This window comes from Scytonema sp. UIC 10036 (assembly GCF_009725235.1).
The window spans coordinates 1-57,671 of sequence record NZ_WJFC01000017.1 but is presented as its reverse complement, the minus strand read 5'-3'; the positions used below and the strand labels follow the sequence as shown (position 1 = coordinate 57,671).

Here is a 57,671-nt window from a genome sequence, read left to right as displayed (position 1 = left end):
GCGATCGACATGCACTTGTTTATGCAAGTCTTTGAGAAATTGAGGAATGTCAAGCCCTAAATCATTGGCGTACTCGACAAGATAACCGTTCTCCAACCTTTGTTGATGGTCAAATAAAGTATCGCTCATTAACCAAAACTGTCCTTGGGCGGCGGCAACTTCGGCGGTTTGGGCTGCCCGTTGCGCCTGGGGATGAATCTGAATCTGTGGAAAATGACGGAAGATGAAGCATAAATAATCTTCTCCAAAAGCAGCACTAAGCTCTCGTTTTATCGCTTTAATCATCTTGTAAACGTTCGCACTTCTAGAGCATTGATAGTCTCCATACATCACCAGCACTACCTTGGCACTCAACACACCTTGAATCCAATCTTGGGCTGAAGGCGGTACAAGTAAGGAACTGCGGCTACGATCGTTGTTCATCTTTCTAAATCTGCATCAAGCATGGAACTTTGCAATTAACTTGCTCAATTCATTGCCTGGATGACTGTTTGCATAAATTCAATATAGGAGATCGCCTTCAAGCTGTCGTCTATAGCGAGTTAAATTTTTTACAGTGCAAATTGATAGAGTAACCATGCCATCGCAGAGTAGAAGGCTAGCTATAACTTAAGTTAGAATCGGGCGCATCGATTCGTTTAAGAAACCTGAGTTCGACGTAAGCCCCTAACGGGTGCGATTTGCCCCCGTTAAGCATGAAAGAAACACACGAGAGCCACAGAGGTGGAAGTAGTAGGGTTATACTATATATTGTGTCCCGAAAAGAAAACCGTAATTTTCAGTGGTGCTAAAAGCGCCCGAACGTAAGCCTGGTTCTAGGTGCTGCGATTAAGACATTGGTGAAGTGGCGTGAGTCGCTATCCCGTGAGCGGAGATTGAATGATTGTATCCACCTAGATCGGGGCACATATTTTTCTTAATTATTAAATGCGAGTGTAAGGGGGAAAAGAGATGCTACCAACTAAGCCCCAACTCCAGACGGAAAGTTTGCAAAGCTTAAAGCAAATCAACCTGAATGCAGCAGGAATCGATATAGGTGCCGATATACCAAAAACGGTTTAAAATCTGACTTTTCAAAAATTGCCAAATCGTAGGGGCGCGGCGCAAGAGCGCCCCTACAAATGCTATGAAACCTTTCAAAAAAAGAACAGTTGTTAGCCGTTCACAGTATACCTGTGGACAACTGGCGGCGAGTATGCCGATCCCGGAGTGGACTACTACGAACAAAAATATCACGAACGTATGGTGAACCAACTCAAGAAAAAGGCTCAATCTCTTGGCTTTGAACTTGTAGCACCGCCCTCTGTGACTGAGTATGTTTCTTGAAAGAAAAAGCCTAAAAATAAAGCAGAGCAGGGGTTGTAACAAAAAACAGTTACTTAATTCAATATCAATAAGCTTTAATTAATGAGAATTAACCAGGTAAGGTCGTACTCAAAAAAGTAAATGAATTTGTGAGTAAATCAAAATCTCCTTCTTGATAGTACAAGACAACTATGAGCTCGGCACTGAAAATCAGGCATATAACCCACCTTCCGCACCCTAAAGTGTCACACTACGAATTTTGGACGTTTGAGGATTTGGGGTTGGCGATCGCCATCGCTTATTTCTTCATTCTTGTATAAAATATATCTTTTTCTGTTGATAAAAATCCAAAAAAACCGATTGTGACAGTAGGGGTGCGGAATGGGGGATATAAGTCACTGAGCAAGAAGGGACTTTTGTGGTTCTTGAGCGGAATTCTATTGATTTTATCCGAATATGATACTATCACAAAATCAAAGTTATCTGAACGGTGTTTTTTCGTCTCTAATCATAAACTTTTGAAGATTTGTGCTAAGTAACAATTATTACAATTAGATGATGGAATCACCTGCATCAATGACATTCAATTATGATTTAGTGATTAAATCATAATTGCTGAACAAGGGGGTTCTACAATTATCTTTTTTAGGTATATTAAGAAGATGTGAATTTGTGATTTAATCATAATTATGAGAAACAACAAAGCATCATCTAAGAACAACCGAGGAGGAAAACGAGAAAATGCTGGTAGAAAACCAATTTGGAACAATCCTGACACTTGTACTATTCGGGTTCCCAAGATATATGCTCAAAAAGTAATGCAGCTAGCTCATCAGCTAGATTCTGGGGAAGAATTTGATAATGACACAAAATCAAACTCAGTTATTCAAGCTATTGATACCAATATTCAACCAGAACTAAAAACGAAAGAAATAATGACAGAATCTTTACTAATTAACCAATTACATGAGGATATTGATAATATCACAAAATCAATTTCTCCAGAGCTTGCTATTTCGATGGCCAAAAAAATTCTCCGGCATAAAAAGTCAGCAAGAATTTCAATTGCCAAACTAATTTCAAAGCTTTACAACCAAAATATATCTCCAGACTCTTTGAAGTAAGAAGTTTAATTAGTAAAAAATTGGGGGTTCTACTATGATTACTAATATAGAATTAGAAAAGCTTTTTTATGATGTAGATGATTTCTGTCAAGAATTTGAAAAAAATTGGAAAAAAGAGTTGCTTGAAAGTGGTGAACGAAAACGTCATCGGAAATTAACTTTATGCTTGAGTGAAGTCATGACGATAATTATTCATTTTCATCAATCATCTTATCGGAATTTTAAAGATTACTATACCATGCACGTATGTACTTTTTTATCAAGATAAAAAACCTGACTTGAATCTAACTCCAGAAGATTTAGCAGCGTTACCAGAAATTAATTTGTATGAAGAGGACATCAACGCTTTAATTATTGTCTAGTCGTGCATCCTTAAAGTCAACTTTTCAATTCACACAATTTCTACTTTAATTCATCTCAAACGGCGCAGCGGAGTTGTGTTTATACTTCCATGCCTAAAATTTTCTCCTCTGACTATTTTTCTTACCTCACATCTTGCATTAAAGTATTAATACTGAATACCCAAATTTTTAATAAACATATATTTTTATCAATAAGACGAAAAATATAGATTTCTAGCCTGCGTAAGCAAGCTTCGTTTGTATAGCCTCACCCAACGAGTGTGTAGGTGCAAGATATTAGTTACGTCGAACTCAGGTGAGAAAAAGGGCGTTGAAATGCATATAAATCTAGCAAGAACCATGAAAAACATTCTTGCCCACGCCCAGAACGCGCGTTTACACCCTACTGTCACTGATGCCCTCTATCTTTTCTTAGATCGTGTAGGCTAGACCCTAGAAAATAAACCGCTTCGGCAGGGCAGAAATCCTTACGCCCGACCAAATTAATCTCCTATTTAACGAGGGGTTTGTCAACCCGCGCGATCGCGCTCTGTTTGGCGTGTGTCTTTATGCTGCTTGCCGAATTAACGAAGCCTGTACGTTGGCAGTAAATGATGTGTTTGGCAGCAATGGTGTCAGGGGGGTGTTGGTGCTGCGTAGCGTCAACACCAAAGGCAAGCGAGACACCAGGGAAATCCAAGTGCATCCGAAACTAAGGCAATATTTAGAAGAGTACAACCCTAACCGCCGCAAGGAGTTTTTGTTTCCGGGGCGGCATGGGTTGGGGCATATCCACAAGGTTAGTGCTGACAAAATCCTCAGAGATACCTGTACGCGGCTGGGCATTGAGGGCGTTAGTACCCACAGTTTCAGGAGGACGGCGTTAACCAGGATGAGTGATGCGGGGATACCGTTGCGCCATATACAGGAGATTTCCGGGCATCGGACTTTGGCAGCTTTGGAGCGTTATCTAGGGGTAACTGAGAAGCAGAAGCAAAACGCTATCTCTGCTTTGGATTTTTGAATTTTAGTTACCAAACATTTCTAGGATCTGCTCACCATCTTCCCCAGGGCAGGCGCATCATGTCAATAAGATTAGCCTATTCTCAATAAGCTCAAAAATAATGTCATTAAGCTCTGCTTGTTGACAAAGATTTTAGCGATCGCATTAAGACTTGGGAAGTAAATCAAACGATAAATCCTGATTTTTCTTTGGGTCTTAATCTTAGTTGCGCTCAAGAGTAATTTAGATACGGTTGCCCTGATATAACCAACAGTTTTACTTTCTTCTTTATCTTGACAAAGTGTGTTGTCTACGGAGACTATGACAACAGGATGCTACATCGACTTTAAAAACTGTCTCTAAAATCGATATTCAATATTTCGGTTCTTCCGTACTTAGTGGGCTAATTTCATATAAAACTTTTTTGAAAGCTTTGTGTAGTCAGCTTTTTAAGCATTATCTAAGCTAGATCGATCCATAAAGCACTTAATCACCGCATTGAAATCCCATACAATCAGGTTCAGATACGAAGCTTATTGATAATTTAGCCCACTAAGTACGGAAGAACCTTATTGTTTCGGCTATAGAACAGTTAACATCTCGTCAAGATTTAAGCTTTTTAACTTTAGTGAGTTGGCTGAAAGTCTTTGAGTCAGTAGAGCCTTTTTTGAAACCTTCTTGTGCTTGGTGTCCTTATTGTTATCAAGTCTGGCGAGAGCAAGGGGAAGTTATTTATATTCCCTTACTCTGGTTAATTGCATCTGTTAAATTTTGTCCCCAACATCGGATTTTTTTAGAAAATACCTGCCCCTATTGCCATCAAAAAATGTTAAATTTTTGCCAACCGGGATATTGTTCTCATTGTGGAGAATGGTTAGATCAAAGAAAGCCTCCCCTTAATTTGGCTAATCATTTTTTCTCGGTAAAATATTTTGAGAGTTATCAACGAAACGTCTCTTACCTACAAGAGTTCATTGCGATTACACCTTCTTTATCAAAACGTCCTCAGTTTAAAGATGTCTATTTGTACCTCCATGAACGTTGCGCGCATCTTGATGAACAGGAGTTAAAAGACCTTTCTTTTTCCTTTTGGCTTAGCTCCTACTTAATTGCTAATCCTCAACGCTGTGACAATGCTTATAGAAGAGGCGTTTCTTTACATTTTCTCTCTGAAGTTTTCCGTTGTTTTAATATTACTCCGAGTCAACTTTTCCTTTAATTTTTCTTCATGTTATTTCTTCCACCTTTTTGGAAGGTAAAGTTGGACATCTCTTTTTGGAAGGTAAAGTTGGACAACCTGGCCAGAATCTTCTTCAAGTCACACTGATAACCAACTCCTCACCTTCCCTTTTTTTATTTTGTGCGTGCGCGTTGCAATTAGGTGCTTTTACACAGGTGCCATTTGCCGATCGAGCTTGGTCTCTCGTCCATCTCGTTGCACGGATTGAGCTTTGTCATAGCTCTCCATCAGGGCGCGGTAAGGCGGCACGATGTGGTCAACCGCAACAGCGGCAAACTCCATTGCGTCCGGACGGTTCCACGTGTTCATGAGTTCGCTCATTACTGCGTAAGCGTCGATGGGCATGGCTCCCGCCTGGACGACGCGGGCCAGAGTGAGGTCGGTCGCCATCTGGCTCCAGTTGCCAGAAGCGTCAATGATCGTGAAGACCTTGTAACCAGCGGCCAGTGCGCTCAGCGTCGGAAACGCCATGCACACACTGGTGAGAGTTCCGGCGATGAGGAGAGTCTTTCGCCCGGTCTTCTCGATAGCATCTACCCAAGCTGGGTTATCCCAGGCGTTAATCTGTCCTGTGCGCGGAATGTAAACCGCTTCAGGATTGTGCTGGTGGATTTCGGGAATTAGGGGACCATTGGGACCATCGGGCACCGAAGCAGTCGTGAATGTCGGAATCTTGGCGAGTCGGGAAATCTTGGCGAGCGCCGTGACATTGGAGCGGAGGACTGGGAGTTCGATGTCACGCACAAGTTGGAATAGTCCGCTCTGATGATCGATCAGCAGCAGCACGGCGTCGTTGGGATCGATCATTGTGTCGATGGTGTGGCTCATGGGTTTATCTCCTTTTTTATTCAAATTCAATCAATGTCATTTTTTCCTAGCTATCTGGGGCGTGTCCAGTTCTAGTACTCAGCTTCTTTCAGAATAAGTTCAATATAGGAGATCGCCTTCAAGCTGTCGTCTACAGCAAGTTAAAATTTTTACAGTATAAATTGATAGAGTAACCATGCCATCGTGGAGTAGAAGGCTGGCTCTAACTCAAGTTAGAATCCCAATTCTATCGAAAGTACATCCTATAAATTAACAATGCCGCGTTTAACGGCAACAATCACAGCTTGAGTGCGTTCGCGAAGCGCAAGCTGTACCCAGTTTATCGCTGACATCTAGCTTATTCAAAATCCGATTAACATGAGATTTAACCGTGCCTTCACCGATGCTCAAAGCAGCCGCAATATCAGCATTACTCATCCCCTGTGCCAGTGAACGGAGTACCGCCAGTTCTCGTTCACTCAGTTCTGGATTGCTGAGCCGCTGTACCAACTTTGCTCCCACATCGGGCGGAATGTACTTCTGACCCCGATGAACGGTACGAATGGCATTAAGAAGTTCGTCCGGTTCAGTTTCTTTCAACAGGTATCCTTTTGCGCCTGCCTGCAATCCCCGGTAAATATCTTCGTCACTATCATACGTGGTCAGTACAATAATCCGAGCAGATTTAACAGTAGCACAAATTGCACCAATGGCGGCAACTCCTTCCACTTCAGGCATTCGCAGATCCATTAGCGTTACATCTGGTTGGTGTTCCCGAAAGGCGGCGATCGCCTGTTCACCATTTTCAGCTTGGGCAATCACCTGCATATCTGGGTCACGGTTAATAATCGTGGCTAATCCTTGCCGAAAAATAGCATGATCGTCTGCAATCAGAACCCGAATGGTTATGGCTTGGCTCATCGTGACGCTACTCCCAATTGACGGTGACAATAATTTCTGTTCCTTGTCCAGGTTGACTCCTAATCGTGAGTTGTGCGCCGATGCGCTCTGCCCGTTCGCTCATGCCGAGTAAGCCAAAACCAAGAGAGGCTGAAACACTTCCAACTCCAAAGCCCTGTCCATTGTCTCTCACGCGCAAGCAAAACTGGTCGCGATCGTAGACTAGCTCCACTCGAATTTCGTCAGCATTGGCGTATCTAATCGCATTAGTTAATGCTTCCTGCCCAATCCGTAGTAAGTTATTCTCGACTTCAGTGGGCAGAGAATACACTGCACCCTCAATCTCATAATATAAGGTGGTGTCAGTTGCAGCAGCCCTGATTTGAGCGATGAGACGATGGAGAGCGCTCTGTAAACTGCCCTCCTCCAAAAGCTGAGGACGGAGCGCAATTACCGATCGCCGCGCTTCAGTCAGTCCAGTTCGCGCCAATTCTTTGATCAGGTCTAGGTGTGCCTGAGTTGCTTCTAAATCATCCGTTAGCACCTGTTTTGCAGCTCCCACCTGAGCCAGAATGCCTGTAAACGCCTGAGCGAGTGTGTCGTGAATTTCACGCGCCATGCGGTTGCGTTCTTCTAAAATCGAGGCTGCTTCTGCTTGCTTGCGATCGTTAATGTCAACGTGGGTTCCCAACATCCGCATGGGTTGACCTGATTCGTCCCAGGCAACAATTTTGCCAACAGAAAGAGTCCATTTCCACTGACCATCCTGGGTACGCTGGCGACACTCTACTTGATAGCTGGGGATTTCTCCAGCAATGTAAGCACGGTAGGTTGCGACAACTGATTCTCTGTCATCAGGATGCAAACGAGCAATCCATTCAGAAATGGTTTCGTGGAATGTTGCTGGATTGTAACCCAGCATTAAAGCGTATTCTGGGTTAACAATTCTTTCTTCAGTTTTTAAATCGAGATCGTAGAGTCCTTGATTTGAAGCGGTTAATGCTAAGCGTAGTCGTTCTTCACTCGTTTGTAGAGCGACTTCTGCTCGTTTGCGATCGCTAATATCCGCAATCACCCCTTCGATGTAGTCATCGTCTACATTCAAATAAGAAGAGGAAAGTCCCCAGAACAATGTCCCATCTCGTTTTCGCATCTGTACTTCATAGCTTCGCACTTCCCCATCCCGCTTCATCACCTCAATGGCGTGTTGGCGATCTCTGGGATTTACAAAAAAGCCGATGGTGTGTTCCAGCCCAATAATCTCCTCTGGTGAATCAAAGCCAAACAGATTGGCAAAGCGTTGATTGGCATCGAGAATTAATCCATCCGAGAGGCGGGTGCGGTAGATGCCAACCTGCGAGTTTTCAAAGATAGTTCGGAACTTGGCCTCACTGCGTTGTAGTGCCTCTTCTGCTTGTCTACGTTGGGTAGTGTCATTGCCAACCGATAAGATTTCAACGACATCTCCCTGGTCATTGAAGATGGCTTGATTCGACCAGGCCATCCAAACTCGCCGTCCGTCTCGACACAGATTTTCACCTTCGCCTTGCGGGTACGATTGAGGATTACGAAGTAAATCGTGGACCATGGGTCTCACATCGCGTCCAGAGAGTTCGGCTTCTGGAATGATGGTTTCAAATAAGGTTCGCCCTAAAATCTCATGTTCTTCATAACCTAGGAGTTTTACCCCATAATCGTTGATGTATCGAATCCGTCCTTGCGGATCGTAGCGAATGATGACTGAATTCGCAGTTTGGATCAGGTTACGGTAATTGGCTTCACTTTGTCGTAACGCAGCAGTTCGTTCTGCGACCTGTTGCTCTAAAGTGCAGTTGTAGTCGGCTAGGAGTTTCTCGGCTTGTTTGCGCTCTGTAATGTCCTGAAAGGTAGCGATCGCATAAGTGATATTGCCTTGTCGATCAAAAACTGGTGTTCCCCGTGCCTCAATTAGAATTGAGACACGATCTCGACGAATTTCTATATCTTCAGTCCTAATGCGTTCGCCCCTTAATGCCCGCACAGTAGGCAAGCTCTCCGCTGGATAGATTTGATCCGTTCCCGCTACATAAAGCTGATAAGCCTCTGGTATCTGCTCCGGTGCTATGGAAGTATCAGTTTCTTTGCCCAGGAGTTGATTGCCGCATTGGTTGGCATAGTAAGGGCAACCCGTCGCATCCACGATCGCAATTCCCACCGGAATCGCTTCGAGGAACTGGGTGATCTTGCTTTCCTTAGCCCGCAGTTCTGAGTAAAGGTTGGCATTTTCGATAGCGATCGCTGCTTGAGTCGATAATAGCTGCAAGACCTGCGATCGCTCTGGTGTAAATACTCCAGCTGCTAACCGATTTTCTAAATACAATACACCGACCAGCTTGGCTTGATTCAGCAACGGCAAACAGAAAATAGATTGAGGCTGGTTCTGTTGAATGTATGGCTCATTAATAAAAGCACCTTCACGAGTCGCATCATTTAAGGCGACAGGCTTCAGAGTCCGAATCACATATTGAATGATTGATTCTGGCAATCGATCGGCAATTGAAATAGACTGTAACACCTGAGTCGCACAAGCATTCTCATCGGCATTGAGTTCACAAGCCGCTTCAATCGACCATTCTCCTGAGTTTTCTAAAATCAGATATCCGGTTTGTGCGCCAGCATTCTCAATTAAAGTTTGCATCAGCGATCGCAGCAATTGCTTCAGTTCAATTTCACGAGAAATCGCCTGTGAAGCTTTCATCACTGCTGCTAAATCGAAAGCAGTATGGAAGGGATTAGTGATAGTTTCAGCAGTAATAGGAACTGATGCGGAAGCGGCTCTAGACGACTGGGAAAAGAACTGTGGATAGCGTTTTTCTAAGTCTTTAACTTTAGCAGTTGCGCCCCAGCGATCGTAGCAATAGTGCGCCTCTTTCATGTAGGTCTGAGCAATCTTTTCCCGACCTCGCGCCAGATAATGTTTAGCCGCTAATTCATAAGCTAATGCTTCTTCCTGAATATACTCATTTTCAGCAGCACCTGCGATCGCCCGTTCATAAAACTCTTCAGCCTCAAGAAATTGCCCTAAGACTCGCGCTTTCTCTGCCTCGACTAGATAAAATTTATGTAGATAATTCATTGGGGCGTGTTCTGCCCATTTCTGCATTTTTTCTTGGTTGGTGTTAACACAGTTTAGCCAAGCTACTTTTTCAGAGTTTGAAGCATCAAGCAATAGGCTCAAAAGCGCTAGAGAATGGTAGAAACAGAATACAGGTAAAAACTTTATTGCTGACGCTTCTTCAAAATGTTTCCTTGCCAAAATAGCAGTCTGTACAGCTTGATAATATTCTTCAAATAGATAACACAGTATAACTTTGTGCAGATATAGCATTTGAATTGCAATTCCATCTTTAACTGCAAGGGCGTGTGGTAATGCCTGCTCTTCATTACACACCCGACCAACTAAGCGACTAGGATTAAGAGACCTATCTAACAAATTAAGAATGGTCTGCCACACTATTGCAATCCAAGTCGAGGGATTTTCTCGTCTGATTTGTCCGCTCGCTTTGCTGTAGGTTGCCGTTTTTTGTTCCAATTGGGTGAGTTCCTCACCAACAAAAAACGAGCGACAACATACATTATATAAAGCATAGCCAGCGAATTCAAAGTCTCCAGTTTCCACTCCGTTTTGATAAGTATCAACCAGAAATGGTATTACTTTCCTAAGATGTACCTTCCACTGCATGACATTTTCACTAAATATCTGTAATGCTTTAGCCTTGCCTTTTTTGGTATCCAATCGTTCTACCAAGCTTAGAGCCAATTGACCAAATTTATAGCCGAGTTCAATGTCTTGAACAACTCCACATAAAACAAATCCGTAGGCAGCATAACTCGGTGGTGACCAAGTAGCATTGCCGTAGTTGATTGATAAATTCACCATTTTGCAAGCAATCAGCATCATCAGTTCTGATGACACCGTATATGCAGCACCCATGATATTCGCCAGGATATACATTGCTGAGCGCGGTTCTGGTGCGGTCATCTTTGGTAAATTAATTAAGTCTTCGATTTCTCTTCCAGTTAATAGTGCAGCCGTTGACTCCAATTCTTTTTGAACATCTAACTGACTTGGAGTTTCTAGTAAGTTTACTTCCAGGAGCTTTAACACTTCCAATCCAATTTTAAGTGCTTCTTTCAGGTTGCCCTGTGACAAATATCTTTGAATTCTGCTATCGTAAACCTGCACTTTGTCAACCACTGTCTTAGCGCGATCGAGTACCACTTCTACCAACTGTTCCATCTCATCAAAGCGACCCTGGAGATACGCCGCTTCTGCTGCTTGTGAATACAGCGCTAAGGTCAGGTCATACTCACTCTGCCAACTCTCTGAATTGAGGAGTTTAAACCCTGTAGTGAAATACTTAAAAGCTGGTTCATAAGCCGTTGCTGCCTTTGCTTTCTGACCTGCCATTAAATTCAATCTGGCAATTTCAGTTCGTTCCGATCGAGCAGTGACTAGCTCAAGTCCTTGATTGAGATGATCGATGATTTCAAACAACCGATCGGATCGTTGCTCTGGTGAAGTTTTTTCGAGTAAATTGCGACCGATTTGGAGATGAACAGCTTGTTTGTGCGACTCATCAATCAAAGCATAAGCAGCTTGCTGTACCCGATCGTGCAGAAACTTGTAGTCTTGAACTAACAAGTTTTCGTCTAATTCAGATAGAGGTTGAATTAATCCAGCTTGTATTGCAGCTAGTAAATCTAGAGAAATTACTTTCGGCGATTTTTCACAAGCGATCGCTAACGTTTCTAAATCAAATTCAGATCCAACACAAGCGGCTAAGCGGAGAATTTGCCGTGTTTGTTCCGGCAGTTTCTTCAACTGGAGCAACAGCAACTCTACCACATTATCGGTTATATTTCGGGCTTGAATCTGAGTAATATCCCACTGCCAGTTCAACTGTTGTGCATCAAATTTCAACAGATTTTCGCTATACAGCATTCGCAAAAATTCACCGGCAAAGAAAGGGTTGCCCTCGGTTTTACGTAACACTAATTGGGCTAGGGAACGAACGGTGTCAGTATTGCAATCTAGCGTCTCGGCAATCAATTGATTCAACGATTCCAACGCTAAGGGTTTCAGGATTATCTCCTGAAGCACTGCCCCTTGTTTTTGCAGTTCTAAGAGCGTTAATACCAATGGATGCGTTGGAGCCACTTCCGAGTCTCGATAGGCTCCAATCAAAAATAGATATTGTGTCTGCTCGTCGAGTAATATTAACTCGATTAACTTCAGCGTCGCGGAGTCGAACCATTGTAAATCGTCTAAGAAGATGACCAGGGGATGTTCTTTTGAACAAAACACCCGCACAAAATTTTGAAAGATTCGATTAAAGCGATTTTGAGCTTCAGTTGCTCCAACTTCGGGTACGGGTGGCTGTTTGCCAATAATTAATTCAACTTCAGGAATGACATCAATAATGATTTGCCCATTGCTTCCTAAAGCTGAGAGCAGACGCTCTTGCCACTGTTGCACTTGCTCATCCGGTTCCCCCAGAAGTTGCTGCACCAACTTTTGCAAGGCATCCACAATGGCGCTGTAGGGAATATTGCGCCTGAATTGGTCAAATTTACCCGATATGAAATAGCCGTGCTTTGCTGTGATGGGTTTATAGAGTTCTTGCACCAATGCTGTTTTGCCAACGCCAGCGTAACCAGCAACGAGCATGAGTTGGACATTGAATTGAGCATTTTCTATGCCTGACTCTAGTTGACAAATTTCGCCAAACGTCTCTTTTCTAACCACTCTGTCAAACGCCGCCAATAATGCTTTAGTCTCCGCTTCTCGTCCATACAGTTTTTGAGGAATGCAAAACTGTTCTGAAACATCTTGCAGTCCCAACGACATGGCATTGATCTGACCGATTTCTGCCAGTTGTTGAGCAAAGCGTTCTAGATCCGCTTTGATGCCCCAGGCACTTTGATAGCGATCCTCCGCATTTTTCGCCATTAACTTCAAAATTATGCCTGAAATGGGTTTGGGAATCGTGGCGTTCAATTCATGCGGAGGAATCGGCGGTTTGGCAATATGGCAATGAACTAGCTCCAGGATGTCTTGAGTGGGGAACGGTAGCTGTCCAGTTAACAGTTCGTAGAACGTTACGCCCAGCGAGTAGAAATCGGTGCGATAGTCGAGCATCCGGTTCATCCGCCCGGTTTGCTCTGGCGACAAATAGGCAAGCGTGCCTTCTAACACATGGGGACTTTTGAACGTCGGATTGGTGCGGTTAAAGCGGGTGGCAATACCAAAGTCAATAATTTTGACAACGCCAGTATTCGGATTCAGGACGATGTTGCCAGGATTGATATCTTTGTGAATGACTCCACCAGCATGAATTCTGCCCAAAATATCTGTGATATCGATTGCTAATCGTAAGAAATTGGATAAAGGTATAGGACAATAGTTTGGTTGCTGCCGCATCCATCTTTCGATAGATTCTCCACCGAAATCTTCCAAGAGAATAACGAGCGTGCGCTGATAGTCTTGCTGACTATATGCTTTGATGACTCCTTCCTCTTTGAGGGAACGGGTAATTTCATATTCCTGCCTATAGCGAATGAGTTCTTCAGGAGAGGGATAATCTTGCTTAAGTAGTTTGACGATGATTGCCCGACCATCCTGCACCCTGATACCCCGGTACACAACAGATGCTGAACTTGAATAGATTTTGCTTTGGATGGCGATCCCAGCTAGAGCAATCATTGAACTCTCTCCCGATTAGTACCATGGGTTGTGTTGCTTTAACTGCGCTCTGACAAGCCATTGACTTGACTAAAACTCGCTTTAAGCAACCACTCCAAAAATTTGAGTTCCGAACTCTACAGCCGCGCTAAAATATTTCCTTTAGTATACAATACCTTATTGATTTCAAAGCTTAGTAACGTTTGGAATATCCGCTACCACCATTTCCCCGTCTACCACCACCAAACGAAGAACCTCTATCTTCCTTGGGCTTAGCCTTATTCACCTTGAGGTCGCGACCCATCCATTCAGCACCGTCAAGACCCTCAATTGCTGCTGTTTCTTCTGCATCTGATGACATTTCTACAAACGCGAAACCTCGCGGACGACCCGTTTCTCTATCTGTAGGGACTTGGACGTTTTTAACAGTTCCATACTCGGCAAAAACTTGCTTGAGGTCATTTTCTCCAACCTCATAGGATAGATTACCAACATAAATTGACATAAAACATCTCCAGAATCATACGGTGTAGAGAGTTAGATTCGGAGAAACACTTGTCAGTAGATAAAAACAAACTGCGTACCGAATTTAATCCTAAAAATTTAGCGTAACACAAAATTAGAATTTACGTGGTTAACGGTTGTTTAATTATTGACTGGACTTACGTAACTGCCTTTCAAGAGCGATCGCAGTTACTTTTAGATAACGCTCCTTCAATGCAAAAGCCCCAGCCATCAAGCCGGGGAGAAAAGATGAGAGTTTTTAATAGCGAAATCACTCTTCTTAACTAGCACTAAAAGCAACCAGAACGAGAGTAACAACAAGTAATGTAGCAAACACGCCTTGGATAACATATTGACGCTGTTCCCAAATTGCAGGGTATTCAGCAAAGTGCATTTTTGGCTCGGTTGGATAGTTGTTGAGAACGCCATCTTCGTTAACAGTGGTGTACATAGCTCGTTTCCTTATTTATTAACTTATGTAAATAAATATAACAATGCTGAAACCCACGAATAATAAAAAAAAAAGCTCAGTTACTAGACCGGGCATTCTCGTAAATTAATGATTGCTTCCTAACTCAAGGGCGGCAATGGGAAATCATAACCAAATCGCCTGTCTGTCAGCAGACCTTGAAGCGCAAATCCCCTATACTACCCGCATGCAAGTCATGTGAGAGAGGTATTTGCTCTGCCTGCTCGCCCTCACTTTATGCTAGTTGCGTAAGTCCTGTATAAATAACTCTATCTAGTTTATTATCACTGTGCCAACAAATTATTTGGTTAACTGATAGCATACAAATCACCTCAGTTGCGCTCGGTCAGTCTAGTTAGATTAAGCAACCCATGGTCGTTAAAATTGAGTTTTAATAATTACAAGTTTTTTTCTAGAGTGAATTGGTTGATGTAAATCAACTATTAATTCTCGTGTTTGCAACATATTTCTAACAATTGCTAAGCTGCCACCTGTTTTCAAACCATGTTCGACATCACACCTCGAACAAATGTCAGTTAATGTGTCCTGACTTTGAGTCAAATATTGACTTAAAAGTTTTTTGGCTTGTTTGACTGAGTCTTTTGACAATCCGAGTGCATCCCAATCAACGCCAACACGTATCCATTTAAGATTTTTCACTACTTCTAGAGGAATATCATGTTCAGTTACAATCCCCCAGCTAATATTTCTTCGCTCCCAATATTGACGTTCGATCTCTAACTTCTCTATGGTTCGTTTATCATCCAGTTGATTTTCCGGTTTAACTGTGCGAGCTTGATAGCAAACACCCAGATTTTGTTGAACTTCTATGTAAAAGTCCGTAGTCATCACAATCGGTTCTTTAGTTTTTGGTAAGATTGGGTGAGCCACACCAATATTTGCCGCAATTTCTAAAGTTTCTGATAATGGCAGCATTGGGTATTGTTCTCTTATATCCGTGACATTTTTTGCCCAATCTAAGATATAAAAATAATTGCTTTCGATTTGACTGAAAAACTCATGTCTTCTCCGCGTTGTGATTCCCAAAATCCTTTTGCTTAAACCAATCGAACTGACATCTTGAATCGTCAGCCACGGTTTATAGTCGGCCCCACGTCCTTGACCTCTACCTTGTTTTAGACGTTTTTCGATAACTGAAGAAGTTGTCGAGTGAGTACTGTCAGCCATTGTATTCGCCTCTCTACAGAACTCTTTCTGAAATTGTCATTTGACAGAAATAGCTGAACTATTAAATATTTAATTTGAGCACCTAGAAGCTCTTTTTATCAAACGGGATTTTCCGGTCTTTTTCCAAATCACACTCATGTATTCTGGAAAAACAAAAACTGACATCCCTCACATTTTTTTCGGAATTCAACACCTAAAAGCTAACCCGGATTTATCACAACGTTTCTCAACGCTTTGTAAAACTTAGATTTCTGCGTTTCACACGCTCACCAAAATCTGACTCACCAAAAATGCTCAAAATCTATTCTCAGTAAAGATTCCGGTGAATCCAGTCGCTTAACTTGTAAGAAATGTGGGCTAATTTTTCTACTTTGAGCAATGCTTGTTAATTTCTAATTTACAATAAAATCATCAGATTCTAATAGTCACCACTAATAAACTCAAGAAAAATTTATTCTCCGAAGCTAAAATTCATAACATTTGCTAACTAGACTATTAGGCTGTCAAAGTTAGTTTGATGGGTAACGAAAAGGGATAAACTAAATAAAAACTAAGCCTAAGCGCTCGCGGTTATATCCGCAAGTAATCCAATGAGTAAGAAGTATATTGTGAAGCTGACACCAGAAGAAAGGCAAATTCTAGAACAGTTGACAAAGAAGGGTAAATCGCCAGCCTACAAAGTCAATCATGCACGAATCCTGTTAAAGGCTGATACCAGTAGTGAGTTGGGAGGTTGGACAGATGAAGCAATAAGTATTGCATTAGATATCAGTATACCGACAATTGAACGTGTACGTCGATTATTTGTTGAACTTGGAGTAGAAGCAGCCCTGAGCCGACAAACATCGCAAATTAAAAGTAAGAATCACAAACTTGATGGTGAACAAGAAGCACATTTAATTGCTATTGCTTGCAGCCAAGCGCCATCCGGACGAACTCGTTGGACATTGCGTCTTTTAGCCCAGCGCTTAGTCGAACTAGAAATAGTTGAAAGTATCTCCCACGAAACTGTGAGACAGACATTAAAAAAAACGAACTTAAACCTTGGCTCAAGGAATCATGGGTTATTCCACCAGAAGCCAATCCAGAATTTGTCTACCACATGGAAGATGTCTTAGACGTGTATACTCGTCCCTATGACCCTTTGCGCCCAGTCGTTTGTTTTGATGAAAGTAGTAAACAGTTGGTACAAGAAACTCTTGAACCGCTACCAATGGAGCCTGGGCAAAATCAACGCTATGACTATCAGTATGAAAGGAACGGAGTTTGTAATATTTTTATGTTTTCTGAACCTTTAGTTGGATGGCGACATGTAGAGGTAACTGACCGACGTACCAAACTTGATTATGCTCAACAAATGAAATATCTAGTAGATGTGCGTTATCCTGATGCTGCACTCATTACAGTTGTTCACGACCAACTTAATACTCATGTTCCTTCGTCTCTTTACCAGGCTTTTGAACCTGCCGAGGCGAAACGTATACTTGACAAACTAGATTTTCATTATACTCCAAAACATGGTAGTTGGTTGAATATGGCAGAGATTGAATTCAGCGTTTTAGCGAATCAATGCCTCGACCGTCGCATTCCTGATAAAGATTCTTTGCAACGAGAGATCTACGCTTGGGAACAAAAACGAAATCTTGATTCTCGTATTATTAATTGGCAATTTACAACTGCTGATGCACGGATCAAGCTCCAGCGTCTTTACCCATCAATTCAATCTTGACAGCCTACTATCCTGTTTGTAACGAATATAATCGTCAAAAATGACTATCTTTTGTTGAAATTTATCAAACATTATAGGAATTGGTAATAACACGCTTGTGTAATGAAGCTACACTCCGAGATTATAATACTCCCATGCCTTAACGGTTTTCAGAGCTTATGACAGTTACTTAAGAACTACATTACCTACAATAGATCCACATTACCTACTTAAGAACTACATTACCTACTTAAGAATTACATTACCCATGTACAGTAACAAAAATGGCGCAAATTCAGCAGCAACCTTCGAGCCTACCGCCTCGAAAACAAAGAGATCCAAGCCTTGCACGAAGCAAAGAGGAATTACTACAGAGGCAAGAAGAGTATATTGGAGAAATGGTAAAGTCCGCTGCTCGTGAATCACTTCGTGAAGGAACTATGAGACCGATATCGGTACGTATTGGACGAGAGGGCAAGATAAAGCTCCATGAATTACAAGATCGATTGCGTGCAGAACAAAAGATTTTACTGAACATGGCATTTGCTTATGCGTATCACGAGGCAAAACGGAACCAAGTATCAGTTCATTTCCTGAGAACAAAAATTGAAGCCATAGTAAACGATGAAGAGAATGTATTATTCGAGATTGACGAATCTACTCTTGACATCCTTTTTGATTCTCGTATCCAAGATGCACAGTTTATTTATCTAAATGCCGGAATTGATTTGCTTTACTCTCGTCTAGTCAAGCTGAACACTGCATCTGCCATTTGGGATTAATTGCATTATATGGAGCAATATATTGCGTATAACCTTGCTTTAGGAATTGTAAATACAAGCCCGCAACGTAAACAGGAACTTGGCCGCGCTTTTGCAGAGGTTTTAGGTTTTCAGCCCGGTCCTCTTGGTTCGGATGGCGGTATCGATGGGGTACTTTATCGAGAGGATGGAGGTTTAATCCATTTTCAAAGCAAGCTTAGTCAATTGGAACTTGATGTTGAGCACGCAAAGCTTTTGTATGCTGACATAATGTACCACCGTGCAGTGTGTAGCGTTATGCTGGCAGGTATAGGATACAAAGAAACATTTAGACAACGTTTGTTTAAACATCCGTATCTTGAACAAGTTAGCATTCATCTCTTAACTTTAGTTGATGTACTAGCAAAGACTGATACATACTATTTATCTGTAAAGGAACTGCCAAAACTCTCACTTCTGGATCGGATTGATTGGCGGCAGTTTAGATAATATTTACTCTTCCTCTTCTTGGTGCTTGCTCGTAATATCTAATAGTCTTTCGCAGTTAATATATTCTTCATGATATTCTCGCTGTTCTAGTAGCGTTTCTACTCCATCAAGATTAATCTGCATTAGAAAATTTCTCGCTTGTCTCATACCTTCAAAATTCATTCTCAACGTTTTTTTGGTTGTCGAGATTTCTAACAATCCTTCTGCCTCTAAACGATTAACTATCTCAAAATCAAATCCATTCCAAAATTCAATTCCCAAAAAATTCTCCGGACATCGTTTATTCTTAAGATTTTCAAGGTAAGAATTATATTTATCCCAACTAGAAAGGTACATAATCATTAAATATAAAGGTTTTAGAACCTGATAATTTTCCATGAAGCGTCTTAATTGGTCTTGACTTGTTTCAAACTCATCTACAAACTGGCAAGCTTGACTGTAAGCTTCATTTGGAGTTTTTGCCAACCAGGTAGCTTTTTTAAATTCGAGCGATTTAGTGCATTCTGCTACAAAAATTGATATGAGAAGTCACGATCGCCATCAACCAAGAAACTAACCCTACCCCAAAAACAGTTTATAAGCAGGATTCTGGCTTTCATCCCAATAACGATAGCCGAGAGTATCAAGAAACGCTTGCCACTCTTCCATTTCATGAGGAGGCACTTGCATTCCGACAACAATTCGCCCGTAATCTGCCCCGTTATTGCGGTAATGAAACAAGCTGATATTCCAGTCGGGACTCATAGAACTGACAAATTTCATCAATGCACCGGGACGTTCGGGAAACTCAAAACGGTAGAGTAATTCATTCTGAGCGAGGGGAGATCTCCCACCTACCATATGCCGCAAGTGCAATTTAGTGAGTTCGTCATCGGTTAAGTCAAAGGTTTTAAACCCACAACTGTTAAAAGTTGCAAGCATCTTTGCTGCATCGGCACGGTTTTCAATTTGTACGCCTACAAAAATATGTGCTTCTTCGTCATCCGCAATGCGATAATTAAATTCTGTCAGATTGCGTCTTCCAATACATTCACAAAACTTGCGGAGGCTGCCTCGTTCTTCAGGAATTGTAACGGCAAAAATAGCTTCACGGCGTTCACCTAACTCTGCCCGTTCTGCGACAAAGCGGAGACGATCGAAGTTCATGTTAGCACCGCAAGCAACAGGAATTAATGTTTGTCCCTGGATTTGTTCCCGTTCTACGTAGGCTTTAGCACCTGCGATCGCTAACGCACCTGCTGGTTCTAGAATAGATCGTGTATCCTCAAACACATCTTTAATTGCGGCACAAGTATCGTCTGTATCAACCAAAATAATGTCATCTACATACTGCTGACACAGACTAAAAGTTTCTTCACCCACTTGTCGCACTGCAACACCGTCTGCAAACAAACCCACTTGAGGTAAGCGCACCCGATGTCCGGCTTTCAGAGATTGATGCATGGCATCGGCATCAATTGGTTCAACACCAATAATTTTAATTTCCGGACGTATCCGTTTTACGTATGCTGCAATCCCAGAAATTAATCCACCCCCGCCAATTGCCACAAAAATAGCATGGATGGGTTGCTGGCATTGCCGTAAAATTTCCATTCCAATAGTACCCTGTCCTGCTATCACATAGGGATCGTCAAAAGGGTGAATAAAAGTCAGCCCTTTTTCCGTCTCTAATTGACGGGCAAAAGCATAAGCATCATCATAGGTGTCTCCATGCAACACCACTTCTCCCCCACGGGCTTTGACTGCATCTACTTTCACCTGGGGTGTGGTGACTGGCATAACGATAATAGCCTGTGTACCCAGCCTCCGCGCACCAAGGGCAACACCTTGGGCATGATTTCCGGCGGATGCAGCAATGACACCTTGTGCTAGCATATCCGGTGGCAAATTTGCCATCTTGTTATATGCACCTCGCAACTTGAAGGAAAAGACTGACTGCATATCTTCCCGCTTCAGTAAAACTTTGTTGTTTAATCTTGCGGATAGATTGGGAGCATACTCCAGTGGCGTTTCTTGGGCAACATCGTACACGCGGGCAGTCAGAATGAGTTGCAGGTAGTCGCAGAGCATGGGCGTTGATAATAGTGATAGATGCGGGCTGGGTATTAATTCTACCGCTACTTGTACCTATTCTGTAGTAATTTCTTCAAGTATTTTCTTCGTGCTCTTTGCGACGCCCGGAGCTTCAAGCCGGGGAACCCGTCTAACGCACTGGCTCGTCTTTGTGGTTAAAAAATTATTTTGGAACCGCGAAGACGCGAAGAGCGCGAAGGAAAGTTACGATTAGAGGATGTCTGAAAAGTTTCCGTCTTATGACTGCAGCGATTCTTGTTTTTTTAATTGTTGGACTAATTCTTACAGGAATTTTTATTAGCCCCTTTTTAACCAAAGTACGCAGAAACAGTATCAAACGTCGTTCTTTTCCTGCGCTTTGGAACGCTATTATGGAGAACAATCTTCCTATTTACCTCCGCCTTTCCCCTAGCGAACGAAGACGTTTGCAGGGACATATTCAAGTGTTCTTAGCAGAAAAACAATTTATTGGTTGTGGAGGGTTAGAGGTTACGCAAGAAATGAAGATAGTTATTGCTGCGATCGCTTGCTTGCTTTTGCTAAATGACAGAGGAGAATACTTTCCTAAACTTCGTTCAATTCTCATTTATCCAAGCACTTATTTAGTCAAAGAAACCACTGCAGTTAGCGATTATGTTGTTGAAGAAAGACGTGTGGCAAGATTGGGAGAATCGTGGAGTAGAGATCAAGTGGTCTTGTCTTGGGAACAGGTGAAGCTAGATACTGGGAACTGGAGAGATGGACATAACGTTGTTTTGCATGAATTTGCCCACCAGTTAGATCAAGAGGATGGTAAAGCAGAAGGCGTTCCTATTTTGCAACAAAAGTCAGATTATCCCATTTGGGCTAAGGTGATGGCAGCAGAATATCAACAACTTTGTCAAGATGTTCAACAAGGAGTCAAGACTGTCATAGATAGTTATGGTGCAACGAATCCTGCAGAATTTTTTGCCGTAGCAACTGAAACGTTTTTTGAAAAACCCCAGCAATTATTGCATCAGCACCCAGCATTATACGATCTCTTGAAACGCTACTATCACCTAAATCCCGTGCAATGGATTTAAACACCCAAAGTTTGTTTGAGCCATGCTGTTGCCTTACTAGCTGCTTCTTCCACAACCTCTGGTTGGTCGTAAAATGCAATGTGATTTTCTGTGGTCATCCAGTGTAGATTTTTCTGCTTGGTTGGGATGCTATTAAAGAAGCGACGCGCACCATCTGGAACTAAAGCGGTATCTGAGTGAATGACTAAAGTAGGAGCTTTAATATCGCGGCCTGCATTAATGGCATTAAATTGCAAGAAAGGCTCAAAGAACATCACTGCTGAACGATTGACCCAACCGGGTTGCGAACCACGGTTCGTGCCGTAATAGTCATAAGCTTCCTGACCGGGCATTGCCACGTTTTGGTTTTTTGGGTCTACATTGGTCATGTAATCAATTTGACCAGTTTTTTCATACTTAATACGAGCTTCTCTTCCCATTTTGACACGCGCTTCATAGTTATCGCCGAGCCATTGCCGCATCACTTGGGGGTCATGATAAAAACCTGCCACAGTCACAAGAGCATTAATCGATTTATCCATTGCAGCTGCTTTGGCGGAGTAACCACCACCCGAACAAACACCCAGCAAACCCACGGCATTTTGCTTCACTTCAGGTAATGCACGCAAAAATGTAACTGCATTGTGAATGTCCTGAACCTTCATTTCAGGGTTTTCAAATTGGCGGGGTAAACCTGAACTTTCACCAAAGGTACGATGGTCGAAAGTGAGGGCAACAAATCCTTCGGAGGCTAATCGACGAGCATAAACTGCGGGCACTTGTTCTTTGACGCTTGACTGAGGACCAACCACAACAACTGCTGGCTTTGCTCCTTGAGTCATAGTTGTAGGAAGATAGAGATTACCTACCACTTTTGTACCCTGACTGAGAAACTGAACTTTCCGGACAGTCATCTTGTTTGTTGTGGCAGTTTCGGTAACATTAGGCATGGGAGATTCTCCAATTTTTTGCCGTTGGGCATTGCTCATTTGGGGCAAAGTCAACAAACTAACAGAAGCCAGTGTGAGTGTTGTTAAGGCAAATTTTTTCACTGAAAGCATGGCTGTTTTTCCTAAGATTTTCTGGTTTTTGATTTTTGGATTGATGGCTCAAGTCGGCTTTGTTGTTTGCCGATAGCTAAATAATCTCAGGAGGCTGCCGGGAAAAAATTGGAAAATCTTGCTCAGTTTTTAAAGCGCTTTAGCAAAAGCTCGTGGAGTCATGCCGAAAGCACGTTTGAAGACATTTGTAAAGTGTGCTTGGTCGAAAAAACCAACGGCGATCGCAACATCTGACAGGGGCATTTGACTTGTTTTAATCAGTGCTTGTGCTCGTTCAAGTCGCAGGCGCAGGACAAATTGATGGGGTGCTATGCCTGTGGTTTTTTTGAACATGCGGGAAAAATGAAATTCAGACACTTGGGCTGCATTTGCTAATATGCTTAAGTTTAGCTCTGTTCCAAGTTGTGTCCGGGCTATTGCGATCGCATCACGCAGTTGGGTTGCAGACAATTTCCCTTTTGGGCTTAACGGCTTTTTGCCTTTGCGGCTATGACTGTTTAATAAATGCAGCGTAAAAGCAAGTGATAGTGTTTCTGCATAGAGAGGTTCACCTGGTGTGGCAAGTTCGGAAGCGAGCGCCCTTGAATAGTTGTAAGCTAGTTCATCTCCGATACAGCGTCTTTCTGCAAAGGTATCAATAGCATCCGGAGTTCGGTCTTCAAGGATGGTTTCAATGAACTCAGGCTTGATGGCAATTGCAGCCACCGTCATTTCATCTTGCCAAAAGGGAGCATTCGTCTCACCGTTAGATTGCAAGCAAAATCCTCCTGGGGGGAGGATAGCTTCATGGGTTTGCCCACCTGTTCGCCAGCCAAAACGCACCGAACTTCCCAAATTAATAATTAATCGATGACCTTCGATATAGTGTTCTGGCAGTTCCATGGGGTTCAATCGCTGGACTTCAAGAGTCAGATGAGTACGCCATCCTGCTTGAACACTTGACAGAACCACGGATTGGTCTGGTGCAGATGGAAAACGCTGCCCAGTTTTTGGATCGATTAAATTAATATTGCTGTGCAACTGCATGGTGCAGGTTTTTATTTAGGTGCTCTTTACAGCGCTTTGCATCTAAATGAAGTACACCCCCTGTCATCCCCCCTTAGCAAGGGGGGACAGAGGGGGGTAATTTTTGTACCTCACCAAGTTGAAATCTGCTGTATATTTCTTTAGCTTAATCTAAAAGAAGTGGTATCATATCGCTATCAGATAAATCTAGTCTAATGGATTTAGAAACCCCAAATCGAAATTTAAGTTTTTCAGTGTTAGGCAAGTAATTGAACTTGGACTTGCTGATAGTAATACTAGTATAGCAGTCTTATTTGACAGGTAAAAATTATTAACCGCAAAGACGCAAAGAGCGCGAAGAAACTTCATAGCTCAACAAGCAGCCAAGAGTGATAGCGTTGTGCAAGTTCCTTGAGAAAATTAAGTTCTTCACCCTCAAGGTTGTTAAATATCTCTCGGTATCTCCAACCTCGTTCGTAGCGACTCAGCATTTCCTCTGAAGTGAACTGATAAACATCCTCTATTTGCCAGCAAATTGCTTCTAAGAAAGGTAGTTCTTTGGGTTTATGTACGAGCCGCTTTTGTTACAACTTATTGAGGATGACTATATATTTTTAGGTATTGAAACAATTTACCAAGTTTAGAAAAATTATATATCTTTAGACATAAAGAAGCTAAACACAAAATAAAAACAGAAAATTTATTCTGGTTTTAGGTCTAAAATATTTAAGATATCTAACATTTTTGACAAAATGGCAAATTAGTTACCGACTGCTTCCTAAAAAAATAGCACTATTCTAACAACCAATAATATCCTAAATATACAGTACGTCCTGCTTGCGAGCTAGATGAAAAGCACTCAATTGCTATAAGTTCTGTATAAAATAAAACATAAATAGACCTGTGTTTACCCATGCTTATCTCTGCCGAAACCTACATTCCCTTTCCACGTCCGCTGGTTTATGCTACGTACCGCGACAAGCTTGTCGAACTTGTACCCTACTTACCCAATGTGCGACACATTGAAGTCAAATCGCGTACTGAGAAGGGCGATCGCATTGACTTTGTGAACGAGTGGCATGGCGGCGGTGAGATTCCAGCCGTGGCGCGTGCCGTACTAAGTGAGACAATGCTCTCGTGGACTGATATCGCTACCTGGAACGAGTCCGAATTCACTGCCAAGTGGTATATCAAGACACACGCTTTCACCGAAGCAGTCCGTTGTGCTGGTGTTCACTACTTTAAAGAAGCCGATCGCGGTACTCTAATTGAAACCCGTGGGGAGATCGTCATCGATACCAAGCAGATTAAGGGGATTCCTCAGATGCTTGCAGGGATGGTAGGGCACACGGTTGAGGATTTCCTAAGCAAGAATATCAGACCGAACATACTACAGGTAAGCAAGGGTGTTCATCACTACCTAGAGAAAAGTCAAAAAGTTGACAATTAACACACATTAGAGCGCATTCTAATTTGATATAAAGAATTTTTTCAAATTTCTTTGACTCTACTTAATGGTAGTAGTACCGTTTTCAGATGAAGATGCATAGAAAAAACTCCACCATCTGTGGTATTTCTCCTTACCCCCCTTAATCCCCCCTTATAAAGGGGGGAAATTAGATTTCCAGTTCCCTCCCCTTTTACAAGGGGAGGGTTAGGGTGGGGTAAATTTAAGAATAAAACTTTGGTTGATTAACTATAACGCTAAATCAAATATTGGTTGAACTGAATGGGGTTATGACTGCGGTTAACAGCATTGTGGCTCCTGCGACAACAAACATAAGTGTGAGATTGATGTCCATCAGAAATCCTGAAGCTGCTTGTGAAAACGGATCGAGAGCAACAGCGGTAAAGGTTAGTAAGCCCATCATTCTTCCTTGCATTTCAGCAACAGTTTGTTCTTGGAGCCAGCCGATCGCAATTACGCTGACAAACCCGCCGCCTAATCCCATGAGCGCAATCAAGCCATACGCCATCCACGCTTGCTGCACAAATCCCAGTCCCGTAGTTCCAATACCCAAACCATAAGCTAGTAGCACCAATGTCATTCGAGGAGTTTTTACAGAGTTAATTTGACTCGCCGCAAGCACACCCAGAAATGCACCAACTCCGAAAGCTGCTTGTATATAGCCATACGTGGTTGCACTTCCCCCAAATCGAAGTTCAACAAGTTTCGCTACACCCACTACTAAAGGTCCTAAGGTGGCAAGATTTAACATGGCAGTAATTAATAGGCTGATGCGGATGGGAGGATTCTTCCAGGCATAGCGTATTCCTTCTGCAATTTCACCTAATAGCTGTTGAATGGAAGGAGTCGTTGATGAATTTTGTACATTCTTAGGTTGGCGGATGAAGTAGAGAAATAGTCCTCCCAAGGCGAACAGTACGGTGTTAATGGTGAACGCTATCGGCAATCCAAAAGTACCAATGGCAAGCCCTGCAGCCGCAGATCCGATTACGTTGGTAATTTGCTCTCCGCCCTGCATCAAGGCATTGGCTTTCATCAACAAAGACTTGTCAATCAGTCGTGGTAATGCTGAAAGCGTTGCTGGATACAAGAAGGCGTCTGATATACCAAATACTCCTGCAACAATAATCAGGTATTGAAATTGGATGGTATCGTACCATAATAGAGCAGCGACAGTGCCAACGAGAATTGTGTTAGTGATGGCAGAGAATGTAGCAATTCGATAGGGTGATAAGCGATCGCTCAAGGCTCCCCCAACTAATGTAAGTAATGCCCGTGGAACTGCTGCTGCTAGTAAGACAGTCCCGATTGCCACTCCCGATCCAGTTTTCTGCAATACAAGCCAAGTCAATGCCACAACCCAGAACTGTACAGCACAGAGAATAAGTGATTGTCCCAGCCAGAGCAGACGAAAGTTGGGGATTTGTAATGGATGCTTCGCCATCTGTTCCTCATCAATGAAATCGGAAACACTTTTTTTAATCGAATGTTCGTTATAAAATGATGCAGCAGTTAAGAGAAATATTTGGCTGCTGCATCACTTCTACTCCTCACCTCCTAACAATTGGAAGGGAATTTTCGTGAAATAGCCTTTTCGAGCCGATTCACTAGAACAGAACTGGTAGTGCTTTCAAGCCATGCACATCTTGAGAAGAAACAAACTCTAACACTGCACCCGGTTCGATTCGCAAATTTGGTAGCCGCTCCATGACTGCCTGCAACCCGATTGTGGCTTCCAGCCGAGCGAGAGGCGCTCCCAAGCAAAAGTGAATGCCATTGCCAAAAGCAACATGTTCATTTGGTTGACGGTCAATTGCAAACTCATCCGCCCGCTCAAACTGCTGTTCATCCCGGTTTGCCGATCCCAGGCAGACTAGAATCAGTTGTCCTGCTCGAATCGTTTGGTTACCAATTTGGGTTTCAACTTTCGTGAAGCGAGGAATGATTTGGGCAGGTGAGCGGTAGCGCAGAACCTCTTCAATTGCCAAGGGTAGCAAGGCTCGTTCATTCTTTAGTCGCTCATACGCTTTTGGGTACTCATGGAAACAGACGATCGCATTTGCCAGCAGGTTTGTCGTAGTTTCATTACCAGCTACCAGCAGCACCATGCAGAAATCCACAAGTTCTTGAGCGGAGAGCTTTTCGCTTCCCTCATGAGCCGCAATTAGATCGCTGACCAAATCGTTACCGGGCTTACCCCGTCGTTGCTCTAACAGATGGCGGAAGTAATCACCCATTGCCCGATACGCAGAGAGATCTTCTGCGACAATACCGTCTGACCAGTGCTTGAAATCCTCACGCTCTTCAACGGGAATGCCTAGAATCTCAGCAATGACGATTACAGGTAAGGGTGTGCTGAAATCATGAATAAAGTCCATCCGCCCTTGTCCTTGTACGCGATCGATGAGTTCATGGGTAATCTCAGTCATCCGTGGTGCAAGTAACTCGACACGCCGCTGTGTGAACACTTGCGCTACCAACGTGCGGAGCGATCGATGTTTGGGTGGATCGGTAAAGTTGAGGCTTTGGGTGAAGTCAGTCTGTTCAGGGGGATGCGGAACTTTGGACGAGAATGTGTGCCAATCGCTAAGTACATGCTTGACATCCTGGTAACTGAATATCACCCAACTTTCGCGAGTAGGATCGTAAAAGACGGGAGATTCGCGACGCATCTTGGCATACCAAGGAAAGGGGTTGCCGAAGAGTTGGGAGTTTTGCTTTTTGTCGATCGACTGTTGATTCAATTGCATTTTGTATCTCCTAGAATCTAAACATCAAGAAAATTCACAGGTCAAATTAACCGGATGAATGTTGCATCAAGCAGACGTTCATCGGTTGTGCAAACACGCAAATGAAACAAAATCTCGTTACATCAATCGTGTTCTTGTGCCATCGCTAACAGCGCATCCACAACTTGAGTTCGTAATGGCTCATCAAGTGTCCCTAACCGGAAAGTCTCAGCAAACCACAATCCATCGATCGCTAACTGAATGATAGTTGCCCGTACAGGGTCAATTCCACTCGTTTCCAGTTTTTGCCGCCAGCGTTGTTCATAAGCCTGAACGGGTTGTAGCAACTCTGGATTCGTGGCGACTACTGTAGATAAACTCGCAACTAAAGCAAGCGATTGCTGATGCGATCGCAGGGTTGCTCGTACATACGCTCTGACCCACTGACCGGGTGTACCAGGGTCTGCATCACGATCGAACTCCTCTTGCAAAATAGTTTCAAAATCAAGCACCAATTGTTCGATTAAGCCTGCAATTAATGCATCCTTGTTGGGGAAGTGATAAAGTAGCCCCCCTTTGCTGACTCCAGCTTGCTGAGCTACTGCATCCAGAGTTAATGCTTCCACGCTCTTATCCAGAACAACTTGACTGGCGGCTTGTAGGAGAGCATGACGAGTTGCTGAGCGTGCTTTTGACTTCTTAGTACCAATCATAGGAACAGAGGTTGTTCTCAAAGCGGTTAGGAAGTAGCACATTACCTAGTCGCTGAACTATACCGTCTAGGCGGTGTACTAACCATAAGATTACTATACCGTCTAGACGGTTTTTAATCAAGAGGTAATTCTCTATCTTTGGGAGGATAGTTAATCATCCTCCTTGCCAAACAGTTCTAACAACCCCACTGTACCTACGAAAAAAGTATAAGTGCCATATTGTATTGGCATTTTGTTTCTTGAAGGTGCGTAAAAAGCTGCAATAATTCCTTCAACGAAATGGATCGTAACGGCAAAACGCTCAACCCAAAAAACGGGAGTAAGCGTCTCTGGGACCTGGCTGTTCGTGAGTTGTGCATAAAGATTCCACAATTCCAATCCCATTGCACTTACCATAAGAATTATGGATATAACTTTTATAAGAGTAGAGAATTTGTTCCTGACAGACTTGAAATCCATGTGATTAGGGTGAGATACTGTGTCAATCAATCAGAACTCTATCAGACAACTTGTACTCAAGTTTATAATTCGCCTCCTAATTGGAGAAGACAAACTCCGTTTTTACGAAACTGTAGATTGGCAATCCCAGAGCGATCGCTTCCGAAAAACCAACCTAATTTATCCACAATATTACAGCAGTCAGAATTTTCATGGTATTGAAGGTGGTTACCTTAATTGTGTAGCAGCTATAACTTATGATATTGTCACGGCATTTGCTTCGCCACCTAACGAGATTCGGATTCGCAAGCAGTTAATAGCTGCAATTAAGTCTCAGCCAACAAGGATTCTCGATCTTGGATGCGGTACGGGTTCCAGCACGTTGATGCTAAAGCAAAATTTTCCGCAAGCAGAAGTCATAGGATTGGATTTGTCGCCATATATGCTAGTTGTAGCAGATTACAAAGCGCAGCAAGCGGCAGTAAACATACAATGGCTGCATGGACTTGCCGAAACTACCAATTTAGAAGAAGCTTCTTTTGATTTAGTGACAGCATCCTTTTTATTACACGAAACGCCACCCAATATTTCTCAGCTAATTTTACAAGAGTGTTTCCGCTTAATTAAACCGGGCGGACAATTGATTATTTTAGATGGAAATCAAAAACGGTTACGTCATGCGGGATGGTTAATCAGAATTTTTCAAGAACCTTATTCAAAAGTTTATGCGGCAGGGAGCGTAGATGATTGGATGAAGGCAGCTCAATTTGAAAATGTAGAAACAAAATACATTGGTTGGATTAACCAGGTAACATCTGGTGTTAACAGGGTCAGCCCATCTAATTTAGTATAATTTGAGCTTGGTATATCAAAAGGTTTACCGTTAAGAGTGGGCAACCATTCCAACACCACTATACTTTGTTCGCAACCAGTCTTTTTGATAGTTCAAAACTGTACTTAAGTATAGGTACAAAGTACAGGAGATTGTCTTATATTGATATTAAAACACAGCGAGTATCTATATACTATTCAAAATAGAGCTTAATATTTTTCTTAAAAATAAAAACTAATGTGTAAAAGAGTACGAACCTTCCTATTAGTGAATTTTAAGTCAGACAGCTGATAAAACTGGAACCAAAAGAATAGCGATTTGCTTGGCAGAAAGCAGTGGAAGAGGCTAGCAGAAAAATACTGTCTGCTAAAAAAATAGTGATGGGTAAGTGAACTAACTTAGAGTGGTGGTATATGGAAGTATGGGTAAATTTGGAATTTGGCGATGGTAACTTTGAGCGCGGGTTTAGTAAAATCAATCTTAAGGTAACGTTAGCAAATGCAGAGTGTAATCTCACACAACTAGAACTGCAATTATCTCCAGATGAGGAAATTCCAGTTTTTTATCAACGTTGGAAAGAGCAATACTACTCGTTACTGAGCCATTCTAGAGGCAAGTTTAAAAATAGCCAAGTCACTCATGTATCCAAAACTGATTGTCATCATTCAGTTGAGCGTTTACGCCATCAACTTCATCAGTGGCTTCACCCTATTGAGTTAGAATTAAAGCAAGCACTGCCACAAAATCCCCAGCAAGAAATTCGTTTGGTTGTTCATACTGAGAAAATTGCATCACACACAACTAAGGACATCTTACATCGACTCCCTTGGCAAGAATGGGATTTTTTGGCTCAAAAGTTTTCTTGTGAAGCGGCTGTCTGTTTTCAATCTTGTATTGCCAGTCCTGCCGCATTTGAGGAATCATCAATTGCTGGTAAAATTAGAAGAGCTAGGATTCTCAGTATTTTTGGAGATAGTACAAATATTGACACCAGTACAGATAAAGAATTGCTCCAAAAATTACAGAAACGAGCAGCAGAACTCATCTTTCTTACTGAACCAAATCGTTCAGATTTTAACGCTCTTTGGGAAGAACCTTGCGACATTCTGTTTTTTGCAGGTCATAGCGAAACTCAAGATGATGGTCAAAAAGGTGTCATCAATATTAATCCCAAAGATAGTTTAAGTTTAGAAGAAATCAAAAGAACCCTGAGAGCAGCAATTAACAAAGGTTTAAAATTAGCCATATTCAATTCTTGTAATGGTCTGGGTTTAGCAAAACAATTGGCAGACTTAAATCTTCCCTACATCATTGTCTGGCGCGAAGAAGTACCAGATAAATTAGCACAAAAATTTCTCCAATATTTTTTAAGTTCTTTTTCCCAAGGGGAATCTTTATTTAATTCAGTCCGACAAGCCAGAGATAAGCTCTGTGAACTTGCAGATGACAAAGATATTGCCAAGCAGTTACCGGGGGTTAGCTGGTTGCCAATTATCTGTCAAAATACCACTCTCGCTCCACCGAGTTGGGAAGATTTGGGAGGAATTTCTGGCGAACTTCCTGAGTGTCCTTATCAAGGTTTATCTGCATTTCGCCAGGAAAACGCAGATTTCTTTTTTGGTAGGGAGAAGTTTATTGGTAAGTTAGTGGAAGCTGTTAACAGCAACTCGTTAGTTCCTGTAGTTGGTGCTTCTGGGAGTGGAAAGTCTTCTGTGGTGTTTGCAGGGTTGATTCCTCGTTTAGAAGCTACTGGGAATGTAGAAATAATCAGTTTTCGTCCGGGAAAAAATCCTTTTGATGCTTTGGCTGTAGCATTGAGTAAATATTACCAGACTCTGGTAAAAATACAAACAAAAGCATCAGGAGAACAGAACAGCTCTTTAGCGGAACTAGAATCTGAGGTTAACTTGCGACGTGATGAAACAGTATTACATTATTGTATCGAAAATATTATTAGTTCCTCAGGATATCGGCGTTTGGTGTTAGTAGCAGACCAGTTTGAAGAACTTTACACTCTTGCTACTCAGGAAGAACGCCACAGTTTTTTAAAGTCATTGCTTTTAGCTGTAAGATATGCTCAAACGTTTACGCTGGTATTGACGTTGCGAGCAGATTTTTTGGGAATTGTGCTTGACGATCGCTCCATGGGAAAGGCTTTGCAGCAATACTCCCCATTGTTACTGACTCTAATGGATTCTGAGGAATTGCGAGATGCGATTGAAAAACCAGCTTTAAAAATGAAGGTGGAACTGGAGGAGGGGTTAACAAGTAAACTCATTAATGATGTGGGCAATCACCCTGGTCGTTTACCAATGCTGGAGTTTGCCTTAACTCAACTCTGGTCGAAACAGAATAATTGGTATTTGACTCACAAGGCTTATGAAGAAATTGGCGGTTTAGAAAAAGCTTTAGCAAAATATGCTTCGTTTGTCTTAAATCCGCTATCTGCTGTGGAGAAACAACAAGCTGAACAGGTATTTATTCAGTTAGTGCATCCTGGGGAAGGAACGGAAGACACCAAACGTGTGGCAACTCGCGCTGAGGTGGGGGAAGAAAATTGGGATTTAGTCCAACGCTTGGCTGATGCGCGTTTAGTGGTGACTGGGTGGGATGAAACTGAGAAAATAGAAACAGTAGAAATTGTTCATGAAGCATTAATTCGGGAATGGGGCACTCTGCGAAAGTGGATAACAACTAACCGTGAGTTTCGGATTTGGCAAGAAAGGTTCAAGCAAGATGTACGTGACTGGGAAAATAGTCATCAAAATCCACAAGCCTTGTTGCAAGGAACGCGGCTAGCCGTAGCAGAAGATTGGTACAAACAACGGGGAGATGAACTAACACCACGAGCGCGAGATTTTATTACCGCTAGCATCAAAAGGCAGAAACAAGAGCAGCAAAAACAGAGGCAGAGACGACAGCTAATTACTTTTGGGCTGACTGGTGGTTCGCTAGTAGCCTTGATGCTAGCTGGGGGAGCTTGGTGGCAATGGCAGAATTCAGCCCAAAGTGAAGTCAAAGCTATTAGCGAATCATCAGCAGCGCTATTTGCCTCAAATCAAAAGTTGGATGCGCTTATAGAAGCAATCAGGGCGAGGCGAAAACTGCAAAAGTTAGGTATGGTGGACGCAAAAACTCAGAATCAGGTTGAATTAGTACTCCGGCGGGCAGTTTATGGGGCGGTAGAGTACAACCGCTTGTTAGGGCACAACAGTGAAGTTAAAAGCTCAGCTTTTAGCCCAGATGGCAACATAATTGCTTCAACAAGTGATGACTATAGCGTCAAACTGTGGAGCAAAGAGGGTATGTTGCTGACAACCCTACAGGGGCACAAGGGTACGGTTTACAAAGTTGCTTTCAGCCCGGACGGTGAGACTCTAGCTTCAGCAAGTGCAGACAAGACTATTAAACTATGGAAGCGGGACGGCACGGCGATCGCTACTCTTAAGGAACATGAGGCTGGGGTTTTAGATGTTGCTTTTAGCCCTGACGGCAACATAATTGCTTCAACAAGTGATGACAGTAGTGTGAAACTCTGGAAAGTGTCGGGGAGGATACCTACCTTATTAGCTACCTTTAAGGGACATGGAACTTCGGTTCAGGCAGTTGCTTTTAGCCCCGACGGGAATACCATCGCCTCGGCTAGTGGGGACAGCACTATCAAACTATGGAATAAGAACGGCGCGCTGTTGACCACGCTCGCTCGGCATAAAAGTGTAGTTTGGGATGTTGCTTTCAGCCCTGACGGTAAGACTCTTGCCTCGGCTAGTGGAGACACCACTGTTAAACTGTGGAACAAGGATGGCACGTTGCTAAAAACTCTGGAGGGACATCAAGCTCCCGTTTCGGGAGTTGCTTTCAGCCCTGACGGGAAAACTCTAGCTTCGGTAAGTTGGGATAACACTCTCAAGCTCTGGAACAAAGACGGCAGTTTGTTGACTACGCTTAATGGACATAGCGATCGGATTTGGGGAGTCACTTTTAGTCCTGATGGCAAAACTTTAGCCTCGGTTGGAGACAAGACTATCAAACTTTGGAAACTAAATAGTGCTTTGCTAACGACTTTCAGAGGTCATACTGCTCCGGTTATCGGAGTTGCAATCAGTCCTGATGGTAAGGTAGTTGCCTCAGGAAGTGACGATGGAACTTTAAAACTCTGGAAGCAGGATGGTATTTTACCTGTGACGCTCGATAGTAAAATTGCAGTTTATGGAGTCGTTTTCAGTCCCGACGGTAGTGCGATCGCATCGGTGGGCTTGGACAACACAGTCAAACTGTGGAACAAAGATGGCACTTTGCTAAATACTCTTAAGGGACACAAAACTGGTAATTGGGGAGTTGCAATCAGCCCCGACGGGAAGACTATCGCTTCGGCGGGTTGGGACAGCACTGTAAAACTATGGAACAAAAACGGTACCTTGTTGAAAACTCTTGAGGGGCATCTACAACCGATTTGGGATGTTGCTTTTAGCCCTGACGGTGAGATGATTTCCTCGGTCAGTGCAGACAATACGGTGAAACTGTGGAACAAAAACGGCACTTTGCTGAAAACGCTTGAGGGGCACAAAGCAGGGGTTTGGGGACTTGCAATCAGCCCCTGCGGCAATATAATTGCTTCTGCAAGTGACGACAAGACGGTCAAACTCTGGAAGCGAGACGGTACTTTACTGACCACTCTTGAAGGACATGGGGCTACGGTTTTTGAAGTGGCTTTCAGTCCCGATGGCAAGATGATTGCTTCAGCAAGTGCAGACAAAACCGTCAAAGTGTGGAAAGTGGAGACAGGCAAGTTGCCTGTTTTACTGGCTACTCTTAATGGACACAGTGGTAAGGTTTGGGGAGTTGCTTTCAGTCCTGACAGTAAAAAGCTCGCCTCAGCAAGTGAGGACAAGACAGTGATTCTGTGGAATTTGGATCGAGTTGTCGATCTAGATAAGGTAATGGCATATGGTTGCGATTGGGTGCGCGATTATCTGGAAACTAACCCCAATATTAGTGAGAGCGATCGCACTCTCTGTAACGGTATCGGAATTCAAAAATGAGTTTCAATTCCCCGAACTATCTAATCTCTACAAACCTTTGAACTGAGCATCTGTCAGGAGTTGGGGGCTGGTACCGCCAGGGATGATATAGTTTGCGCCAATTCGTGCTTTGTAAGTAGAGTAAACCTGGTAGACGGTCGAGCCTATGGTGTGAGTGCTGTCGCCACGACCTCCACCAAAGATAGCCCAGTCCGTCTCTTTATCGATATTGAAGTAACAAAGCATTTTAATCTGGGGTTTGACCGAGAGATAGTCGAATATTTCTACAATCCACTGACCCTTTGCGCCAACATTGTTACTACCGTAGTTAACGCTGCTTGTGCCATACTCTGGGATTGCTAGGGGCTTGCCGTAGCCTGAGAGGCGGTTAATCATGTCATCCAGCAGCGCAATGGGAGGTGTCCAATTTGACCAAGACTGGCTGGTGCCCCAGTTGTAGGCGTCAATACCGACCCAATCAACATAGCTATCACCTGGCCAGTAAGACTCAGCTTTGTGGAGCGGCGTACCAACATCGACGTTCATAGGTGCCCACATCCACTGCAAATGATTACTATCGATACCTTTATTTTTGAAGACCGTCCAAACATGTCGCCACATATTGATATAGTCAGTAGGCGTGTTCTGGGAGTTTTTATAACTGGCAGACCAGGGGTACCAGTCGCCGTTCATCTCATGGGCAAACCGCAGGTAGACACGGCGGTCGTCAGCATCACCGTATACACCGCCAGAACCTGCGAGAAAGCTCTTCATACTATCAGCCCAATCGTTTAAATAGCGATCGTAGTTGCCGTTGGCAATCAGCGCGTCGATATTCGGCGGTGCATAGCGATTTTTGTCGTCAGTGAAGACCTCCCACGTCACTATAGGTACGTTCCTACTATCCCAGATATTTTTCATCCTGGTGAAAGTGTCCTGCTTGTTGTTCGGGTCCCAGCTTGTAAACATGACCTGCACGGCGTGCTTTTTACCCAACCAGGATTCCATGTCGTTGATATTGGCGTAGCCAGGGAAGCAGCCTAAGAGCATATTGTTATGCGGACGGGTGCCCTGGTTGATTTCAAAGCCGCTCACTGAGGGTCGATCGGCAGCGCCCGGTGTGAAGTCCACTACAATCTGCCCCCTGGCATTTGAGGTTACCACAAATTCTTCAGCGATCGCCTTATTGATGCCCCCAGTTTGGGAGAAAATATCATAATCCCACAAAACTCGCGTACCGTTAATCGCAACGTTAAATTTGCGCTTCCCTACTGAACTCCAATAGTGTTCGTTAAAGTGAAGCTTGACAGTATGGATGACGTTCGGGGTCAAGTTCGTAAAGGTGTAGGTGAAGGTGCCGTACCGTTCGGTTTGATAAACTTCCTGATTTGCCGGGTAATAGACACCGCTACCATCGACGGGAGCGTTGCTCGACGCGGTTTGACCGCCACTGTAGTAGGCATCTGAGCCATAGATTCCGATCGCTCCTCCACCAGCATTGACGCGAATTGAGGTCACCATAAAATTCTCCTGAGGAACTACACTTTTAGTTATGTTGCAAAAACTGTTTGAGATGAGTTTAACTAAGGTTGACTTCTGTACCAAGTTGGGCGATTGTCAGCTAAAAGTTAATAAACAAGAGCCAAAAGATAAGTATCACAAGTTGGTTTCTTTGTACAGTTCTGCGGAGGCAGGTTTCGTCTGTATAGCCGCGATTTATAATCGCTATGGATAAATTAAATTTGACCTTGAGTCTGGACAAGATTACTACGTATTCTCTCACAATTCAACTAGGATTGCTATAGAAGTAACTTCACCGGAACTTTACCGGAATTTTACTATATTTATAATTTATAGTGATCGGTCTACACTAGCTATAAAAGGCAACTCAAACTTCTACTCAATGAAAAATTCAAATAAAAAATTAATACGAAATTCCTCACCATGATTTGGCGATTTCCTGACTTCTTCAAAAAATGGGTAATCAGATCAACTCAGGCTTCAATAAGCTATTCTACACTTTGTCAAAACTGCCTATCTGTCACAAATACCCGAACCCTTATCTAGATGAAGATTATGAGAATTTATTTCCCCTAACCTGTAACAAATACTGGCTGGAATTCTTCAAGAAATGTTTCTTGATTTTTCTCGTTACTGCTTGAGTAATTAGATAATTTAATAAATTCATTTAGGATTTTCTGATGAAAAATTTATCGAAGAAGGGAACGGGGAACGGGGAACAGGGATGCTTTTACTTCGTAAAAGCATTCATGTGAGATCGTTCCAGTTCCCTGTTTTAGAGGGGTCTAAAACCCCCTCTTCTATAAGTTCGCCGTGTAGGTTGGGGTTTAAATCCCCATATGTTACAGTCTGTTCCCTGTTGCCTGTTGCCTTTTAATTCCAGATGCCTTTGCTCATGCATAATTCTAGTTCTGAAAGTTTTGATGATTAACTAATGTTATGACTTCGCTAGAAAATAAAAGAAATCGCGACTACACTTTAATCATTGACAAAAGTGGTAGTATGTCTACCCCAGACCAATCGGGTGGAAGAAGTAGATGGGACATAGTTCAAGAGTCTACCTTAGCTCTAGCAAGAAAGTGCGAACAGTTAGATCCAGACGGTATTACTGTTTATGTTTTTTCAGGACGCTTTCAAAGGTATGACAAAGTAACCTCGAGTAAAGTTACACAAATTTTCCAAGAAAACGAGCCGACCGGCAGAACTAACCTTGCATCTGTACTTGAGGATGCGATAAATAACTACTTTCAGCGTAAGGCTACTGGACACAGCCAGCTTGAAGGTGAAACTATTTTAGTGATGACAGATGGAGAGCCAGACGATTGTAAAGCTGTGATGGAGACGCTTGTCAAGGCATCACGTCAAATAGAACGGGATGAAGAACTGGCAATTTCAATGATTCAAGTTGGCTCAGATCCCCAGGCAACCAAATTCCTTAAGATATTGGACAATCAACTGCAAGAAGAGGGCGCGAAATTTGACATTTGTGACACAGTTACCCTAGATGATTTGGAAGATATGAGCCTTACAGACGTCCTGTTAAACGCAATCCATGATTAAAGATGTACAGCGATAACATAATCAGCACCTATGAAACAGGAGATGTGAGATATGTTAGAAAACCGTGACTACACCATCATTATTGATAAAAGTGGTAGTATGTCTACTCCAGACCAACCGGGTGGTAGAAGTAGATGGTTGACAGCACAAGAGTCAACTTTTGCTTTAGCAAGTAAATGCGAACAATTTGACCCAGATGGGATCACAGTTTATCTGTTTTCAAGCAGATATAAACGTTACGACAATGTGACATCAAGTAAGGTAAAACAAATTTTTCAAGAAAATGATCCCTCCGGTAGCACTGATATGGCAAGTGTACTCAAAGATGCAACAAATAGCTATTTTGAGCGCAAAGCTACTGGTCAGACTAAACCCGCAGGTGAAACCATTTTGGTAGTAACAGATGGTGAACCAGACGATCCCGACGCACTGGAGAAAGTGATTATTGCGGCTTCTGGGCGAATGGAACGGGATGAAGAGCTAGCAATTTCTTTTATCCAAGTTGGCACAGATCCGCAAGCAACTCAATTTCTCAAACACCTAGATGACAAACTACAAAGCAATGGAGCAAAGTTTGATATATGCGATACAGTTACGATGGAGGATATGGAAGAAATGAGCCTATCAGAAGTGCTGCTGAACGCGATTCTTGACTAAAAAGGTGTTTACTGAAGCTGTTACTTGGAGACAAATATCTATGAATATAGTGGACAAAGCATGGGAAATGCTGAAAAACGTATCCCCTGATTTAATAATTGAATCTTTTTTAGAAAAGCTCAAACCTATTTTTGAGGAGAACAAGGATTTGTCTGACGACGAGCTTATGACAAAGATGCTTGAAGCTATCAAGAATGAGAAACTCTTTGGAGAAATATTAGCGCAAGCCGCTGCCTATGCCTTAAATAATCCAGTTTCAATGGAAGAAGCAAGCAAGGAGGTTGAAAGTAGTTACAACAATTTGGAAACAGAGGAAGAAGAGCAGCCAGAACGCAACCAAGAGGAGATATTAATGCAAAATACTTAAAAAATGTAAAATTAGGCAGATTAATCGTAGTATTCTTATAGAGAGGGCAAAAAATATGTATTACGCGATAGCTCGCGCTTTATCTGTAACAGTGCGATGGGCTATAAATGTGTATAGACGGAACACGAGAAATTAGGAATGATCCCTCCGGTAGGACTCATATGGCAAGTTTACTCAAAGATGCAACAAATAGCTGTTTTGAGCGCAAAGCTGTTGGTCAGACTAAACCCAATGGTGAAACCATTTTGGTGGTAACAAATGGTGAACTAGACAATCCTGAAGCACTGAAGAAAATGATTATTGAGGCTTCTGGGCAAATGGAAAGGGATGAAGAGCGAGCAATTTCTTTTATCTAAGTAGGCACAGATCCGCAAGTGGCTCAATTTCTCAAACACCTAGATGATGAACTACAAAGAGCTGGAGCAAAGTTTGATATATGCGAGACAGTTTCGATGGAGGACATGGAAAAAATGAGCATATCAGAAGTACTGCTCAACGCAATTCTTGATTCAAAGAGTTTTATTTACAGCTTGGAAAAAGACGAGATGTGAGACACTAAGGTTAAGTTGCAGTTTTCTTTATCCCTGATTAATACAGTTGTCAAATTGAGGTAAAAAATCTATGAATATCGTAGATAAAGCTTGGGAAATAGTTAAAAAAGTCAATCCACAATTGGCTCTTGAATCTTTTCTGGAAACTCTCAGACCTGTTTTTGATCGGCACAGTCATTTATCTAAAAATGAAATCTTTACAAAGATGCTTGAGTATATAAAGAATGAAAAACCTTTTGGAGAAAAAATAGCGCAAGCTGCCGAAATAGCTCTAGAAAAAAGAGTTTCACAAGAGGAAGCTAGTAAGAACATTGAAAGTTACGCTTTAGAAGAGGAGGAATCCGATGAGCGTGAAACTACTAAGCAAATAGAACAACCGCAGTCCTTGTAGCAGTAAGATTTTTGAGTCAATTTAGTAGAAAACAATAATATTATTCTAGGGAGACAAGATGGAATTTTTAGTTGGTGCCGTAGTTGTATTAACATGGTGGAGTGTAAAATATCTATCCTCACAGGATTCCTCACAGGATTCCTCACAGGATTGGGAGGGATATTTATCCTCACAGGATTTCTCACAGGATTCCTCGCAGGAGTGGGAGTGATAGGCTAACTACAACAGGTGTGGAAGATCTCTTGAGAGCGTACATAGCTTAGCAGCTATGTACGTTGGTCACCAATTAACTTGGATAATTATATTCTTGCATTATGAGGTTTTTTGGAAAATCTGGATCTTCATCATCAACAGATGAAGCAGATCTTCCACCCTTGCTATCTATCAGTTTCAAATAATTATTCAATAGAGTTTGCATTTTGGGTGTAAGATACTGGGGTTGGATTGTTTTTACAACCTCTATCCAGTCATTGTGAGTTGGTGATAAACCATCTGACCAATAAACTGTTTCTTTCACAAGTTTATCCAACTCGGCTCCCGAAAATCCCCTAGTTTTGTTTGCTAGGTCATTGAGAGTACTTTCATCAATAGGTGAGAGGAGTTCATAATACTTAGCTTTCGTCTGGATGATCTCCCTACGTTCCTTGGTGTTTGGTGGCATAACGATAAAAATTTCATCGAAGCGGCCTGCTCTAAATAGTTCAGGAGGAAGCTTGCTTCGATCGTTAGAAGTGGCTATCACAAAGATAGGATAGTTGTGGTCATTCAACCAAGATAAGAACATACCAAACTGCCGCGTCGAAACTCCCGAACTGTCGCCCCCAACTCCAGAAAAAGCTTTTTCAATTTCATCTATAAATAGGAGGTTAGGCGCTGACGCTTCAATTGCTCTCAATGCCTGATATGTATTACTTTCTGATTCACCTACGTACTTGGCTTGCAAACGCGAAATTTCAAAGTTAATTTGTGGGACTCCCCATTCCTGTGCGATCGCCTTAGCAATAAATGTCTTCCCGCACCCAGGATAACCTTCCAAGAGGATAGCACGCGGACGGAGCTTAGGTTGAAGAGTATCTTGCTCAAACCATTTTTTGCGTTCTTTAACCCATTTTTTAATTTCTTCTAAGCCCCCAACATTCTGAAACCCCTGCCCTTGAGGAGCATCATATTCCAAAACTCCAGTTTTCCTAATTTCTTGTTTTTTGACTTCTACAAGTAGCCGACCTGCTTCTTGAGGGTTTAACCATAAATCACGTGTTTTGATTAGCCTTCCTACTTGCTCTGCTGCTTGGAATGGCATTCCTTGAGCTTGTTTTGAGAGACTTTTGGCAATATCATGACTAATCAATTTTTTGTCAGCAGCTACTTGGAATACACTTTCATAGAGTTCTTCAGCATTTGGTAAAGCTAAATCTAAAATATGAACGCTGTTACGAAGGATCACTGGAATCGACCAATATGCACCCACAACAATTAAACTCATTCTTGGTCTGGGTCTTTTTTGATCTAAGGCAATAACTAATTCCTTAAGCTGGCGAGCTTCTTTATCAGTATCAGGTTTTATAAACGTTGACCATTCTGGTAAAAGGTAAGTATGTTGCCTGTCAGCTTGGGAATCATCTTTGCTTTGCAACTGCTCGTCTAAGAAATTCAGGGCTTTCTGAATAGGGGCTTTTGAATCAGAGGGAGAATCTAACTTTTCCCAGAAGTATTTACTTTTGTCCTTTGAGTCCATTGAAAGGTGCTCAAAGTGTTTTAAACCGCTCCATCTAACAAGTTTACCATCTCTAATCTCCTTTGAGTCAGAAATAAGGGATTGGTGGGCTTCGATCACACACCTCATGGCTCGGCTCTCTTCTGGGGAACGTAAAAAAATGAGAGGGTATTGTGAGCGTAATAAATCCTGAAGGTCACTTTTACATTTATCGTAAGGTAGTTGTTCCATAGTTAGTTACTAAAAATCAGCTTTGCCTGTAGCGTCTTCTACCGAAATCGAGCTTGTTTGTTTTGAGAGGGTTTTTGTTTTGGGTTCCCAAGGAAAAATGTCACTAGGTTTGGTGGCATTTGTGGGAATTTTTTCTCTCTTTGGAGTTGGTTCGTTAGGTGTGGAAATCTCTGTTGAGATAGGGATCGATTTAGGTTGTGGAGGAATTTTTGCTGTGTCTGGAGATTGTTCGAGGTATCCGGGGATCTCTTGATGTTTCAATTTTGTGGAGTTACCCTCCAGCATATCAAAAGCCACCCTGACAAATGAATTTCCCAAATTATCGAGTTGATCTTCTTTCAGGAAAGATTGGATCTCAGCCCGTGCTGTTGGTGTTATAGTTCCGCGCTCGTCGAACCCAGTTTCCAAAACTGCTATGTATTGCTCAATTCCCATCCAATCAGCAAGTTTCCTCAATTCCTGCTTCTTACGGTCATCCATTATTCCCATTGCTGCCAATATTTTGTAGCAAAGACTTATCAACAGTAGTTTTTCTGAACCAGAATACGGCGCTGTTAAGCTTGATACTCGAGCTTTGGTAAACTCTGCGGCTTTAACAGGATTATTGCTTATTTTTTCTAAAAGTAACCGTGCTATTTTATCTGACTTATTTTCTAAAGTACTAAGTTGAGTGAGAGTTGAGATTAACTGTTCTTTCTTGATATTGTCTATTGAAGGATTAACTTTTGTGACATAAACCAACACTATGACCAAATTTGCCAGAAAGACTGAAGGAGGTGTGATATCGGGTTGGCTGAGAGCCTCTTCAATTACTGGCGACAACAGTTTTTCAAAATTAGAGCCAATTAGGTTAGTGTTCATAAAATCTATCCAAGTAATAGCAGAAGTTCGCTAAGCAATGAACGAAAGTACGTAGAAAAATCAAAATTGCAATAAAGGATATGACATAATTATTTCACTTTATTTAGATTAATCTCGCAATTTAAAAATATGGTATAAACTCAAAACTCAACCTTGTTTTCATTAAATCTCAGATATTTAATTTTTGCCCAACCATTTGGGTTTATATCAGTAATAAAAATTTTTACATTCTCAGGAAGGCTTGTAACAATTTGCGCTCCTCCATTCTGATCAGCCTATAGGTAAAATCCATTGCCACAATTAACTCTATCAACCTGACAATTATTATGCGATCGGACTGTCAGAGCCTTTACGATCTCTGTTAATACTGTTCATGGTCTGATACAACAGAATTCTTGCATTGCCTCCTTAAGCATGGCAAATCTAAACATAGTTTATGAGAGCAATTCATGCTTGTCGATACAGATAAGGTCTTAAAAGTTCATATAATGTTCACCTAATCTTCACATCAGGGATCAGCTATTCGTAATGAATTGCAGTGGCGAAAATGGGCGAGGTGAAAAAAGTATTACAATTTACTTGCCAATAGCAGTAAATGCAGCCCAATAATAAGGAGATTCAAATGGTTTATTGCTCGTTAAATTTTCTGATTGCGGTCTGTTTACTCTAACCTCACGATCTTTGGTGATATCTAGAGGCTGTAAAGAACTTTGCCATTTTTCTAAATCTTCCCACGTTATATCCCGCAGCCACTTTTGCGCTTGGTTTAGTGCTACTGCTATGGAAACATCTTGACCGAGAGTAAAAGCTTCTTGGAGATTCTGCAAGAATTTTATCATCAAATATGCTGTAGATTTATCGTTGACTGTCCACAGACTACTGACTACACAGGAACTTCCAGCATAGAGAAAGCCACTAGGTAAACCAATATATTCATCGCTCACACTAAGAATGTCTGTCATACCTGTTTCGCAAGCAGAAAGAATGACAAGACGGCATTGATTAAGGTTAAAATCTCGCTCAAAAAGATTACCTAAAGTCAAGCATTTGCTTAAATCTATGATTCTTCCATCCGGGGTTTTGAGATATTTTTCGGGGTCAGCATCAGCAGGAGAAGAAGAGACATATGCATCTGCTAGCAGCAGGAAAGAACTTTCAGGAGAGTCAAGGTTAAAATAACCGTGACAAGAGAAGTGAAGATAATTCACCTGTTGTAGGTTTGGTAGAGCTTGAGCGATAGATGCTTTGGTAGCTTGGCTTTTGGACAACACTTGGTGAGAAGAGAACAGAGGCAAAATATTTTCTACTTCCACGTTGGTATATCCAAGGTCTTCTGTTGGGTTTTGAATTGCAAAAATAGATTGGAAATTTGGGCGTTCTCGTTCTTGTATCTGTTGTAAAAGTTGGCAACTTGGAGCATAACTTACACCATTTGAGAATTGTTCAAACAAGAATTGTCCATTAGGTAACGGGAGTGCGTGTAGAGGAAATAGGTGTAGGAATACATGAGGAATGAGGATAAGACACGAGCAAGATTTTGGTATCTTATCGAGGATATCTTCTATTTGTAATATTGTAGCTAAATGAGTGAAGTGAGAGTTGAAACTATTGCTCCACGCAGTTCTGTTTTGATAGTAGTCAGTAAAATACTTTTGAAAATAGTCCAGCAAATCATTTCTCAGGCTATCCTGCTTGGATGTATTTAGTCTTTGGAGATGGCTACGAGTTATAATAAAAGTCTCACAGCCCGTGGTGGTAATATACCACTGGATAATCGCAGTCTGTTCATTCAAATTGGCTTGAAACTGCTTTAAATTAAAGCTAGAACCAATTAGCAAATATTTGTCTTGCAATTCATTGCGCTGCTGTCGCAATTCCTGAAGATGTTGGGCTAAAGCTCTGGGATTTATTGCTGTGCCATTTTGAATTTTATCTTGTCCTATGGCAATTTCATTTCGCAGTTGTTTTAGTTGCTGAACGACATCTGTAGGAAAAATAGTTTCAGAGTCACGGTTGAGGATAAGTTCAACTAAGTTGCGGGTTTTGCTCCGTTCAGCATATTCTATTGCTTTAGTAATGTTGCCCTGTGCTAGGCAAATTTCTACCATGTGGAGATAAAGCAGTTGCCATTGTTCTGCTTGTCGGCGTTTTGTCTCCGACCCAGAAATAATTTCCTCTCGCAGCAATTCTACTGTTTCAATGGCATCTCGAAAGGTGGCGTAAGCATCAGTGAACCGCTGTCCATCTTGGTAAAGAGTGCCTAGATTATATTTAGTTTCCACATAATTTATGGGGAAAGCATCGCGGGTGTAAACTTCCAAAGCGGCGCTGTATGCTTGGAATGCTCTTACGATATTCTCACCTGTGTTGCGATGTTCTCTCATCCTCCAACAAGCACCTCCCAGATTATTTTGCGCTGCAGCCCAAGAATAAGGGGAGGAATTGGGGGTTAATACTTCTAATACATCAGTGAAAGCATTGATCGCAAGTTGAATATTCTCAGCTTCATCACCAAATTTTCTGTCACGGTAGGCAGTCCCCAGATTAATTTGCGTCATTGCCCAATATTGAGGCAAGTCTTCGCGGGTTCTAACTTTCAACGCAGCAGTGAAAGCCTCGATCGCAAGTTCAATATTCTCAGCTTCATCGCCAAGTATTCTTTTACGGTAAGCATTTCCCAAATTATCTTGCGTAGTTGCCCAATATTCGGGGAAGGATTCAGAGGTGTAAACTTTCAGTACCTCGTTGCAAGCAGCGATCGCTCTTTCAAGATTGTCTGCTCGATCCCCAAGTATTCTCTCATAGTAAGCACTTGCCAGAGTATTTTGTGTTGCTGCCCATGGTTGGGGGAAGGCGTCGCAGGTATAAACTTCCAATGCGGCGTTGCAAGCAGCAATCGCTCTTTCAAGATTGTCTCCTTTATCACCGACTATTCTGTTACGGTAGATAACACCCAGATTATTCTGTATTAACGCCCATCGTTGAGGAAAGGAGTTGCGGGTGTAAACGTTCAATGCATCGGTATAGACAGCGATCGCTCTTTCGATATTCTGTGCTTTCTCGCCGAATATTCTCTCAAGGTAGGCATTCCCTAAATTATTTTGTGTTTCAGCCCAATCTAGGGGGAAGGCGTCACGGCTTCTAACTTCCAACGCGGCATTACAAGCAGTGATCGCTTTTTCAACATCGTCTGCTCGATCGCCAAGTATTCTAAAAAGATAGACATTCCCCAGATTATTTTGTATCATTGCCCATGGTTGAGGGAATGTATCGCGAGTATAAAATTCCAATGCAGCAGTGTATGCTTGGATAGCTTCTTCAAGATTATCCGCTCTGTTGCCACGTATTCTCTCAGAGTAGGCATTTCCCAAAGTAATTTGTGCCATTGCTGCCCATTGTTGATGCACCTGATGAGAGGTACAAACTTCCAAAGCATCAGTGCCGGTAGCGATCGCTTTTTCAATATTATCCGCTCGATCCCCAATAATTCTGTTACGGTAGGCAACACCCAAATTATTTTGTATCATCACCCTTTGCTGAGGGAACTTGTCACGAGTAAAAACTTCCAACGCAGCGGTGAAAGCATCAATGGCTTTTTCAAGGTTGTCTGCCGTATTACCAACTATTCTGCCCAAATAGGCAGCACCCAAATTCATTTGTGTTCCTGCCCATTCTTCAGAGCCACGGGTTCTAACTTCCAAAACGGCAGTGTGGATAGCGATCGCTTTTTCAATATTCTCTGCTCGATTGCCAATGATTCTGTCACGGTAGGCAGTCCCCATATTACTTTGCGTCATTGCCCAGTCTTCAGGGATCTCATCGCGGGTAAAAACAATGAGTGCCATTTCATAGCCAGCAATAGCAATTTCTATATTATTGGCTCTGTTACCCAAGGGAAATTGCTGAATAAGAGCGCTAAAGATTAGGATATTTCCGGCAATATCTTGTGCTTCATCTGGCGCAACTCTCGTAAGTTCGTTTGTTGCCCAATGTCGTAACACTTCTGCTAAATTTAAATTAAGCTTATCTATATTTGCTTCCAACAAAGGGTACACAACCTGCTCGTTGCCTCCCCTATCTGCTATTGCTTGCAATACCTCTAGTAAAAACTGGAGATATACATTTAAACGATCTGCGTCATCTGCATGCATTTTGATACCCTCAATTGCAAAGGTTAGTAATTATCAATTCTTGAAAATCCTTAGTGATTTCTTATCTCAAAATCTTTGCCCGCCGACAACACTGTTTCGTAGCTGAGAAGAAATTGCGTTACAACAGATCGTTCCAGAGGGCTAAGTGTAGGGTATGAGACCTCACCACACTCTACACTCAATCTCAAAAGTAAGATCTTTGAATGCAACTCAGTAAGAGTAGAAAAAACCTCAAGCTTCACCTAGCGAATTTTGCGCCGCAGCAAGAAAGAAATTTCTACCGTAGTCCATTCTTCATCTGCTGGGATATTGTTCCGCCGTACTTCCCGATTCCCATTACCTGTTAGCGCCATACTCAGTAACTGTTCTAAGGGCTTGTTCTGATTCGGTTGTTGCTCCCCAAGTACCATTCGCACGCCTTCTTGTAGCAACCAACTGAAATCAGTTGGGTAAGTTGTGGCAAAGAGTTTGAAAGTTTCAACTCCTCCCGCTGGGGAACCATTGTGAGGAAATGGCACATAGGGGAATGTTTCTGGCACATACAGTTTTATCTCTTCGCCTTGGCGTAGACCAATGCTGTGTTTACCAGTATGGAATTCTTGACTAGCACCCATAACAGGGTATATCTGCTCCACACCAGAAGCTAATCCTAAGTCGAGGATATAAATGTATATAGGCTTATTGTGAAGATTTTCGATCTCCATAATTAAGCGATCGCCATCTTCAAACACAATTTGTCCACTATCATTCTTTAGTTGAGCTTCTACATAGCTGCCATCAAAAGCTTGTCGCTTGAGAGTCAGTTTCACTTTGTTTTTGAGTAAGCTTTGGGAGTTGGGGTTCTTTAAAGCTAATACTGACTTATATCGCACAATTTTTTCTAAGTTTTCTCGCAGCATAGCTGTAGCGCCAGCCTCGTCTACAGGACGAATCGGCGCGGCTACCTGACCACCATTCCCAACTACAACCCAAGTTGGTTGATTTACGGCTCCCAACTGAGGCACAGGAGCATCAGCACCTACTTGGGAGCGGGGTGCGATAAGGTATACCATTGCATCAGCAATTTCGTCCTCCTGAGCAAAGTGTAGTAATTTCGACTCTTTAATTCGCTCAATCAAGTCTTTTTTTGCCACATCATAGTCAGTCGGTACTTGGATGTTCACCTTTAAGCGCATTTCCCCGTAAAAATGAGCTTCTTCTATTGCCCGAGTTCCTACAGCGATCGCACCGACTGAATTCTCTTCCAGAATCTCAGCATCAGATGTGACAGCACGAACAGCAGTAATTTTTACTTTGCCCAGTTTAAGAGTTTCTTTGTCAATTTGCTTGGTTGCTTCAGGGTAAATTGCCCATTCTGATTTCTCCGTCATGCCATGAGCCGCGCCAGCGCGTAAAATGACTTTGTTATGTTTGCGCTCGACAATGGATACAAAGCGTATAGGTTCAATATCATGCACGTTGAACAACTCCCGATCCTGCGCTCCCTCGATTTGTGGGTGCTGAACGGATTTATTTGCCGTCACTTGGATGCTGACAGGTTGAAAAATATCTCGGTAAGTTGTGCCTGATTGAGCTGAGCGTAATTCTCGGCATAAGAAGTACGTCAAAGCGCCGTGATCGATTTGACTATTACCTTCTCGTTTCGAGTATTCCCAAGCTGACTCCTCAGCACTACAACCAGCAATGAGAATATAGCGATCGCTCATCGGCAACCAGCCGCTAGAACCGATATCTCGCGTTCCTCCACTACTGCGAGTCGCAGACACTTGCGATAGCGGAAGTTGCTCGATTGGACGAGTGTCAGGTTCAACCCAGCGATCTCTAGCTCCGAAGGGATCGCGGACAATTCCCCCTGAATGACAGGAGTCAAAAATGAGGGTTATGTACGGAGTCTTTTCGCTCAAACGTAACAACCATTTGTAGAGTTCATCGTCAGTGATATCGCGGTTTTCATGGGGATCGCGTCCACTATCGTAAGGCATGATAGTTTCGTCCATGCCATCTGGTTTGTCTCTCTCGCGATCGGTCATCCGGGAACCATGTCCACTGTAATGAATAACTACAATATCATTGCGGTTTACTCGGTCTACCAATTCTTGTAAAGCCTTCAGGATGTTTTGTCGAGTTGCTTCCTCGTCAAACAATCGAGTGATTTGGTTTTCTGGAAAGCTAAAGTTTTCTTGCAGAACTTTGTTGATTAACTTTACGTCGTTTTCACAGCCCCTTAGTTGCTTATGCTCAGGCAATTTGGGATATTTATTAATACCTATTAGCAATGCCCATTTATGATTGTTGGCTGCATTATTGCTTACCATAACTTGACCTCTTGCAATTCAATCTGAAAGAAATTTTATTGTTCACCAGTTTTTCAAACGCTAATTGTTACAAGGCAATTGCTGTGCATACCATCGTTGAACACATACCACTGAAACGGAAAAAGAGGGTCAGTTGGTCGAGTGGACATAAGAAATGCCTTCGTTAATTTAGTAGATTTTGCTCTGCGCCCAAAATGGTAAGTTTTTACCTGTGAACCGAATGTCTTGACAAAGGACGGATTGTGTAGAGGTGCTTTCCACGGGTTGAATAGAGCTGATTCAACTATGGAAAAATTTTTCTCTTCACTTATAAATATATAGGTGCAAGCAATATTAACTTATGCACTTTGAAAGATAGAAAAAATCAGGGTAAACGCATCTCAGCAATTTTAAATTCAAACTTTAACAAGGGGCAGAAATCACTGGACACTGAGAGAAAGCAAATCAAGGTAGGGGTGAAGCTTGGATTAGGGATACTGACTTTTGCCCGCCTACTGAGCTTTTTGCAGGCAGTACGTAAAATCAAGATGGCTAAAATGTTTGTCAGTTGATATTGTTTTATGTCGTTCTAATTTTGGAGCTTTGATATCTCCAAAGTATTTGACTAAGCTCTGTTGAATAACCCTGATTTCTGCCAATTCCGTTCTCTAAAACTCATACAAGTTTCTATAACTTACACATTGGCATAAAAAACGAATATTCAGTGAAGTTTTTAAGCATTAAAGTTTGATTTTTTCAGAAGGAAAACAAGTAGTTAGCAACCTATCTCTTAGATAGTTGCCAGCAGTTTGAAACAAGATTTCAGGGATTCATATGATGCTCAGTTTGTATAATACCTCAGTCCTATAGTTGTAAGCAAAATTTTTGATTGACAAATACAGGTTTGTTAAAATTGACTATCAAGGAAAACCAAATTTTATTGATTTTTTCATTTAAATTCTTCATATAGCAGTAGTTTTACTGACTTCTCATACCTAGTGTAGAGCGATCACCACTAATTATCGATACAGTAAAGTTCCGGTAAAGTTCCGATAAAGTTACTTCTATGATAAAGTTTGCATAAACACCTACATAATAAATACGCTATGAACTTTGAGGAAGCGTTGGAAGTTGCTGATGAAGCCGCGTTCGTGAACGTAGGAAGACGGTTGAGTCAAGTAGAAATCGCTATCCTCAAAGGCTCTTGGGAGAATCTGACCTACGAGCAAATTGCTTCTGAAGCGAGATACTCAGTGGCGTATGTAAAGCAACATGTGGGTCCTGAACTTTGGAAACTGCTTACCCAAGCACTGGGCGAAAAAGTCAGCAAAAGCAACTTTCGCTCGGCTCTAGAGCGGTTCTGGCGCAAATCTAAGAGCGCAGAGGGAGGGGAAAAAACCTCAGAGAATTCAATCCAAAATTCAAACCCCCCTTTTTCCCCCCTTGGTAAGGGGGGATTAAAGGGGGATGCTCCCCTTGCTCAGGAGGTATTTCACAGGGGCGCAGACTGGGGAGAACAGATCGATGTCTCTATGTTCTACGGACGCACAGCAGAACTCAACATACTAGAACAATGGCTGATAAACGATCGCTGTCGATTGGTAGCACTATTGGGAATGGGGGGAATTGGAAAAACTTCTATTGCAGCCAAGCTAGCGCAACAAATTCAAGGATCGTTTGAGTACGTTATCTGGCGAAGTCTCCACAATTCCCCGCCACTTTTTGAAATCCTTGCTACCTTGATTCAATTTTTCTCCAACTTGGAGGTTTCAGAAAATGATTTACCAAAAAGCGTCAACAGTAGAATCTCACAACTGATTGAGTATTTACTCAAACACCGCTGTCTTATAGTACTTGATAATACTGAAACCATTTTGCGAAGTGGCGATCGCGCAGGATTCTATCGAGAAGGCTATGAGGATTATGGGTTACTCATCAAACGGGTGGGTCAAGAAATTCATCAAAGTTGCTTGATATTAACATCTCGAGAAAAACCCAAAGAGGTAGCATCACTTGAAGGACAAGCTCTCTCTGTTCGTTCATTACAACTGGGTGGTGTAGAGGCGGTAGCAGGACAAAAAATTTTGGAAGTTAAGGGGCTCGGTGGCTCAAAGTCAGAATTGACAACATTAGTCGAGCATTATGCAGGTAACGTCTTAGCCTTAAAGATAGTAGCAACGACGATACTAGATCTTTTTAATGGTGATGTTTCTGAATTTCTCAGACAAGAGACAGCTGTCTTTGGTAGCATTCACGAGCTTTTAGACCAGCAGTTTTCACGCTTGTCAGATTTAGAAAAGGACATCATGTACTGGTTGGCAATTAATCGCGAGCCAATTTCATTATCAGAATTACGAGAAGATATCGTATCGCGAATACCACTACAAAAATTACTGGATGCTCTAGAGTCTTTAGTACAGCGATCGCTACTCGAGAAAGCTACACTTATTAAAAACCCTCTCTCACTCTTCACACTACAACCCGTGTTAATGGAGTATGTGACCAATCAATTGGTAGAGCAAGTTTGCCAAGAAATTGCAACGCAAAATATCAAGCTTTTTAGAAGCCATGCTCTTATTAAGACGACTGCAAAAGATTATGTACGACAAACTCAAATTCGCCTCATCCTTCAACCAGTGATTGATGGTCTACTAACGGATTTAAGAAGCAAAAAAGACATGGCAAAAAACCTGACTCAAATTATAACCAAACTGCGAAAAGAATCTCCATTAGAACCGGGGTATACGGGGGGAAATGTTTTCAATCTACTCAAGCAACTGGAGACCGATCTAAGCGGCTATGATTTCTCTTACCTAAATATTTCGCAAGCAGATTTACGATGTGTAGAATTGCACAATGTAAATTTTGCTCATGCCAATTTGGCTAAGTTGGCTTTTGTTGAAAGTTTCGGAGCAATTTTATCAGTCACCTTTAGTCCTAATGGTAAACTTTTGGCTGCAGGAGATACAAATGGTGAGATTCACTTGTACCAAGTTGCAGATGGTCAACAATTGCTCATTTGCAAAGGACATAAAGGTTGGGTTTGGTCGGTCTGCTTCAGTCCTGATGGTAAGACTCTTGTGAGTGGAAGTGAAGACCAAACAATTAAGCTATGGGATACCAGCAACGGTTACTGTCTGAGAAATTTAGAAGGTCATAGCGGCACAGTATTCTCTGTAGCATTCAGTCCTGATGGTCATATTCTAGCAAGCGGCAGTGAAGACCACACCGTGAAGTTGTGGAACGTAAGTACTGGTCAGGTTTATAAAAATCTTACAGGACACACCAACTGGGTATTCTCTGTCGTCTTTAGTCCGGATGGCTATACTCTGGCAAGTGGTAGTCATGACTCCACTATAAAGCTGTGGGATACAAGTACTGCTCAACTCCTCAAAACTCTACACGGTCACACAAAGCGAGTACAGTCAGTTGCTTACTCTCTGAAAAACAGTCACATCCTAGCAAGCGCCAGTGATGACCATACTGTAAAGTTGTGGGATATAAGTACTGGTGAATGCCTCAAAACTTTACCAGGACATAGCAGTGGGCTTTGGTCAATTGCCTTTAGTCCGGATGGTCAGGTATTAGCAAGTAGCAGTAATGACCAAACAGTCAGGCTTTGGGATTGTCGCACTGACCAATGCTTCCGGATATTGGCAGATCATAGTAATCGGGTATTGTCAGTCGCTTTTAGTCCTCAAGGTACTATACTTGCTAGTGGCACTTTCGACCAAGAAATAAAAATTTGGGAGGTAAAGAGCGGTCACTGTCTCAAAACCATACAAGGTTATGCCAATTGGGTATTTTCAGTAGGATTCAGTCCTCAAGGTACTAAGCTCGCTAGCGGTACTAATGATGGCAAGGTGAGGTTATGGAACAGCAGTACAGGAAAATGTTTTAGAACCTTAAAAGGGCATAGTAATAAGGTATGGTCAATAACTTTCAGTCCAGATAGAAACATCCTTGCCAGTAGTAGTGATGACCAAACAGTGAAGCTGTGGAATATCAGCACGGGTCAATGTTTTAAGACTTTGCGAGGTCACACTGGTGGAGTCCTATCAGTTGCTTTTAGCCCTACGAGTCAGGTTCTTGCTAGTGGCGGTGAAGACCAAGCAGTCAAATTATGGGATATCAGCACGGGTCAATCTTTCAAAATTCTGCAAGGGCATTCTAACCGCATATTTACTGTCGCTTTCAGTGTAGACGATCGCATTCTAGCAAGTGGTAGTGATGACCATACAGTGAAACTCTGGGATATCCACACAGGTCAATGTCTTAAAACTTTACAAGGGCATACCAATCGAATATATTCAATTGCATTTAGCCCTAATGGTTTCATTCTGGCAAGTGCCAGTGAAGATAAGACATTGAAACTATGGGATATCCGTACAGGTGAGTGCTTGAAAACTTTGCAAGGACACGCGGGTTGGGTTCGGTCAGTTGCCTTCAGTCCTGATTCTCAGGTATTAGCAAGTAGCAGTGATGATTATACAGTAAGGCTGTGGTATGTGAGCACGGGTGAATGTCTCAAAATTTTACAGGGACACACGGGTTGGGTTTGGTCAGTTACTTTCAGCCCAAAAGGTGATGCGATCGCTAGTGGTAGCCATGATGGCAGTATTAAACTTTGGGATGTGTTGACGGGTGATTGCGTTCAAACTCTCAGAGATAAAAGACCTTACGAGGGTATGAACATCACTGGTGTTACAGGTCTAAATGAGGCAACTGTTGAAACCCTGAAAGCTTTGGGAGCAGTTGAATCTTATCCTAGTGGTTCACCACAATAATTTTGAGGGTTAAATAAAAAACCGCAGAGGCGCAGAGAACGCAGAGGAAGATAAGGAGAGGATAAGCCTAAGAATGGTTTGAATTAATTTGAAGCAGTCTTTAAGCGGACACGATATTATTCCTTATCTTCAATTTCTACAGAAACTCCTTCCAACTCAGCTTCCAACTGTTCAATAGTTGGTAATTCTAGCTATTTTCTATTGTTTTTTGTTCATACCATTCACGCTCAAGATTGTTTTTAATTTTGTCTAAAATGACGCAGTTATGGAACCAAGGAATTTGTGCAGCAACGGGATTCTCACTCCCCCTATGATACGTGAAATTTTAGAGGCAACTGTTGAAACCCTAAAAGCTTTGGGAGCGGTTGAATCTTATCCTAGCTTTGATGATTGAGATTCTTTGAGGGGAGGGCAAGGATAAGGACCTAATGCGACATCGCCCCAGCGCATGACAGTCGCACCAGCATTGGATACTGAGCCAATGGTATAGATAAGAACTAAGTCGTTTTCTTTTATTTTGCCCAATTTTGCAGCGTGGTATAGATTACTAAGAGGAAGTACTGGACCAATGTTTCCATACTGGGGATAAAGGTTGATTGTACGTTCCATCTCGATGCCTAATGCACGCGCACAAAGGTTTGCATACCAAGCTGTGGGTGTGTTGAAAGCAAAAAAGTTGATTCGATCTAAGGTCACACCCGCAGCAGCAACAGCACCTTCACAGCAAGTACGTATAGAAGGTACAGCCATGTTACTGAGTACTTTGTTTGCGTTCTTCCCTGTCCTTAGGAAAATCCGCTCTTGACCCCAAGCATCTTTTGTAAGTTCGCTGAAGAAAGCACCACAAGTCTCGGCGGTATGAACAATTTTAGTGCCAAGAATTCCCTGGTTTGATTCAAGCGAACTGACTACAAAAGCTCCTGCTCCATCGCCAGTAAACCAGGAGAGGGTATCAGTTTCTTCAATAAAGCGAGAATATGTACATGAGAGAACCACCAATACATTACGGTACTCTCCCGCTCGCACTAATGCACCGGCAGTTTGGAGTGCGACAATGGCATTTGAGCACATAGAATCCAGATTCCACGCAGCGCCCGTCAGACCTAATTGAGCAGCAAGTGCAGCAGCATTACCTGGTACGATTTGCTCTGCAATTAGCGAAGCAACAATCATGAGGTCAATTTCGTGGGGAGAAAGCTTAGCGGCTTCAATGGCATCTTTTGCAGCCTTATACTCTAGTGTTAGCGAAGATTCGTCTGAACCGAGTACTCTGCGTTCAATTGTACCACGAAAAGGGTCTTGGAGATAGGGCATCATTTCTTGGTCAAATTCGTTGCTGGGGGCTGAGTTAGCAAGCGAAAAGAGCCTCGCTAAACTTTTTTGCTCAGCAGTAGCAATCATATCGGGGTATTTTTGTCTGTAGTAATCGTTTGTACGCTTGATGCTTGGCATGCTCAATGCAAGCGAGCGAATACCGACTGGCTGGTATACCATGATAAATCTCCTTTCAGGAATTGGTTGGAAATTTGTTATAAATTTGTAGCGCCTTGAGAAATCAAACTTTGAATGCGACCTCCAATGGGTGCTAGTTGAGTTGGATCGATAATTACGTCAACAACAACCGGACTCGTTGAGTTCATTGCTTTCTCTAATGCTGCTTGTATCTCAGACTCTCTTGTGACGCGGATACCTGTAGCTCCCAGACCACAAGCAATTTTGACAAAATCCGCCTGGGCGATCGCTGTATCCATACCCTCGTAACCCTGCATATTCAAGCCTTGAGCGCACATATTGTAACGCCCGTCATTCAGTACAATCCAAACAGCAGGAATTTGGTAACTTACAGCTGTACTGACCTCATTGTTCATCAGCATCGCACCATCCCCAACAATCGTCACGGCTTTACCGTGATGGGCGATCGCAGCACCAACAACGCCTGTGGTCATATGACCCATAGATGAAAACCCTGTACTGACTCGAAAACGACCTGGTTGAGTAAATCGCAGTAGGTGAATTGCCCAAGCAAATGAGTTTCCTCCCTCAGCCATAACCACAGCATCGCTTCCCTCAACAATAATCTGTTGGATAGCATTCATCAGTACTTCCGGTCGCACCTGACTGTGTGAGCGTGGATTGATAACATGACGCTTAGGTTGCGATCGCGATATGGTCTTTGACTGATTTTGCTCCTCGCTTAAGTGCTTTAGCAACTCCTTGACAAACAATCTTACATCAGACTGAATTGCAAAGGTCTCGGCAAATGGATATGCACTTCCAGGAACCTGTGGGTCGATGTCAACATGCACAAGACCTTGGGAAGGTATCATTGCAGGATTCCAAAAAGAGGTAAATTCACCAAGACGTGTTCCCAAGACTAGCGTCCGTACAGGACGGTACTCTCGCATATATTCTAAAACCGACTTATGCCCAGCAAAGCCTGTAACGCCCACAAATTGAGGATGGTTCTCAGGGAAAATACCCTTGCCTCGTGGCGAACACATCACCATGGCTTTCGTTCTCTCAGCCAGTAGGCGAATTTCTGCTGCGGCAAAGCGAGCACCAAAGCCAACCCAAATGGCAAATGCTCCTTGTAATAACAAGTCTGCACATTTTGAAATGGTTTCTTCAGTGGCGATCGCAGAAGCAAAAGACAAACTGACCTGTGGTAAGGACGTATTGACTGAGCTCGTTTGAATATTGGTAGGGATACTTAAATGAGCGACAAAGCCACCTAATTGGGTTAAGCCTCTCGCTAGCCGTTGACAGATTTGTGGGAGTTCATCACCGGATTCAACAGTAGCCGCGTAATGAAATAATGGTTCTTTTGTAAAAATACCCGTGCTAGGCATCGTATAAGTGCTGGTTTCTTGGAGAGACCATCGACCGCGCTGCGATGTTGAGGTGGAAGCAGAGAGAAAAATGACCTTTGCTCCTTCCCAACGTGCAGCAAATAGCCCAGTTAACGCATTCGTGATTCCCGGACCAGTGGTGGTAAAGACTACGACGGGGCGATCGCTAACAAAGTACGCCTCAGCAGCTGCAAAAGCTGCTCCTACTTCATGACGAAAGTGAAAAACCCGAATTGAGCTATGTTGCAAAGCATGCCACAGTGGTACGATAGCCCCCCCCGATACACCAAATGCATATTGCACTCCCATGTTTTCCAGCATTTTGACTATTGCAGAAGCTACGGAGACAGATACAAAATCCGATTGTGGATTTAACTGGTTATTCGTAACGGGCGAGGGGGTTAAAGATGACTGAGTTGAAGCAAAAATGCCAGAACTGGATTCAGAGCTCAGAGGACTGTTCCGATCTGGTGTGAACTTCCTTCGGGTATGAAGTTTTTCCTTTTTCGCCTTACTTTTGTTGATAGGAAAAGATTTAGCGCTCATAACTTAAAAAAGTAAATAAGTGTGCTGGTAGTACCCGCTCTAATCATTAGGTATTAGAAAGATGTACCAAAAACTTGTGTTCAGTCGTGTTTGTAATTAACGAATCAATCGCACTTTCCTTAGAGGATGTTTTAAAAGTCATGATTGATGTATCAAATATTTTTTACCCCACCCTAACCCTCCCCTTTCCAAGGGGAGGGAACTGAATTTTTCTTGTTTCCCCCCTTTCCAAGGGGGGATTAAGG

39 protein-coding genes and 3 pseudogenes (1 of these 42 running past the window's edge) are annotated in these 57,671 nt (G+C 42.5%); 18 read left to right on the top strand and 24 right to left on the bottom strand.

Going from position 1 to position 57,671, the window contains the following annotated elements; all coding sequences use genetic code 11:
• Positions 1-423, bottom strand: partial view of a DsbA family protein gene (locus F7734_RS10720; protein ID WP_155744653.1) — the 5' portion only. Its footprint begins 135 nt before the window's first position; only the first 423 of its 558 coding nucleotides appear in the window; the start codon lies at positions 421-423; its stop codon lies off the left edge, out of view.
• 1,571 nt (positions 424-1,994) lie between these two features.
• Here F7734_RS10720 and F7734_RS10710 point away from each other — a divergent pair.
• The 3 genes from F7734_RS10710 (at position 1,995) to F7734_RS10700 (ending at position 3,794) form a co-directional block, all read left to right on the top strand.
• Entirely contained in the window at positions 1,995-2,429 is a 435-nt protein-coding gene (locus F7734_RS10710) for a hypothetical protein (protein ID WP_155744652.1), read from the top strand.
• A 34-nt stretch (positions 2,430-2,463) separates the two neighbouring features.
• Positions 2,464-2,697: a hypothetical protein gene (locus F7734_RS10705; RefSeq protein WP_155744651.1), complete on the top strand. Its 234-nt coding sequence runs from the start codon at positions 2,464-2,466 to the stop codon at positions 2,695-2,697.
• A 533-nt stretch (positions 2,698-3,230) separates the two neighbouring features.
• Positions 3,231-3,794: a site-specific integrase gene (locus tag F7734_RS10700; protein ID WP_166481840.1), complete on the top strand. Its 564-nt coding sequence runs from the start codon at positions 3,231-3,233 to the stop codon at positions 3,792-3,794.
• Positions 3,795-5,160: 1,366 nt separating this feature from the next.
• Here F7734_RS10700 and F7734_RS10690 read toward each other — a convergent pair.
• The 4 genes and pseudogenes from F7734_RS10690 to F7734_RS10675 all read right to left on the bottom strand — a co-directional run bounded on the left by F7734_RS10690 (position 5,161) and on the right by F7734_RS10675 (position 13,949).
• Positions 5,161-5,841, bottom strand: coding sequence for an isochorismatase family protein (locus F7734_RS10690; RefSeq protein WP_155744649.1), 681 nt, complete (start codon positions 5,839-5,841; stop codon positions 5,161-5,163).
• 242 nt (positions 5,842-6,083) lie between these two features.
• Positions 6,084-6,741: pseudogene (locus F7734_RS10685) on the bottom strand (response regulator transcription factor).
• 7 nt (positions 6,742-6,748) lie between these two features.
• Positions 6,749-13,465 carry a PAS domain S-box protein gene (locus F7734_RS10680; protein WP_155744648.1) on the bottom strand — a complete coding sequence of 2,239 codons (6,717 nt, stop codon included), beginning with the start codon at positions 13,463-13,465 and terminating at the stop codon, positions 6,749-6,751.
• Between the two features lie 172 nt (positions 13,466-13,637).
• Positions 13,638-13,949, bottom strand: a complete 312-nt coding sequence (locus F7734_RS10675) for an RNA-binding protein (RefSeq protein WP_155744647.1) — start codon at positions 13,947-13,949, stop codon at positions 13,638-13,640.
• 125 nt (positions 13,950-14,074) lie between these two features.
• Between F7734_RS10675 and F7734_RS10670 the strand changes: the two genes are divergently transcribed.
• On the top strand, positions 14,075-14,236 hold the full coding sequence (locus tag F7734_RS10670) for a hypothetical protein (RefSeq protein WP_155744646.1): 162 nt from the start codon (positions 14,075-14,077) through the stop codon (positions 14,234-14,236).
• Here the strand turns inward: F7734_RS10670 and F7734_RS10665 are convergent.
• Positions 14,229-14,399, bottom strand: coding sequence for a ssl1498 family light-harvesting-like protein (locus tag F7734_RS10665; protein WP_155744645.1), 171 nt, complete (start codon positions 14,397-14,399; stop codon positions 14,229-14,231). The two genes, F7734_RS10670 and F7734_RS10665, sit on opposite strands and share 8 nt — an antisense overlap.
• A 396-nt stretch (positions 14,400-14,795) precedes the next feature.
• A complete protein-coding gene (locus tag F7734_RS10660; RefSeq protein ID WP_155744644.1) occupies positions 14,796-15,605 on the bottom strand; it encodes a TnsA endonuclease N-terminal domain-containing protein in 810 nt (269 codons plus the stop codon).
• 590 nt (positions 15,606-16,195) lie between these two features.
• On the opposite strand from F7734_RS10660, the gene F7734_RS10655 reads away from it, so the two are divergent.
• From F7734_RS10655 to F7734_RS10645, 3 genes are all read left to right on the top strand, one after another.
• Positions 16,196-17,334 (top strand): IS630 family transposase gene (locus F7734_RS10655; RefSeq protein ID WP_155744643.1). Its coding sequence is split into 2 segments (ribosomal slippage): positions 16,196-16,637 and positions 16,637-17,334, totalling 1,140 coding nucleotides; the frame shifts between segments, so codons are not numbered across the junction.
• Positions 17,335-17,597: 263 nt separating this feature from the next.
• Positions 17,598-18,095 (top strand): hypothetical protein, encoded by a 498-nt coding sequence (locus F7734_RS10650; protein WP_155744642.1) that lies wholly within the window; start codon positions 17,598-17,600, stop codon positions 18,093-18,095.
• Positions 18,096-18,104: 9 nt separating this feature from the next.
• A complete protein-coding gene (locus F7734_RS10645; protein WP_155744641.1) occupies positions 18,105-18,563 on the top strand; it encodes a restriction endonuclease in 459 nt (152 codons plus the stop codon).
• A 3-nt stretch (positions 18,564-18,566) separates the two neighbouring features.
• On the opposite strand, the gene F7734_RS10640 is transcribed toward F7734_RS10645, so the two are convergent.
• The gene (locus tag F7734_RS10640) at positions 18,567-19,028 is read right to left on the bottom strand and encodes a hypothetical protein (RefSeq protein WP_155744640.1); all 462 of its coding nucleotides are present in this window, start codon (positions 19,026-19,028) and stop codon (positions 18,567-18,569) included.
• A gap of 93 nt (positions 19,029-19,121) precedes the next feature.
• The gene (gene ilvA / locus F7734_RS10635) at positions 19,122-20,633 is read right to left on the bottom strand and encodes a threonine ammonia-lyase, biosynthetic (protein WP_155744639.1); all 1,512 of its coding nucleotides are present in this window, start codon (positions 20,631-20,633) and stop codon (positions 19,122-19,124) included.
• Positions 20,634-20,875: 242 nt separating this feature from the next.
• Here ilvA and F7734_RS10630 point away from each other — a divergent pair, with 242 nt between their 5' ends.
• On the top strand, positions 20,876-21,700 hold the full coding sequence (locus F7734_RS10630; RefSeq protein ID WP_155744638.1) for a M90 family metallopeptidase: 825 nt from the start codon (positions 20,876-20,878) through the stop codon (positions 21,698-21,700).
• Here F7734_RS10630 and F7734_RS10625 read toward each other — a convergent pair.
• From F7734_RS10625 to F7734_RS65195, 3 genes are all read right to left on the bottom strand, one after another.
• A complete protein-coding gene (locus tag F7734_RS10625; RefSeq protein ID WP_155744637.1) occupies positions 21,697-22,740 on the bottom strand; it encodes an alpha/beta hydrolase in 1,044 nt (347 codons plus the stop codon). The genes F7734_RS10630 and F7734_RS10625 overlap by 4 nt on opposite strands.
• Before the next feature lie 129 nt (positions 22,741-22,869).
• Complete coding sequence (locus F7734_RS10620; protein WP_155744636.1) at positions 22,870-23,766, bottom strand: helix-turn-helix transcriptional regulator; 897 nt, start codon at positions 23,764-23,766, stop codon at positions 22,870-22,872.
• A gap of 344 nt (positions 23,767-24,110) precedes the next feature.
• Entirely contained in the window at positions 24,111-24,236 is a 126-nt protein-coding gene (locus F7734_RS65195) for a hypothetical protein (RefSeq protein ID WP_279239692.1), read from the bottom strand.
• A 422-nt stretch (positions 24,237-24,658) separates the two neighbouring features.
• On the opposite strand from F7734_RS65195, the gene F7734_RS10610 reads away from it, so the two are divergent.
• Positions 24,659-25,195: a hypothetical protein gene (locus F7734_RS10610; protein ID WP_155744635.1), complete on the top strand. Its 537-nt coding sequence runs from the start codon at positions 24,659-24,661 to the stop codon at positions 25,193-25,195.
• A 259-nt stretch (positions 25,196-25,454) separates the two neighbouring features.
• Here F7734_RS10610 and F7734_RS10605 read toward each other — a convergent pair whose 3' ends face one another.
• From F7734_RS10605 to F7734_RS10590, 4 genes are all read right to left on the bottom strand, one after another.
• Positions 25,455-26,657: an MFS transporter gene (locus F7734_RS10605; protein WP_155744634.1), complete on the bottom strand. Its 1,203-nt coding sequence runs from the start codon at positions 26,655-26,657 to the stop codon at positions 25,455-25,457.
• Positions 26,658-26,820: 163 nt separating this feature from the next.
• Positions 26,821-27,963: a cytochrome P450 gene (locus tag F7734_RS10600; RefSeq protein ID WP_155744633.1), complete on the bottom strand. Its 1,143-nt coding sequence runs from the start codon at positions 27,961-27,963 to the stop codon at positions 26,821-26,823.
• Positions 27,964-28,085: 122 nt separating this feature from the next.
• Positions 28,086-28,655: a TetR family transcriptional regulator gene (locus F7734_RS10595; RefSeq protein ID WP_166481836.1), complete on the bottom strand. Its 570-nt coding sequence runs from the start codon at positions 28,653-28,655 to the stop codon at positions 28,086-28,088.
• 150 nt (positions 28,656-28,805) lie between these two features.
• Positions 28,806-29,051 (bottom strand): hypothetical protein, encoded by a 246-nt coding sequence (locus F7734_RS10590; protein WP_347566160.1) that lies wholly within the window; start codon positions 29,049-29,051, stop codon positions 28,806-28,808.
• An 82-nt stretch (positions 29,052-29,133) separates the two neighbouring features.
• Here F7734_RS10590 and F7734_RS10585 point away from each other — a divergent pair, with 82 nt between their 5' ends.
• Positions 29,134-29,946, top strand: coding sequence for a methyltransferase domain-containing protein (locus F7734_RS10585; RefSeq protein ID WP_347566159.1), 813 nt, complete (start codon positions 29,134-29,136; stop codon positions 29,944-29,946).
• Between the two features lie 392 nt (positions 29,947-30,338).
• Positions 30,339-34,967, top strand: coding sequence for a CHAT domain-containing protein (locus F7734_RS10580; RefSeq protein WP_155744630.1), 4,629 nt, complete (start codon positions 30,339-30,341; stop codon positions 34,965-34,967).
• Between the two features lie 27 nt (positions 34,968-34,994).
• On the opposite strand, the gene F7734_RS10575 is transcribed toward F7734_RS10580, so the two are convergent.
• Positions 34,995-36,467, bottom strand: a complete 1,473-nt coding sequence (locus tag F7734_RS10575; RefSeq protein ID WP_155744629.1) for a malectin domain-containing carbohydrate-binding protein — start codon at positions 36,465-36,467, stop codon at positions 34,995-34,997.
• 939 nt (positions 36,468-37,406) lie between these two features.
• Between F7734_RS10575 and F7734_RS10570 the strand changes: the two genes are divergently transcribed.
• The 5 genes and pseudogenes from F7734_RS10570 (at position 37,407) to F7734_RS10550 (ending at position 39,993) form a co-directional block, all read left to right on the top strand.
• On the top strand, positions 37,407-38,027 hold the full coding sequence (locus F7734_RS10570; protein ID WP_155744628.1) for a VWA domain-containing protein: 621 nt from the start codon (positions 37,407-37,409) through the stop codon (positions 38,025-38,027).
• A gap of 51 nt (positions 38,028-38,078) precedes the next feature.
• Positions 38,079-38,684, top strand: a complete 606-nt coding sequence (locus tag F7734_RS10565; protein ID WP_155744627.1) for a VWA domain-containing protein — start codon at positions 38,079-38,081, stop codon at positions 38,682-38,684.
• A 4-nt stretch (positions 38,685-38,688) separates the two neighbouring features.
• Complete coding sequence (locus F7734_RS10560; RefSeq protein WP_155744626.1) at positions 38,689-39,051, top strand: hypothetical protein; 363 nt, start codon at positions 38,689-38,691, stop codon at positions 39,049-39,051.
• Positions 39,052-39,182: 131 nt separating this feature from the next.
• Positions 39,183-39,602 (top strand): annotated as a pseudogene (locus tag F7734_RS63300) (hypothetical protein); the annotation flags it as partial.
• 70 nt (positions 39,603-39,672) lie between these two features.
• The gene (locus F7734_RS10550) at positions 39,673-39,993 is read left to right on the top strand and encodes a hypothetical protein (protein ID WP_155744625.1); all 321 of its coding nucleotides are present in this window, start codon (positions 39,673-39,675) and stop codon (positions 39,991-39,993) included.
• A gap of 286 nt (positions 39,994-40,279) precedes the next feature.
• Here the strand turns inward: F7734_RS10550 and F7734_RS10540 are convergent, their stop codons facing one another.
• The 4 genes from F7734_RS10540 to F7734_RS10525 all read right to left on the bottom strand — a co-directional run bounded on the left by F7734_RS10540 (position 40,280) and on the right by F7734_RS10525 (position 49,265).
• Positions 40,280-41,728 carry an AAA family ATPase gene (locus F7734_RS10540; protein ID WP_243146795.1) on the bottom strand — a complete coding sequence of 483 codons (1,449 nt, stop codon included), beginning with the start codon at positions 41,726-41,728 and terminating at the stop codon, positions 40,280-40,282.
• A gap of 219 nt (positions 41,729-41,947) precedes the next feature.
• Positions 41,948-42,799 (bottom strand): hypothetical protein, encoded by an 852-nt coding sequence (locus tag F7734_RS10535; protein ID WP_155744623.1) that lies wholly within the window; start codon positions 42,797-42,799, stop codon positions 41,948-41,950.
• Positions 42,800-43,374: 575 nt separating this feature from the next.
• Positions 43,375-46,950: a CHAT domain-containing protein gene (locus F7734_RS10530; protein WP_155744622.1), complete on the bottom strand. Its 3,576-nt coding sequence runs from the start codon at positions 46,948-46,950 to the stop codon at positions 43,375-43,377.
• A 242-nt stretch (positions 46,951-47,192) separates the two neighbouring features.
• Positions 47,193-49,265: a caspase family protein gene (locus tag F7734_RS10525; RefSeq protein ID WP_155744621.1), complete on the bottom strand. Its 2,073-nt coding sequence runs from the start codon at positions 49,263-49,265 to the stop codon at positions 47,193-47,195.
• A gap of 347 nt (positions 49,266-49,612) precedes the next feature.
• Between F7734_RS10525 and F7734_RS10520 the strand changes: the two genes are divergently transcribed.
• Both F7734_RS10520 and F7734_RS10515 read left to right on the top strand, forming a co-directional pair.
• Entirely contained in the window at positions 49,613-49,816 is a 204-nt protein-coding gene (locus F7734_RS10520; RefSeq protein ID WP_155744620.1) for a hypothetical protein, read from the top strand.
• 534 nt (positions 49,817-50,350) lie between these two features.
• Positions 50,351-54,031, top strand: coding sequence for an NB-ARC domain-containing protein (locus tag F7734_RS10515; RefSeq protein ID WP_155744619.1), 3,681 nt, complete (start codon positions 50,351-50,353; stop codon positions 54,029-54,031).
• A gap of 187 nt (positions 54,032-54,218) precedes the next feature.
• Here the strand turns inward: F7734_RS10515 and F7734_RS65190 are convergent.
• The 3 genes and pseudogenes from F7734_RS65190 to F7734_RS10500 form a co-directional block, all read right to left on the bottom strand.
• Positions 54,219-54,323, bottom strand: a pseudogene (locus F7734_RS65190) (DUF1016 N-terminal domain-containing protein); the annotation flags it as partial.
• 80 nt (positions 54,324-54,403) lie between these two features.
• On the bottom strand, positions 54,404-55,525 hold the full coding sequence (locus tag F7734_RS10505) for a 3-oxoacyl-[acyl-carrier-protein] synthase III C-terminal domain-containing protein (RefSeq protein WP_155744618.1): 1,122 nt from the start codon (positions 55,523-55,525) through the stop codon (positions 54,404-54,406).
• Positions 55,526-55,560: 35 nt separating this feature from the next.
• Complete coding sequence (locus tag F7734_RS10500) at positions 55,561-57,426, bottom strand: ScyA-related TPP-binding enzyme (RefSeq protein ID WP_155744617.1); 1,866 nt, start codon at positions 57,424-57,426, stop codon at positions 55,561-55,563.
• Between the last annotated feature and the right edge of the window lie 245 nt (positions 57,427-57,671).

Coding starts and splice junctions, on each gene's coding strand:
- F7734_RS10710 (WP_155744652.1), top strand. CDS start 1,995: ATGAGAAACAACAAAGCATCATCTAAGAACAACCGAGGAGGAAAACGA.
- F7734_RS10705 (WP_155744651.1), top strand. CDS start 2,464: ATGATTACTAATATAGAATTAGAAAAGCTTTTTTATGATGTAGATGAT.
- F7734_RS10690 (WP_155744649.1), bottom strand. CDS start 5,841: ATGAGCCACACCATCGACACAATGATCGATCCCAACGACGCCGTGCTG.
- F7734_RS10680 (WP_155744648.1), bottom strand. CDS start 13,465: ATGATTGCTCTAGCTGGGATCGCCATCCAAAGCAAAATCTATTCAAGT.
- F7734_RS10675 (WP_155744647.1), bottom strand. CDS start 13,949: ATGTCAATTTATGTTGGTAATCTATCCTATGAGGTTGGAGAAAATGAC.
- F7734_RS10665 (WP_155744645.1), bottom strand. CDS start 14,399: ATGTACACCACTGTTAACGAAGATGGCGTTCTCAACAACTATCCAACC.
- F7734_RS10660 (WP_155744644.1), bottom strand. CDS start 15,605: ATGGCTGACAGTACTCACTCGACAACTTCTTCAGTTATCGAAAAACGT.
- F7734_RS10650 (WP_155744642.1), top strand. CDS start 17,598: ATGGCGCAAATTCAGCAGCAACCTTCGAGCCTACCGCCTCGAAAACAA.
- F7734_RS10645 (WP_155744641.1), top strand. CDS start 18,105: ATGGAGCAATATATTGCGTATAACCTTGCTTTAGGAATTGTAAATACA.
- ilvA (WP_155744639.1), bottom strand. CDS start 20,633: ATGCTCTGCGACTACCTGCAACTCATTCTGACTGCCCGCGTGTACGAT.
- F7734_RS10630 (WP_155744638.1), top strand. CDS start 20,876: ATGACTGCAGCGATTCTTGTTTTTTTAATTGTTGGACTAATTCTTACA.
- F7734_RS10625 (WP_155744637.1), bottom strand. CDS start 22,740: ATGCTTTCAGTGAAAAAATTTGCCTTAACAACACTCACACTGGCTTCT.
- F7734_RS10620 (WP_155744636.1), bottom strand. CDS start 23,766: ATGCAGTTGCACAGCAATATTAATTTAATCGATCCAAAAACTGGGCAG.
- F7734_RS65195 (WP_279239692.1), bottom strand. CDS start 24,236: ATGCTGAGTCGCTACGAACGAGGTTGGAGATACCGAGAGATATTTAAC.
- F7734_RS10610 (WP_155744635.1), top strand. CDS start 24,659: ATGCTTATCTCTGCCGAAACCTACATTCCCTTTCCACGTCCGCTGGTT.
- F7734_RS10605 (WP_155744634.1), bottom strand. CDS start 26,657: ATGGCGAAGCATCCATTACAAATCCCCAACTTTCGTCTGCTCTGGCTG.
- F7734_RS10600 (WP_155744633.1), bottom strand. CDS start 27,963: ATGCAATTGAATCAACAGTCGATCGACAAAAAGCAAAACTCCCAACTC.
- F7734_RS10595 (WP_166481836.1), bottom strand. CDS start 28,655: ATGATTGGTACTAAGAAGTCAAAAGCACGCTCAGCAACTCGTCATGCT.
- F7734_RS10590 (WP_347566160.1), bottom strand. CDS start 29,051: ATGGTAAGTGCAATGGGATTGGAATTGTGGAATCTTTATGCACAACTC.
- F7734_RS10580 (WP_155744630.1), top strand. CDS start 30,339: ATGGAAGTATGGGTAAATTTGGAATTTGGCGATGGTAACTTTGAGCGC.
- F7734_RS10575 (WP_155744629.1), bottom strand. CDS start 36,467: ATGGTGACCTCAATTCGCGTCAATGCTGGTGGAGGAGCGATCGGAATC.
- F7734_RS10570 (WP_155744628.1), top strand. CDS start 37,407: ATGACTTCGCTAGAAAATAAAAGAAATCGCGACTACACTTTAATCATT.
- F7734_RS10565 (WP_155744627.1), top strand. CDS start 38,079: ATGTTAGAAAACCGTGACTACACCATCATTATTGATAAAAGTGGTAGT.
- F7734_RS10550 (WP_155744625.1), top strand. CDS start 39,673: ATGAATATCGTAGATAAAGCTTGGGAAATAGTTAAAAAAGTCAATCCA.
- F7734_RS10540 (WP_243146795.1), bottom strand. CDS start 41,728: ATGGACTCAAAGGACAAAAGTAAATACTTCTGGGAAAAGTTAGATTCT.
- F7734_RS10535 (WP_155744623.1), bottom strand. CDS start 42,799: ATGAACACTAACCTAATTGGCTCTAATTTTGAAAAACTGTTGTCGCCA.
- F7734_RS10530 (WP_155744622.1), bottom strand. CDS start 46,950: ATGCATGCAGATGACGCAGATCGTTTAAATGTATATCTCCAGTTTTTA.
- F7734_RS10525 (WP_155744621.1), bottom strand. CDS start 49,265: ATGGTAAGCAATAATGCAGCCAACAATCATAAATGGGCATTGCTAATA.
- F7734_RS10515 (WP_155744619.1), top strand. CDS start 50,351: ATGAACTTTGAGGAAGCGTTGGAAGTTGCTGATGAAGCCGCGTTCGTG.
- F7734_RS10505 (WP_155744618.1), bottom strand. CDS start 55,525: ATGGTATACCAGCCAGTCGGTATTCGCTCGCTTGCATTGAGCATGCCA.
- F7734_RS10500 (WP_155744617.1), bottom strand. CDS start 57,426: ATGAGCGCTAAATCTTTTCCTATCAACAAAAGTAAGGCGAAAAAGGAA.